At 62.2% G+C, this 44795-nt stretch carries 48 protein-coding genes and 2 tRNA genes (1 of these 50 only partly in view); 23 read left to right on the forward strand and 27 right to left on the reverse strand.

What is annotated here, in order from left to right; all coding sequences use genetic code 11:
- Both rhaS and NKH70_RS16950 read right to left on the reverse strand, forming a co-directional pair.
- Positions 1-174 carry the 5' end (the start) of a rhamnose ABC transporter substrate-binding protein gene (gene rhaS, locus NKH70_RS16945; RefSeq protein ID WP_292660985.1) on the reverse strand. It extends 822 nt beyond the left edge of the window, so 174 of the gene's 996 nt are visible here — the first part of the coding sequence; its start codon is at positions 172-174; its stop codon lies off the left edge, out of view.
- 54 nt (positions 175-228) lie between these two features.
- Entirely contained in the window at positions 229-1038 is an 810-nt protein-coding gene (locus NKH70_RS16950; RefSeq protein ID WP_353025688.1) for a DeoR/GlpR family DNA-binding transcription regulator, read from the reverse strand.
- A gap of 187 nt (positions 1039-1225) precedes the next feature.
- On the opposite strand from NKH70_RS16950, the gene NKH70_RS16955 reads away from it, so the two are divergent.
- From NKH70_RS16955 to ggt (NKH70_RS16965), 3 genes are all read left to right on the forward strand, one after another.
- On the forward strand, positions 1226-3328 hold the full coding sequence (locus NKH70_RS16955; protein WP_353025690.1) for a bifunctional rhamnulose-1-phosphate aldolase/short-chain dehydrogenase: 2103 nt from the start codon (positions 1226-1228) through the stop codon (positions 3326-3328).
- A 121-nt stretch (positions 3329-3449) separates the two neighbouring features.
- Positions 3450-4742 (forward strand): L-rhamnose catabolism isomerase, encoded by a 1293-nt coding sequence (gene rhaI, locus NKH70_RS16960; protein ID WP_353025692.1) that lies wholly within the window; start codon positions 3450-3452, stop codon positions 4740-4742.
- A 282-nt stretch (positions 4743-5024) separates the two neighbouring features.
- A complete protein-coding gene (gene ggt, locus NKH70_RS16965) occupies positions 5025-6761 on the forward strand; it encodes a gamma-glutamyltransferase (RefSeq protein ID WP_353025694.1) in 1737 nt (578 codons plus the stop codon).
- Positions 6762-6824: 63 nt separating this feature from the next.
- Here ggt (NKH70_RS16965) and NKH70_RS16970 read toward each other — a convergent pair whose 3' ends face one another.
- Positions 6825-7169, reverse strand: a complete 345-nt coding sequence (locus tag NKH70_RS16970; protein ID WP_254820014.1) for a hypothetical protein — start codon at positions 7167-7169, stop codon at positions 6825-6827.
- 61 nt (positions 7170-7230) lie between these two features.
- On the opposite strand from NKH70_RS16970, the gene NKH70_RS16975 reads away from it, so the two are divergent.
- Positions 7231-7797 carry a hypothetical protein gene (locus tag NKH70_RS16975; protein ID WP_353025696.1) on the forward strand — a complete coding sequence of 189 codons (567 nt, stop codon included), beginning with the start codon at positions 7231-7233 and terminating at the stop codon, positions 7795-7797.
- Positions 7798-7934: 137 nt separating this feature from the next.
- Here the strand turns inward: NKH70_RS16975 and NKH70_RS16980 are convergent, their stop codons facing one another.
- Entirely contained in the window at positions 7935-8234 is a 300-nt protein-coding gene (locus NKH70_RS16980; protein WP_352482452.1) for a DUF1236 domain-containing protein, read from the reverse strand.
- A 425-nt stretch (positions 8235-8659) separates the two neighbouring features.
- On the opposite strand from NKH70_RS16980, the gene NKH70_RS16985 reads away from it, so the two are divergent.
- The 8 genes from NKH70_RS16985 (at position 8660) to ggt (NKH70_RS17020) (ending at position 15482) form a co-directional block, all read left to right on the forward strand.
- Positions 8660-8851, forward strand: a complete 192-nt coding sequence (locus tag NKH70_RS16985; RefSeq protein WP_353025698.1) for a DUF3606 domain-containing protein — start codon at positions 8660-8662, stop codon at positions 8849-8851.
- Between the two features lie 102 nt (positions 8852-8953).
- Positions 8954-9220 (forward strand): DUF6894 family protein, encoded by a 267-nt coding sequence (locus tag NKH70_RS35815; protein ID WP_502908367.1) that lies wholly within the window; start codon positions 8954-8956, stop codon positions 9218-9220.
- A 580-nt stretch (positions 9221-9800) separates the two neighbouring features.
- Complete coding sequence (locus tag NKH70_RS16995) at positions 9801-10256, forward strand: VanZ family protein (RefSeq protein WP_353025702.1); 456 nt, start codon at positions 9801-9803, stop codon at positions 10254-10256.
- 534 nt (positions 10257-10790) lie between these two features.
- Complete coding sequence (locus NKH70_RS17000) at positions 10791-11438, forward strand: GntR family transcriptional regulator (protein WP_352715601.1); 648 nt, start codon at positions 10791-10793, stop codon at positions 11436-11438.
- 85 nt (positions 11439-11523) lie between these two features.
- Positions 11524-12369 (forward strand): transporter substrate-binding domain-containing protein, encoded by an 846-nt coding sequence (locus NKH70_RS17005; protein ID WP_353025704.1) that lies wholly within the window; start codon positions 11524-11526, stop codon positions 12367-12369.
- Positions 12370-12438: 69 nt separating this feature from the next.
- Entirely contained in the window at positions 12439-13152 is a 714-nt protein-coding gene (locus tag NKH70_RS17010; protein ID WP_353025706.1) for an ABC transporter permease, read from the forward strand.
- The gene (locus NKH70_RS17015; RefSeq protein ID WP_353025738.1) at positions 13149-13868 is read left to right on the forward strand and encodes an ABC transporter permease; all 720 of its coding nucleotides are present in this window, start codon (positions 13149-13151) and stop codon (positions 13866-13868) included. The genes NKH70_RS17010 and NKH70_RS17015 overlap by 4 nt, the downstream gene beginning before the upstream one ends.
- A gap of 21 nt (positions 13869-13889) precedes the next feature.
- The gene (gene ggt, locus NKH70_RS17020) at positions 13890-15482 is read left to right on the forward strand and encodes a gamma-glutamyltransferase (protein WP_353025708.1); all 1593 of its coding nucleotides are present in this window, start codon (positions 13890-13892) and stop codon (positions 15480-15482) included.
- Between the two features lie 179 nt (positions 15483-15661).
- Here ggt (NKH70_RS17020) and NKH70_RS17025 read toward each other — a convergent pair.
- From NKH70_RS17025 to NKH70_RS17070, 10 genes are all read right to left on the reverse strand, one after another.
- A tRNA-Phe gene (locus tag NKH70_RS17025) sits at positions 15662-15737 on the reverse strand.
- Between the two features lie 373 nt (positions 15738-16110).
- Positions 16111-16299, reverse strand: coding sequence for a DNA gyrase inhibitor YacG (gene yacG / locus NKH70_RS17030; protein WP_352715589.1), 189 nt, complete (start codon positions 16297-16299; stop codon positions 16111-16113).
- Positions 16296-16925 (reverse strand): Maf-like protein, encoded by a 630-nt coding sequence (locus NKH70_RS17035; RefSeq protein ID WP_353025711.1) that lies wholly within the window; start codon positions 16923-16925, stop codon positions 16296-16298. Before NKH70_RS17035 ends, yacG begins: the two co-directional genes overlap by 4 nt.
- Positions 16926-16950: 25 nt before the next feature.
- On the reverse strand, positions 16951-17169 hold the full coding sequence (gene infA / locus NKH70_RS17040) for a translation initiation factor IF-1 (protein ID WP_006200926.1): 219 nt from the start codon (positions 17167-17169) through the stop codon (positions 16951-16953).
- An 89-nt stretch (positions 17170-17258) separates the two neighbouring features.
- Entirely contained in the window at positions 17259-17726 is a 468-nt protein-coding gene (locus tag NKH70_RS17045; RefSeq protein WP_353025740.1) for an arsenate-mycothiol transferase ArsC, read from the reverse strand.
- Position 17727: 1 nt separating this feature from the next.
- The gene (locus NKH70_RS17050; protein WP_292663977.1) at positions 17728-18213 is read right to left on the reverse strand and encodes a UPF0262 family protein; all 486 of its coding nucleotides are present in this window, start codon (positions 18211-18213) and stop codon (positions 17728-17730) included.
- Positions 18214-18215: 2 nt separating this feature from the next.
- On the reverse strand, positions 18216-19508 hold the full coding sequence (gene hisD, locus NKH70_RS17055) for a histidinol dehydrogenase (protein ID WP_353025713.1): 1293 nt from the start codon (positions 19506-19508) through the stop codon (positions 18216-18218).
- 4 nt (positions 19509-19512) lie between these two features.
- Positions 19513-19947 carry a DUF2948 family protein gene (locus tag NKH70_RS17060; protein ID WP_353025715.1) on the reverse strand — a complete coding sequence of 145 codons (435 nt, stop codon included), beginning with the start codon at positions 19945-19947 and terminating at the stop codon, positions 19513-19515.
- Between the two features lie 93 nt (positions 19948-20040).
- Positions 20041-21333, reverse strand: a complete 1293-nt coding sequence (gene murA, locus NKH70_RS17065) for a UDP-N-acetylglucosamine 1-carboxyvinyltransferase (RefSeq protein ID WP_023677408.1) — start codon at positions 21331-21333, stop codon at positions 20041-20043.
- 161 nt (positions 21334-21494) lie between these two features.
- Positions 21495-21701 (reverse strand): hypothetical protein, encoded by a 207-nt coding sequence (locus tag NKH70_RS17070; RefSeq protein ID WP_353025717.1) that lies wholly within the window; start codon positions 21699-21701, stop codon positions 21495-21497.
- Between the two features lie 160 nt (positions 21702-21861).
- Between NKH70_RS17070 and NKH70_RS17075 the strand changes: the two genes are divergently transcribed.
- The 3 genes from NKH70_RS17075 (at position 21862) to NKH70_RS17085 (ending at position 23588) form a co-directional block, all read left to right on the forward strand.
- Positions 21862-21936 (forward strand) — tRNA-Thr (locus NKH70_RS17075).
- 541 nt (positions 21937-22477) lie between these two features.
- Positions 22478-22837: a hypothetical protein gene (locus tag NKH70_RS17080; protein ID WP_353025719.1), complete on the forward strand. Its 360-nt coding sequence runs from the start codon at positions 22478-22480 to the stop codon at positions 22835-22837.
- 205 nt (positions 22838-23042) lie between these two features.
- On the forward strand, positions 23043-23588 hold the full coding sequence (locus NKH70_RS17085; RefSeq protein ID WP_352715566.1) for a group I truncated hemoglobin: 546 nt from the start codon (positions 23043-23045) through the stop codon (positions 23586-23588).
- A gap of 97 nt (positions 23589-23685) precedes the next feature.
- Here NKH70_RS17085 and NKH70_RS17090 read toward each other — a convergent pair whose 3' ends face one another.
- Positions 23686-24279, reverse strand: a complete 594-nt coding sequence (locus tag NKH70_RS17090) for an SOS response-associated peptidase (RefSeq protein ID WP_353025721.1) — start codon at positions 24277-24279, stop codon at positions 23686-23688.
- 84 nt (positions 24280-24363) lie between these two features.
- Complete coding sequence (locus NKH70_RS17095; RefSeq protein WP_352715562.1) at positions 24364-24639, reverse strand: hypothetical protein; 276 nt, start codon at positions 24637-24639, stop codon at positions 24364-24366.
- A 345-nt stretch (positions 24640-24984) separates the two neighbouring features.
- Between NKH70_RS17095 and NKH70_RS17100 the strand changes: the two genes are divergently transcribed.
- Positions 24985-25617: a hypothetical protein gene (locus NKH70_RS17100; protein ID WP_353025723.1), complete on the forward strand. Its 633-nt coding sequence runs from the start codon at positions 24985-24987 to the stop codon at positions 25615-25617.
- A 307-nt stretch (positions 25618-25924) separates the two neighbouring features.
- On the opposite strand, the gene NKH70_RS17105 is transcribed toward NKH70_RS17100, so the two are convergent.
- From NKH70_RS17105 to NKH70_RS17125, 5 genes are all read right to left on the reverse strand, one after another.
- On the reverse strand, positions 25925-26125 hold the full coding sequence (locus NKH70_RS17105; RefSeq protein WP_023677416.1) for a CsbD family protein: 201 nt from the start codon (positions 26123-26125) through the stop codon (positions 25925-25927).
- Positions 26126-26428: 303 nt separating this feature from the next.
- Complete coding sequence (locus NKH70_RS17110) at positions 26429-27310, reverse strand: YihY/virulence factor BrkB family protein (protein ID WP_353025725.1); 882 nt, start codon at positions 27308-27310, stop codon at positions 26429-26431.
- A gap of 175 nt (positions 27311-27485) precedes the next feature.
- Entirely contained in the window at positions 27486-27890 is a 405-nt protein-coding gene (locus tag NKH70_RS17115) for a TadE/TadG family type IV pilus assembly protein (RefSeq protein ID WP_023677423.1), read from the reverse strand.
- Entirely contained in the window at positions 27880-28299 is a 420-nt protein-coding gene (locus tag NKH70_RS17120; RefSeq protein ID WP_353025727.1) for a TadE/TadG family type IV pilus assembly protein, read from the reverse strand. Before NKH70_RS17120 ends, NKH70_RS17115 begins: the two co-directional genes overlap by 11 nt.
- 26 nt (positions 28300-28325) lie before the next feature.
- Entirely contained in the window at positions 28326-29681 is a 1356-nt protein-coding gene (locus NKH70_RS17125; protein ID WP_353025729.1) for a pilus assembly protein TadG-related protein, read from the reverse strand.
- 164 nt (positions 29682-29845) lie between these two features.
- Here NKH70_RS17125 and NKH70_RS17130 point away from each other — a divergent pair, with 164 nt between their 5' ends.
- Positions 29846-31171 carry an NAD(P)H-dependent oxidoreductase gene (locus NKH70_RS17130; RefSeq protein ID WP_353025730.1) on the forward strand — a complete coding sequence of 442 codons (1326 nt, stop codon included), beginning with the start codon at positions 29846-29848 and terminating at the stop codon, positions 31169-31171.
- The gene (locus NKH70_RS17135) at positions 31164-31322 is read left to right on the forward strand and encodes a hypothetical protein (protein ID WP_353025731.1); all 159 of its coding nucleotides are present in this window, start codon (positions 31164-31166) and stop codon (positions 31320-31322) included. Before NKH70_RS17130 ends, NKH70_RS17135 begins: the two co-directional genes overlap by 8 nt.
- Before the next feature lie 250 nt (positions 31323-31572).
- Here the strand turns inward: NKH70_RS17135 and proC are convergent, their stop codons facing one another.
- Entirely contained in the window at positions 31573-32388 is an 816-nt protein-coding gene (proC, locus tag NKH70_RS17140; protein WP_353025732.1) for a pyrroline-5-carboxylate reductase, read from the reverse strand.
- A gap of 225 nt (positions 32389-32613) precedes the next feature.
- On the opposite strand from proC, the gene NKH70_RS17145 reads away from it, so the two are divergent.
- The 4 genes from NKH70_RS17145 (at position 32614) to NKH70_RS17160 (ending at position 37224) form a co-directional block, all read left to right on the forward strand.
- Positions 32614-33312 carry a hypothetical protein gene (locus tag NKH70_RS17145; protein WP_353025734.1) on the forward strand — a complete coding sequence of 233 codons (699 nt, stop codon included), beginning with the start codon at positions 32614-32616 and terminating at the stop codon, positions 33310-33312.
- Between the two features lie 209 nt (positions 33313-33521).
- The gene (gene folD, locus NKH70_RS17150) at positions 33522-34421 is read left to right on the forward strand and encodes a bifunctional methylenetetrahydrofolate dehydrogenase/methenyltetrahydrofolate cyclohydrolase FolD (RefSeq protein WP_353025735.1); all 900 of its coding nucleotides are present in this window, start codon (positions 33522-33524) and stop codon (positions 34419-34421) included.
- Between the two features lie 16 nt (positions 34422-34437).
- Positions 34438-35436, forward strand: coding sequence for a GlxA family transcriptional regulator (locus NKH70_RS17155; protein WP_352464953.1), 999 nt, complete (start codon positions 34438-34440; stop codon positions 35434-35436).
- Positions 35437-35556: 120 nt separating this feature from the next.
- Entirely contained in the window at positions 35557-37224 is a 1668-nt protein-coding gene (locus NKH70_RS17160; protein WP_352916638.1) for a vWA domain-containing protein, read from the forward strand.
- 39 nt (positions 37225-37263) lie between these two features.
- On the opposite strand, the gene edd is transcribed toward NKH70_RS17160, so the two are convergent.
- The 3 genes from edd to zwf form a co-directional block, all read right to left on the reverse strand.
- Positions 37264-39087, reverse strand: a complete 1824-nt coding sequence (gene edd, locus NKH70_RS17165; RefSeq protein WP_352715523.1) for a phosphogluconate dehydratase — start codon at positions 39085-39087, stop codon at positions 37264-37266.
- A 69-nt stretch (positions 39088-39156) separates the two neighbouring features.
- Positions 39157-39870 (reverse strand): 6-phosphogluconolactonase, encoded by a 714-nt coding sequence (gene pgl / locus NKH70_RS17170; protein ID WP_352715521.1) that lies wholly within the window; start codon positions 39868-39870, stop codon positions 39157-39159.
- Positions 39852-41321 carry a glucose-6-phosphate dehydrogenase gene (zwf, locus tag NKH70_RS17175; RefSeq protein ID WP_352715518.1) on the reverse strand — a complete coding sequence of 490 codons (1470 nt, stop codon included), beginning with the start codon at positions 41319-41321 and terminating at the stop codon, positions 39852-39854. Before zwf ends, pgl begins: the two co-directional genes overlap by 19 nt.
- A gap of 259 nt (positions 41322-41580) precedes the next feature.
- Here zwf and NKH70_RS17180 point away from each other — a divergent pair, with 259 nt between their 5' ends.
- Positions 41581-42342, forward strand: a complete 762-nt coding sequence (locus tag NKH70_RS17180) for an SDR family oxidoreductase (RefSeq protein ID WP_352715515.1) — start codon at positions 41581-41583, stop codon at positions 42340-42342.
- A gap of 63 nt (positions 42343-42405) precedes the next feature.
- Here the strand turns inward: NKH70_RS17180 and NKH70_RS17185 are convergent, their stop codons facing one another.
- Both NKH70_RS17185 and NKH70_RS17190 read right to left on the reverse strand, forming a co-directional pair.
- Positions 42406-43212: an SH3 domain-containing protein gene (locus NKH70_RS17185; protein ID WP_353015845.1), complete on the reverse strand. Its 807-nt coding sequence runs from the start codon at positions 43210-43212 to the stop codon at positions 42406-42408.
- Between the two features lie 259 nt (positions 43213-43471).
- Complete coding sequence (locus NKH70_RS17190) at positions 43472-44758, reverse strand: NAD(P)/FAD-dependent oxidoreductase (RefSeq protein WP_353015847.1); 1287 nt, start codon at positions 44756-44758, stop codon at positions 43472-43474.
- Between the last annotated feature and the right edge of the window lie 37 nt (positions 44759-44795).

Genomic DNA, 44795 nt, shown 5'->3' on the forward strand with positions numbered 1-44795 from the left:
GACATCGCCGAGCTCCTTGGCCGCCTCTTCGGCGCCCTTGTTGGCGGCGTCGAAGAAGCCGTTGCCGAGCGACTTCACCACCAGCGCGATCTTGACGTTTTCGGCGTAGGCGGCATTCACGAACATGGCGGCGGAGAACGCCGCCGTAACCATCAATTTCTTCAGAAAGCTCATCGAATATCCTCCCTTGAGCGTTGCATTCCATCGCCGCTGCGGGCGTGAGGTTTCTCAGGCCTGCAGCGAAGATTCTTGCTTATTGCCCAGCGTTGTGCGGGCGACGATCAGCGTCACGCCGGCGGTCTCCAGCATCTTGGCCTCGCGATCCTCGATGCCGTCGTCGGTGATCACCGTGGCGATGCGCGACAGGCCGCACAGGATCAGGCTGGAGCGCTTGCGGAACTTCGAGGAATCGACCAGCACCACCAACTCGTCCGCCTGGTCGATCAGCTTCTGCTCGGCCTGGATCAGCAGCGGGTCGCCTTCCATAAGACCCAGCGGCCCCAGCCCCTGAGCGCCCATGAACATGCGGCGCGCGTAGAAATTGCGCGTCACGTCATTGTCGAACGGCGACAGGATGATGTTCTGCTCGCGGTAGATGGTGCCGCCCGACAGCATCACCGTGTTCTTGGAGTGCCTGAGCAAGTGCTCGGCGATCGGGAAGGAATTGGTGAAGATCGGCATGCGGCGGCCGGTCAGGAAATGTACCATCTGGAAGGTGGTGGTGCCGCCATTGATGATAATCGGCTCGCCGTCCTTGCAGAGTTCCACGGCTTCCCGCGCGATTGCCCGCTTCTGCGAAGCGTTGATGGTCTCGTTGACGGAAAAGGGCCGGCCGGCAAGGCCGATGAATTGCGGCGGCGAGAGCGCCTCGGCGCCGCCGCGCACCCGGCGCAGGCGCTTTTGCACGTGCAATGCCGCGATGTCGCGCCGGATTGTCGCCTCGGACGACTCCGTCAGGTCGACCATCTCCTGCACCGTCACCACAGGCTTTTCCTGGACGGCGGACAGAATGATCCTGTGGCGCTCTTTCTCGTGCATGGTTCCTCCCTGCCTGAGCATCTAGGCACCCAAAGCGCGCAGTGTCAATCATTTCCGATCAGATAATTTCATTGTGCAGCGCAATATGATTGATGTTGATCGTTTGTGATTGACAAGACGGCCGCTTGCGTAGAAATTCGCACAAAAGGGACCCGCGCCGTTTGCGTGTCCCAAAGGGAGGATATCTATGCTCGACAAGCGCTCCGGCACGCGCCTCGCCAATCTTTGGGATGACGCAAAAGCGCAAGCAATGAGCGAGCCCGAACGTCTGGTCTATCGCTCGAACGTCCTTGGCTCCGACAAGCGCGTCACCAATTATGGCGGCGGCAACACCTCCTCCAAGATCTGGCAAAAGGATCCGCTCACCGGCGAGAGCGTGGAAGTGCTGTGGGTCAAGGGCTCGGGCGGCGACAGCGCCTCGATCAAGCTCGACGGCTTCGCCACGCTCTACATGGACAAATTGCGCGCGCTGAAAGGTCTCTATCGCGGCCTCGAACATGAGGACGAGATGGTCGGCTATCTGCCCCATTGCACCTTCAACCTCAACCCGCGCGCGGCTTCCATCGACACGCCGCTGCATGCCTTCGTGCCGAAGCCTTATGTCGATCATATGCACCCCGATGCCATCATCGCCATTGCCGCCGCCAAGGATTCGCAGGCGCTGACCAAGGAGATCTTCGGCGACACGATCGGCTGGCTGCCATGGAAACGGCCAGGCTTCGAGCTAGGCCTGTGGCTGGAGAAATTCTGCCTCGAGAACCCCGAGGCCAAGGGTGTCGTGCTGGCCAGCCATGGCCTGTTCAGCTGGGGCGACACGCCGAAGGAATGCTACGAGACGACGATCTCGGTGATCAACCAGGCGATCGACTGGTTCGAGCGCAAGAGCCAGGGCAAGCCGATCTTCGGCGGCGAAGTCGTCAAATCGCTCGATGCGCCGGCGCGTCGCGCCGTGGCCGCAAGACTGATGCCGAGGATCCGCGGCTTGATCTCGGAGAAAAGCCACAAGCTCGGTCATTTCGATGATTCTCCTGCGGTGCTCGAATTCGTCAATTCCAGGGATTTGCGGCCGCTGGCGGCACTCGGCACATCCTGCCCGGACCACTTCCTGCGCACCAAGATCCGGCCGCTGGTCATCGAGTTCGATCCCAACAATCCGGACGTCGATGCCGTCATTGCCCGTCTTGCCGACGATGTGGCGGAGTATCGCGTCGGCTATCAGGCTTATTATGACCGCTGCAAGCACGCGGATTCGCCGCCGGTGCGCGATCCCAACGCCGTCGTCTATCTGATGCCCGGCGTCGGCATGTTCACCTTCGCCGGCGACAAGGCGACGGCGCGCATTTCGGGCGAATTCTACGTCAATGCCATCAACGTCATGCGCGGTGCCTCGACGGTCTCGACCTATGTCGGCCTGCCCGACCAGGAAGCCTTCGACATCGAATACTGGCTGCTCGAAGAGGCAAAGCTGCAGCGCCTACCCAAACCAAAGGCCCTTGCCGGCCAGATCGCGCTGGTCACTGGCGGCGCCGGCGGCATCGGCCGGGCGACCGCCAACCGGCTGTTGCGCGAGGGCGCCTGCGTCGTGCTGGCCGATATCGACGAAGCAGCCCTCGCCAGCGCCAATGACGAACTGGCGAAAGCCTACGGCAAGGATTTCGTGCGGCCCGTCGTCATCAACGTCACGTCCGAGGATCAGGTGATCTCCGGTTTTGCCGAAACGGCGGTCGAATTCGGCGGCATCGATATCCTCGTGTCGAATGCCGGTCTGGCAACGTCGGCGCCGATCGAGGACACCACGCTGGCGCTGTGGAACAAGAACATGGACATCCTGTCGACCGGCTATTTCCTGGTTTCGCGGGAGGCGTTCCGGCTGTTTCGGGCGCAGAAGATCGGCGGCAACGTCGTCTTCGTCGCCTCCAAGAACGGGCTTGCCGCATCGCCAAACGCCGCCGCCTATTGCACGGCCAAGGCAGCCGAAATCCATCTGGCACGCTGCCTGGCGCTGGAAGGCGCGGAAGCGCAGATCAGGGTCAATGTCGTCAATCCCGACGCCGTGCTGCGCGGCTCGAAGATCTGGACCGGCGAGTGGAAGGAACAGCGCGCCGCCGCCTACAAGATGTCGACCGATGATCTCGAAGAGCACTACCGCTCGCGTTCGATGCTGAAGCGCTCGGTGTTCCCCGAAGACATCGCCGAGGCGATCTATTTCTTCGCCTCCGACATGTCGGCAAAATCGACCGGCAACATCATCAACGTCGACGCCGGCAACGCGCAGAGTCTTACGCGATAAGCAGTCATTTGAGGGTTGGCGCCGACGCCGGACCTTTACCCTTCTCCCCGTCACTATACGGGGAGAAGGCGCCGGCAGGCGGATGAGGGGCAGCGCCAACCGAACGCATTTGGGAGGAACCATGTCCGAAACCATCATCTCCGCCGACCTCGTGGACAGGCACAATGCCGCGCGCGATGCCGACCTCAAACGCGACTACGAGTCTCTCGGCGAGCGCCTCGACCGCCGCGGCATCGCCATCGATGCAATCCGCGACAAGGTCGAGAAATTCGCCGTCGCCATCCCGTCCTGGGGCGTCGGCACCGGCGGCACCCGCTTTGCCCGCTTTCCCGGCGCCGGCGAGCCGCGCGACATTTTCGACAAGATCGAGGACTGCGCCGTCATCCGGCAATTGACGCAGGCGACGCCGAGCGTCTCGCTGCACATTCCCTGGGACAAGGCCGATCCGAACCGGCTGAAGCAGGCGGCCTCCCGCTTCGGCCTTGGCTTCGACGCCATCAACTCCAACACCTTCTCCGACGCCAGGGACCAAAGACTTTCCTATAAGTTCGGCTCGCTGTCGCATGCCGATGCAGCAACACGCCGGCAGGCGGTCGAGCACAATCTCGAATGCATCGAGATCGGCAGGACGCTGGGCTCGAAAGCGCTGACGGTGTGGATCGGCGACGGCTCGAATTTTCCCGGCCAGGTCAATTTCGCCAAGTCGTTCGAGCGCTATCTCGACGCGATGAAGGAGATCTATGCCGGGCTGCCGGACGACTGGAATCTGTTCACCGAGCACAAGATGTACGAGCCGGCCTTCTATTCGACCGTCGTGCAGGATTGGGGCACCAACTACATCATCGCCAAAGAGCTTGGCGACAAGGCGTTCTGCCTGGTCGACCTCGGCCATCACGCCCCCAACGTCAATATCGAGATGATCGTGTCGCGGCTGATCCAGTTCAAGAAGCTCGGCGGCTTCCATTTCAACGATTCGAAATATGGCGACGACGACCTCGACGCGGGCTCGATCGATCCATACCGGCTGTTCCTGGTCTTCAATGAGCTGGTCGATGCCGAGCTTGCCGGTGCCGAGGGGTTCGATCCGGCCCACATGCTCGACCAGAGCCACAACGTAACCGATCCGATCGAAAGCCTGATGCTGTCGGCGATAGAGGTGCAGCGCGCCTATGCCCAGGCGCTGCTGGTCGACCGCAAGGCGCTCGAGGGCTTCCAGGACGCCAATGACGCGCTGATGGCGACGCAGACGCTGAAGACAGCCTATCGTACCGACGTCGAGCCGATCCTCGCCATGGCACGGCTCAAGACCGGCGGCGCCATCGATCCGGTCGCCGCCTACCGCGCCGCCGGCTACCGGGCGAAGGTCGCAGCGGAACGGCCGGCGGTGGCAAGCGTCGGCGGCGGGATTGTTTGAAGCTGGGGTGAAAATTGAAAACCCGCCACGAAGGGCGGTCGTTGGAGCCAATTAGCACCACAGCCAGATTAGTAGCATAGCTGCCGGCACAAAGCAAGAACAAAATTGCCTGTCAGCGTTGAATGTTGGCGAAAACCAAAGCCGAAATCCGATCTCCCCGCAAGGCGGAGATCGGCAGCTTAGCCGGAGGCGCGAAGCCTCGCCGTATCTTCCCATTAATGTCAGTAGACTCAACCCCGCCAAGCGCGTTTCCTAGGCCTATCCCAAGCCCGGAGAACGGCCATGCACCACACCCGCCGAACCCTAATCGCTGTCAGCCTTTCCCTCACCCTGACCTTCGTCCCGTTCCTCGCCTTTGCCGCCTCGCCGCAGCCGGCGAGGGGCGAGCACGGCATGGTGGTGAGCGCCCAGCATCTGGCCTCGGAAGTCGGCGTCGAGGTGCTGAAGAAGGGCGGCAATGCCGTCGATGCCGCGGTCGCCGTCGGCTATGCGCTGGCCGTGGTCTATCCGACCGCCGGCAATATCGGCGGCGGCGGCTTCATGACCATCCGCTTCAAGGACGGCCGCTCGACCTTCCTCGATTTCCGCGAGCGCGCGCCGCTGGCCGCGACCAAAACCATGTATCTCGACAAGGACGGCAAGCCGGTGAAGGGCGCCAGCCTCGACGGCTATCTGGCGGTCGGCGTGCCGGGCTCGGTCGCTGGTTTCGAATTGGCGCGGGAGAAATACGGCACGCTGACGCGGCAGGATTTGCTGGCGCCGGCCATCCGCTTTGCCAAGGAAGGCTTCCTGCTGGAGCAGGGCGATGCGGCCTCGCTCCAGGGCGGCGCGGAGCGGTTGGCGAGGGACCAATCGGCGGCAGCCATTTTCCTCAAGCCGGACGGCAAGCCTTATGCCTTCGGCGAGCGCCTCGTTCAGCCCGATCTCGCGGCTTCGCTTGCCGCCATTTCCGAACGCGGGGCGGATGCCTTCTACAAAGGCGCGATCGCCGACGCCATCGTCAAGGCGAGCGGCGAGAAGGGCGGCATTCTGGCCAAGGCTGATTTCGAAAACTACGCGGTGCGCGAGCTCAAGCCGGCGACCTGCAATTATCGCGGCTACGAGATCATTTCCTCGCCGCCGCCGAGCTCCGGCGGCGTCATCATCTGCGAGATCCTCAACGTGCTTGAGTTCTATCCGCTGTCCTATCTCGGCGCGGGTTCGGCCGAGACGGTTCACGTCATGGTCGAGGCGATGCGCCACGCCTATGTCGACCGCAATTCGGCGCTCGGCGACCCCGGCTTCGTCGACAATCCGGTCGCAAAACTGCTCGACAAGAATTACGCTAGGGAAATCCGCGAAAAGATCGATCCGTTCCGGGCCGGCGTGTCGCAGGAACTGATGCCGAAGGGCTTTGGCGAGAGCAGCGAGACAACGCATTATTCGATCATCGACAATGATGGCAACGCCGTCGCGGTAACCTACACGCTGAACGGCTCTTTCGGCGCCGGCGTTGTCGCCGCCGGCACCGGCATCCTGCTCAACAACGAGATGGACGATTTCACCCAGAAACCCGGAGTGCCCAATCTCTATGGCCTGGTCCAGGGCGAGGCGAATGCGATTGCGCCGAAAAAGACGCCGCTGTCGTCGATGAGCCCGACCATCCTCGCCAAAGACGGCAAGCCGTTCATGGTCATCGGCAGCCCCGGCGGTTCACGCATCATCACCATTACGCTGGAGGCGATCGTCAACGTCGTCGACCACGGCATGAACATCCAGGAGGCGATCGACGCGCCGCGCATCCATCACCAATGGTTGCCCGACACGGTCTATATCGAACCGTTTGGCCTGTCGCCCGATACCGAAAAGCTGCTTACCGGCATGGGCTACCGCCTCGATCTTGCCGACACGACCTGGGGCCAGGCGGCCGGCATCCTGGTCGGCGGCAAGAGCCTGGCGGAAATCGAGAAGGGTGGCGGCGCCCGCTACAATGGCGCCATCGACAGCCGCGCCGCATCCGGCAAGGCTATCGGGTATTAGACCCCAAAAGTGGGAACCGGTTTTCGGATAAGATCATGGTCAACAAGAAGATTTCGCTCTGAATCAGGTGACCAGCGCGATCGTGGACGCTATCAGCATCAGCGCCGCGATGCCGACGAACAGGGCGTAGATGCGCGGCCGGTCCAGCAGAAGCGCATTGCCGGATATCCATGCCGCGGTGGCGCCGCCAAGCGCGAAAAAGAAGGTGCTGCGGCGCCCGAAGCTCAAGCCGGCAGCCATCAGGCCACCGATGATCAGGGCGCCGAACACGATGATCACGGCAACTGCGTATTTTTCGAAATCGTTGCTGCCGGCGCTCGGGCCGATCGCGTTCAACCTCGACAGATCGTCCGGATCGAACGGGCTGGTCGACCCATATTCGTCTTGACCGACAGGCTCATGCATCATTCGTTCTCCGCAAACCAACAGCAAATCATCAAGCCTCGCCGAGCGCAACCGCTCGCCGAATGTGATCGGCACGGTGTTCAACACTTTCTGGCGGCGGCTTGCCAGAGATTTTTGGATTTGCGCTTTGATCGCCCCGCTGCGCGGCCTGCTCAAGCGCTTTGCCCGAGCTGAATCTTCAAGCCGCCCTGGCCAAAGACTGCGTCGCCTGAACGGAAGCCCCAAGCACCGCCTGTGCGGTGTCGGCCTGCCTTTCATCGACATGCGCCAGCACCAGGATCACACCTTGTGCGGCATCCGGCTTGCCTGGCTGCTTGCCGATATCGGACAATGTGCCGAAAAGTCTGCCGGCAACGCAGCCCAAGGCTGCACCGACGAGGGCCGATGCCAGCCATCCCGCGCCGAGGGGATCGATACCTGGGATATCAAAGGCGCCGAGGCCGGCCAACAAACCCGCCGCCGCCCCAAGGGCGGCACCGCTGCCTGGACCGCGCAAGACGGTGCCGAGTTCGTCATCGTAGGGTCCGATGACACTGATCTGGTGGCGCGCAATTCCTGCCGCCTGAAGTGTTTCGACGGCTCGCGCCGCCTGGTCAAGGGAATCGAAAAGTCTGCTGATTGTTCGCATTGAAACTGCCTGTGAGGCCCCCCGGCCCTCCACCGTACGGCGGGGTTCCTGCCGAGCGAAGACGCCGGGGAACCGCCTAACGCAAACGTCACCCGCCGCTCATTTCTGAGCGGCGGGCGATGGCTGCCCGAGCTTTCACGTCACTCGATGACCTTGACGATCTTGCGCGTGCCTGGGTCGACGACAACGGTGCGGTTGTCAATCACGACATAACGATATTTGACGCTCGGGACCTCATGAAGCTCGACGGTGTCAGGGAGCGTCGAGCCGATATTGAGCTCCACCCCAGGGATTTTCACCGAGGCCAGCGGCTGCTTCTTCACATACTCCTTAATGACCGTTTCCTGCTCCGGCTCGATGACAACGTCTTGCGCCGCAGCGGCGCCGACGCCTGCCAGCAGCAACAGTCCCGCCACCGCGGTGGAAAAATGCATTCTCATAGTCGTCTCCTTTGCGAACTCGGTCCGCTCGTCGCGCCAAGGCTCACTCGAACGGAAGGCAGCTGAAAACGTTCCGTCGACGGGGCTTCGGTCCCGCCCGGCAGGGACCAACCGACGTGTTGCCGCAGGACCTAAGTCTGATCCTTGCGCGCAAAGGGTGGGTTTGTCGCGCATCCCGGAACCGCCGCGGCGCGTGGCCGTTGCTGGCTGCACGTTCCGGGAGGATTCCATGGAAAAAGTCGACGGTTGCTCGCACCGATCTTGGCTGTTCCATTCCGATCGAAACCGGCATCTGCGCAGCCCTGTCCCTTCCTGCGCCGATAGGTTTCGCGCGTCACTTTGTGGCGGGCGAACCCTCAAATTGCTGCGTGCTTCTGACCAAAGTTGACCCCCTGAAGCGAAGAGAAGGGGCGAGGAGAAGTGAAATGGCCGACGACAAGAGCAAGCGAGACTTCAGCGACCGCAATCGCGTTTCGGCGGATGAGTATTATGAGGTCGAATATTTCGCGCGCGAAAATGGTGTTTCGCCCAGCCAGGTGAGCAAGCTGATCAAGAGGACCGGTGGCGACCGGATGATCCTCTCGCAGGCGGTGAAGGTATTGCGCGAGCGCAAGTGAGATGCCGGCGAAGCCAACGGTGGAAAGGCACTGATCACGATCGGCCGAGATCCGGCCAGCTATCGACAACGTGCCCGGATGCCGCCGCTTCGGCCAAGCGCAATGCCCCGTTACTTCTTCGATTCCGATGAAGACGGAATCGTCTATTCCGACGATCAGGGAACGCTATATGTCGATTTCCCGCTGGTCAGGAAAGAAGCTCTTCGCACATTGGCCGAGATGGCCAGGGATGGCCTTCCTCACCGCAGAATTGCAGTCAAAGTCCGGGACGACCGTGGCGGTCTGGTCCTTGAAGTGGCTTTGACCTTTGCCGTCGAAACGCGGCACCTCGACGAGCGGATTTTCCAGATCGACTTGCGCACGAACTGACGCCTCGATCGTCATCGCGCCGACCATGAGATTCTGGTGCAGCCGGCATCTTTCCTAGAGTGGAACATTAGAAGTTTCTAATTGTTATCTTAAGCAGCGGGAACCTCCCGGGTTTCTGCTGCAGATCGGGGTGCAACCCGGTCGGCCCGCGCCCTCCGCCAGAGGCGCGGGCTTCGTTTGTTTAGCTGATGCGCAACGCCGTCCGGCAGCAGCATATTGGAAACCTGCGGGAGCATTAGTAGCATCAGTCGCTACCGTGGCGCCCTGGCGCCCAGGCAACGGAGCCCGTCGTCCGACAGGCCGGCGGGCTTTTTTGACGCGGGTCGCTCCTTGCGCAATCGGTGGAATTCTGGCCGGCGCCGCTTCGTGTGGCATGGGGTAAGGTGCCCTGACGCAACGCCGGCCAAGCGGAAATCAGGTCCGCCGCAGCCAGATAGTAGCCGCGCTGGCGCAGCAGGTAATTGCGTGATCGCGGAAGCTACACCATTGCAGACCACTCGCCACGAGCCCGGCCCGTGCAGCGGCTGACTCAAGGCATTCATTCATTCTGACGATGCACCGGACGCCCGGACGGCGGAAATTGGACGGCGCGCTCGCTCTCGATTCGCCGGCCGGTGGTGTTCCCCTGCAGATTTTCGGACGAAAGGCCATTCTATCCTTGTTGCGCCTGGATTCTTATCAGATCGTGGCAAGGATTGCCTTTCCCGCCGCGTTTGCCGGCGTTCTGCTATTCGCCCTTTTGCCGGAGCAGCTCCTGCAGGGTCTTGGCCTGGCTTTCACGTTTGATCACGACAAGCTCAATCACGCCGCCGCCTTCGTCGTCCTGGCGGCTCTCGGAAGTCTCGGCTGGCCGGAACACAAGGCGAAGCTGATCCTACTCCTCGTTCTCACGGGCGCAGCGATCGAGGGTATTCAGGCCTTGCAACTGATAGGGCGCGACCCGGATCTATTCGACTGGGTGGCCGACTGCGCGGGAATCGCGTGCGGACTGATGGTTGCAGGCTGGACAAAGCGGCTCGCCGGCGGATTGCCATAGGTGCCGAGAGCCTAACAGCGCCGGCGCACCCGCGCTCCAATGTTGTGAAAATGGCCGGCGCCACTGGGGGGCGCGTTGGGGTAAGTTGCCTGATGGGGCGCCGGCCAGGCGGAAAAATCAGGTCCGCCGCAAAATAACATAGCAGGAATGGCAATGCGCGGCAGTAGCGTGATCGCGGAAGGTCCGCGCTCGCGCCTCCGGTGCGGTGACCCGTTTTGGGTCAACAATTCTGGCACCTGAATTGCATTGTAAGCAATGCCGGGGAATCCCGGCAATGTCCCCGAATATGGGGCCTCGCCGCTTCGCAAATGGAGCGGCGGGCCTTTTTGCCGGACGCCGCCAAATAGGCCGATCAGCGGCTTAGCTGATCACGGTGTGCTTGCCCCATTTTCCCTTCCAAGTGGTTATTCTCACAACAGAAATTCTAAAGCGCCCAAGCTTCGGTGCTTGACACAGGTCGCGACAACTGGATAAGTGGATACACGGATACGCTCTGATCGGACCCAGGACATGGCAGCAGACGCAATCGAGCCGTTGGGCATCACGACCGCCGAGGAGGAGGCTTATCGCCACATTCAGCGGGCCCTGAGGATGGGGCGTTATCGGGCCGGGGACCGGCTGATCCCGGAAGAGATCGCGACGGAAATCGGCATGAGCCGCATGCCGGTTCGCGAAGCATTCCGCCAGCTGGCCGCGGAAGGTCTTGTGGTCATTCGCCCGAACCGTGGCTGCATCGTCGCCGGGCTTACCCTCGATGAGATCTACGAAACTTTTGAAATCCGCTCGGTGCTCGAAGGGTTGGCGGTAAGGCTTGCCATGCCGCATATCGATTTCGAAGTGCTTGAAGAACTGGAACGCCAGCTCGACCGGATGGAGCGCGCCAGCCAAACCGGCAGCAGCGACTGGGTCGTGCGCCATCAGGCCTTCCATCTGCAGATTTGCCAATTGAGCAACAGACCCAAGCTGGTCCGGCAGATTGCCAGCCTGCACGTCGTGATCGAGCCCTACCTGCGCATCTGGTTCGACTATGTCGACAAGCCCGCCAGCGCGCGCGCCGAGCACGAGATCCTGATTGAGGTGTTGCGGTCAGGTGATGCCGGCAAGGCAGAGATCGTCATGCGGGATCATATCGTCGAGACGGCGCCCCTTCTGGCCAACTTCGCAAGTCCCGGCCGCCGCTAGAGAATACCATCTAACTCGTTGAAGCCGGAAGATAATCCGGCACGACGAAAGGGAACTGCCATACCGGCAAAAAGAGGAGAATGACATGAAAATTAGCCGCATCGCAGCCATTGCGTCGGTCCTGTTCGGCCTGGTCCAGGCCGCCGTCGCACAAGAAACGCCGAAGGCAATTACCATTGCCACCGAAGGAGCCTATGCGCCCTGGAATTTCACAACGGCCGACGGCAAACTGGACGGCTTCGAAGTCGATCTCGCCAATGATCTGTGCGGGCGAATGAAGATCGAGTGCAAGATCGTCGCACAGGACTGGGACGGCATGATCCCCGCGCTGACGGTCGGCAAGTTCGACGTGATCATGGCGAGCATGTTCATCACTGAAAAACGTCTGAAGATCATTGACTTTACCCAGCCATATGCGGTGGATCCCTCAGGTTTCGCGGTCGCAAAGGATAGCGAACTGGGCAAGCTCGGCATTTCCAACGAGCGGTTCAAGCTGGAGAATGAAGCCTCTGCGCAGGCGGCAATCGACAAGCTCAAGCCATTGCTGAAGGGAAAGATCATTGGAGTTCAGGCCGCAACGGCGAACCTGGAATTTGTGAAAAAATACTTCTCGGACGTCGCCGAGATTCGCGAATACAAGACCACCGAGCAACACGATCTCGATCTTGCCGCGGGTCGCATCGACGCGCTCTTCGCACAGCAGACAGCGCTGGCCGCCACGCTGAGCAAACCGGAGTTCAGCGACTACACGCTTGCAGGACCAGGATTTGTCGGGGGGCTCTTCGGTCTTGGCTCCGGCGCCGGTATGCGCAAAGAAGACACCAAGCTGAAAGACATGCTCAACGGGGCCATCGACGGCGCGATCGCCGATGGCACGATCAAAACCCTGTCGCTTAAATGGCTCAAGAGCGACGTCACTCCAGTCAAGTAGGCGCTTGTCGGCGAACGGCCATTCCTGACCCGTTCCGGAGCTGAGCCGTTCGCCCTGCCGGGGGTATCAATGGTTGACGCATTCCGGCTGCTTGGTTTCCAGCACGGAGGTTGGGGGGCAGCTCTTCTCATGGCGGCCTCGGTTACAGTGCTTCTGTCTGTGCTGGGCTTTGCGCTTGGTGCTGTATTTGGCGGGCTGGCAGCGGCCGGGCGTCTCCACAACTCCCAAATATTGAGGTTCTTGGCCCTTGGCTATTGCACGGTTTTCAGAGGCGTGCCCGACCTTCTGACCATTTATCTGCTTTACTATGGAGGAAGCGTCGCCCTGACCTCGCTTGGTCATAGCCTGGGCGGGTCCGGATTCGTCGGCGTTCCGGCCTTTGCCACCGGAACCTTGGCTATCGCAATCATCTCGGGCGCCTATCAAGCCGAGGTCTATCGAGGGGCTTACCTCGCCATCGACCAGGGACAACACGATGCCGCTTGCGCGCTTGGTCTCAACCGGCTGCAGCGGCTGCGACAGGTTATTTTTCCCCAGCTCCTGAGATACGCGCTGCCAGGTCTCGGCAATGTGTGGCAGTTGGTTCTGAAGGACTCCTCGCTGATATCGGTAATCGGCCTCGTTGAACTGATGCGCCAGGCACAGATCGCTGCAGGTTCGACCCGTGAACCATTCATCTTCTACATTGCTGCAGCCTTGCTCTATCTGGCTATCGCTTCCGTCACCGGCCATGCCTTTTACCGTCTGGAACGAAAGGCGCCGTGGCGCGTCCGGTCGGCATGATAGATTTCGGTTTTTTCCTCGAAATCCTGCCGAAGCTCCTCGCCGGCCTGCCGCTCACGATGGAATTGGCCCTGACTTCCATCGTTGCCGGCTTCGTTTTTGCCGTCACATTGGCGCTTGCCCAGCAATCGGAATCGCCATTCGTCGTCTTGCCGATCCGTGGCTTCGTTGCCGTGTTCAGGGGCACGCCTCTGCTGGTGCAAATTTTTCTGACCTATTATGGCCTTGGTCAGTTTCGGCACCAACTGTCGGCAATTGGATTATGGGCCGTTTTCCGCGAACCCTACTGGTGCGCAATCATCGCGCTGACACTCAACACCACCGCCTATGGCAGCGAAATCGTCCGTGGCGCGATTCAATCGGTGCCACGCGGCATTGTCGAGGCGGCCCGGTCTGTCGGCCTGTCCACCTATTTGACCTATCGGCATGTTATCCTGCCGCTGGCCTTTCGCCAGGCTCTGCCGAGTTACGGCAATGAAATCATCCTGATGATCAAGGGCACGTCTCTGGCCTCCATCGTGACCTTGATGGAGGTGACTGGAATTGCCCAGGGATTGATCTCCCAGACCTACCGCGCCTTTGAAGTCTTCATCTGCGCGGGCGCCATTTATCTCACTTTGAACTTCGCGATCATCCGTGCCTTGGCGGCACTCGAATACTGGATGTCGCGGCATCTGCGGCATCGCCCCTCGACGATGAGCGACGCCGCCTCTTGAGCACGATCAGAAGGGCATAGCATGCGAAATTTTGAGAAACCAACGCGCTCGGTCGTCGTTTCACGCAAGGCCATGGCCGCCACCTCTCATGCGTCGGCGACCCTGACGGCGGTCGAAATCATGGCAGCAGGCGGCAACGCCATGGATGCCGCCATCGCAGCCTGCGCAGTGCAATGTGTCGTCGAACCAGCCTCGACCGGCATTGGAGGCGATTGCTTCGCTCTTCTGTCGCGAAACGGATCCGGCGAGGTCATCGCCTACAACGGATCGGGCAGGACACCCGCCGCTCTCACAATTGACTGGTTCCTCGAACGTGGCATGGCCGAGGTGGCCCGCAATTCTCCTGGCTCCGTCACCATCCCGGGAGCGATCGATGCCTGGACCAGATTGCACACTGATCATGGGCATATGCCCTTCGATCAAATCTTGGCCCCTGCTATACGTTTCGCCGAGGAAGGCTACGCCATTTCACCGCGGGTCCATCGTGACTGGGCGTTGGAGGAAGAACTTCTGGCCTCCGATGTTGCCGCGAAACGGATTTTCCTGCCAAACGGTCGCGCACCACGCGTTGGCGAAGTGCACCGCCAGCCTGAGTTGGCTGCAACGCTGCGGCTGATTGCCGAGAAGGGACGAGAGGCTTTCTACACTGGCCCTGTGGCCGAAGACATGGTCGCCTATCTTCGTGGGCTCGGCGGATTGCACACACTCGAAGATTTCGCCTCGGCAACAGGCGAGTACGTGACCCCGATCAGCACGGCGTTTCGAGGCTGCGATGTGTTCGAATGTCCGCCGAATGGCCAGGGTGTGATCGCCTTGCTGATTCTAAACATCCTCTCGCGCTTCGAAGCCCACGGCGACCCGCAATCCGCGGACCGGCTTCACCTGGAAATTGAAGCGACACGCCTCGCTTACGCCGCGCGTGACCTGCTCGTCGCCGATCCTGATACGTCCGAGGTCCCGGTGGCCGACATGTTATCGAATGCTTGGGCCGATCGTCTGGCCGGCATGATTGACCTAAAGCGTGCCCGCGCGGACCTGCCGGCGTTCGACATGCCGCTGCACAGCGACACGGTCTATATTTCCGTTGTCGACAAGGATCGCAATGCGGTCAGTTTCATCAACTCGGTCTTCGACAGCTTTGGCTCGGGCCTGGTCTCTCCGCGCTCCGGTGTCGTCTTGCACAATCGCGGGCAAAGCTTTTCGCTTGACCCCAGGCACCCTAATGCAGTGGCGCCGAACAAGCGACCTTTGCATACCATCATACCCGGAATGCTTGCGAGAGGCGGCCGGGCAGAAATGCCTTTCGGCGTTATGGGTGGCTACTACCAGGCAATGGGCCACGCGCACCTGCTGACGAAGGTGCTCGACTTCGGGATGGATCTGCAGGAGGCGATCGATCTGCCGCGGGTCGCCCCCGTCAGCGGCACGATGAACGTCCAGGCCGAACACGGGCTCGCTCGCGAAACCGCAGCTGAACTTAGCCGACGCGGTTTCGAGATCATTCCTGCCACGGACCCGATCGGCGGTGCGCAGGCTATCCGCATCGATTGGGCAAACGGGACGCTGCTGGGCGGTTCCGAGCCGCGCAAGGACGGCTGCGCCCTCGGTCTGTAGGGTGGCCAGAGCGGGATCCAAGATGCTGAAGAGTTCTTCATCGACATTTGGCCGGCGTCGCTGGCGCCATGGTCCAGACTAATTCTTGCACGCCGTCGACAATCCGCTCGGCGCGAGATCGTCACCCATGTCTCCAGTATAAACCGTGACCTATGTGTCCGGAATGGGCCGGGAAAAAATGGTGCCCAGAGGCGGATTCGAACCACCGACACGCGGATTTTCAGTCCGCTGCTCTACCAACTGAGCTATCTGGGCCTGCCCCGGCGGGCGGCAGTCTGCACACCGGGTTCATGAAAGCGCCGTCGGCACCCCTTGAAAGCGCGTGGGTTATAGCACGGGAATTCGGCCTGTCCAGCGCTTAGAGCATGATCCCGAAAAGTGGAATCCGCTTTTCGGAAAAGATCATGCTCAAACAAAAAGCATGATCCCGAAAAGTGGAATCCGGTTTTCGGAAAAGATCATGCTCAGAGAAAACGCCAGAACCTGTTCCATCCGATTCTATCCGGGTGGAACAGGCTGGACATTGATTTCAGGCAGAACCGATTGGCCCTCAATGCGGGCCAGTTCACCGGCGCGGTCAGGGCGGGCAAGCCGCCCCAAGCTTGTGGAAAACCGCAGGCGGACGGCTCTATTTCTGGTCGTCGCTGTCGTCCTCGTCGCGACCCGGGATGACGTAGACCCCTTTCAGCCAGCGGTTGAGGTCGATGTCCTTGCAGCGCTTCGAGCAGAACGGGTAGGTTTCGCGCGCCGATGGCTTGCCGCATTCGGGGCAGGGCCGCTTGGGCCGCAGCGGCGTGACCTTGTCGTCCGGGCTCATAGCCGCGTACCCGACAGCCAGTTGGCGTGCACCTTGAACCCTTCGCCGCTCAAAAGCGCCACCGTCTCGTAGAGCGGCAGGCCGACGACGTTGGTGTAGGAGCCGACAAGCTTGACGACGAAGGCGCCGGCAAGCCCCTGGACGCCATAGCCGCCGGCCTTGCCGCGCCATTCTCCCGACGCGATGTAGGCCTCGATCTCCTCGCGCGGCAGCCGCTTGAACCGCACTCTGGTCTCGACCAGCCGCAAGCGCTGCTTGCCGCCCGGCGTGATCAGGCAGATGCCCGAATAGACGCGGTGCGAACGGCCGGACAAAAGCCCCAGGCAGTTGGCGGCGTCGTCGAGCGTCTCGGCCTTGGGCAGGATGCGTCGCCCCACCGCAACTACCGTGTCGGCGGCCAGCACGAAGCTCGGCAGGTAGTCCGTCTCGGTTTTCAGCGACGCCAGCGCTTTCTCGGCCTTCTGCGTCGCCAGCCGCTTGGCCAACGAGCGCGGGTGTTCGGCGCGCAGCGGCGTCTCGTCGACATCGGCCGGCAGCACGCGGTCCGGCTCGATGCCGGCCTGCTGCAGCAGCTCGATCCGGCGCGGCGAACCCGAGGCAAGCACGAGCTTCTGCAAAATGCCCATCGCGATCCCGGCCGGGTCCTTGAACTTACTTGAAGCGGTAGGTGATGCGGCCCTTGGTCAGGTCGTAGGGCGTCATCTCGACCAGGACCTTGTCGCCGGTCAAAACGCGGATGCGGTTCTTGCGCATGCGGCCGGCCGTATGGGCGATGATTTCATGTTCGTTTTCGAGCTTGACCCTGAACATCGCGTTGGGCAGCAGTTCCGTCACGACACCCGGAAACTCGAGGACTTCTTCCTTCGGCATTCGATACCTTTGCTTGGATGGGTACTTCCAGCGCCCCGGCCGGAAAGTTGCGCGGAACCTATATGATAAACGCCCGCTTGTGAACATGCTTAATCCGCGGCGTTTTCAGCCCCGTTGCCGAGAAAACGGCGGCCGATCCGCGCCTTCAGCCGCTCGCGTACGTCGCGGTAGGCGGCCATGATCTGCTCGCGCGTGCCGCTGACGCCGGTCGGGTCGGGCATCGGCCAATACTCGACCTCGACGGCCAGCGAGCGGGTGAGCTCGAGCGCGGTGTGGTGGGCTTCCGGCGCCAGAGTCACGATCAGGTCGAAATAATCGTCCTCGAGGTCTTCCATCGTTCTCGGGTGCCGCTCGCCCAGTGAAAGCCCCTCTTCGGCCAGCACGGCATCGACGAACGGATCGCGTTCGCCGCCGCGCACCCCGGCCGAGGCGACGAAGGTGGTGGGCGGAAGCACCTTGCGCGCCAGCAATTCGGCCATCGGCGAGCGCACGGCGTTCATGCCGCAGACAAACAGGATCGAGCGGGGCAGGATCGGGCGGGGCAGCGGGGCGGCCAGTTCAGCCTCGCCAGTGCAGCACGCAAACCAGCGTGAACAGCCGGCGCGCCGTGTCGAAGTCAATCTCGATCTTGCCGGCAAGCCGGTCCATCAGCGTCTGCGAGCCTTCATTGTGCAGGCCGCGCCGGCCCATGTCGATCGCCTCGATGTGGCTGGGCGTCGCGGTGCGGATGGCGTCGTAATAGCTTTCGCAGATCATGTAGTAGTCCTTGACGATCCGCCTAAGCGGCGTCAGCGACAGGATGTGGGTGACCACGGCTGCGCCGTCCTCGCGCGCCACCGCAAACACCAAGCGCGACTCGGCCAGCGACAGTTTCAGCCGGTATGGCCCGGCGCCGTCGTCATTGACCGGCTGGAAGCGGTTCTCCTCTATCAGGTCGAAGATCGCCACCGCCCGCTCATGCTCGACATCGGGCGTCGAGCGGCCGATCGTCTCGTCGAGCTCGACATCGATCAGCCTGGCGCGGGTTTGGTCGTAGTCGGACATTTCTACATGTTCAGCCGGATGCCGACGGAGCGACCATGCGCATCGAGACCTTCCGCCTTGGCCAGCGTGATCGCCGCCGGCGCCAGTGCCCGCAACTGCTCCGGCCCGAGCTTCAGGACCGAGGTGCGCTTGACGAAATCGAGCACCGAAAGCCCGGACGAAAAGCGCGCCGAGCGCGCCGTCGGCAGCACGTGGTTGGAGCCGGCGACATAGTCGCCGATGGCCTCCGGCGTGTGGCGGCCGAGAAACACCGCACCGGCATTGCGCATCCGCGCCAGGAAAGCCTCGGGGTCGTCGATTGCAAGCTCGACATGTTCGGCCGCGATGCGGTCGACCAGCGGCAGTGCTGCCTCGATCGTCGGCACCAGGATCACGGCGCCGAAATCGCGCCAGCTCGCCGCCGCCGTTTTTCCGCGCGGCAGGTGCTGCAACTGGCGTTCGACCGCCTGTTCGACCGCTGCGCCAAACGCGCGGTCGTCGGTGATCAGGATCGACTGCGCCGACACGTCGTGTTCGGCCTGGGCGAGCAGGTCGGCGGCGATCCAGTCCGGATCGTTGCTGCCGTCGGCCACGACCAGCACTTCCGACGGCCCGGCGATCATGTCGATGCCCACCGTGCCGAACACCTGGCGCTTGGCCGCCGCGACATAGGCATTACCCGGGCCGACGATCTTGGCGACTGGCTTTATCGTCGCGGTACCATAGGCAAGGGCGGCGATCGCCTGGGCGCCGCCGACGCGGTAGATTTCGGAAACGCCGGCAAGGTCGGCTGCCACCAGCACCAGCGGCGGCACCTCGCCGCCGGAGGCCGGCACCACCATGGCGATGCGCTCGACGCCGGCGACCTTAGCCGGCACGGCATTCATCAGCACCGAGCTTGGATAGCTCGCCGTGCCGCCCGGCACATAGAGCCCGACGGCCTCGATCGCCGTCCAGCGCGAGCCGAGCTCGACGCCGGCGGCATCGGTGTAGCGGTCGTCCTGCGGCAGCTGCCGCTGGTGATGGGCGCGGATGCGCTCGCGCGCGAAATTCAGCGCCTCGACCGTCTGCGGATCGGCTGCATCGTAAGCCTTGGCAATGTCGTCCCTAGAGACGGCGATGCCGAGCTCGGCCAGGTCGCCGCCGCCGAATTTCTGCGTGTACCCGATAAGCGCCGCGTCGCCCTCGGCGCGCACCTTGGCGATGATCTCGCGCACCACGGCGTCGACATCGGCCGAGACTTCCCGCTTGGTCAGCAGGAACGCGGCAAAGCGCTGCTCGAAATCGGCGTCGGACTGGCGAAGCATGATGGCCATCGGCTCAAACCCTGTGGACCGGGCGCGACGTCGCTTCCCAGGCGCCGCCGACATCGGCAAGCCGTGCCTCGATGCATTCGACATCGAGCATGATCGCGCCGCCGCCCGAAAAGATCAGCTCGACGATGCCGGCCGGCTTGTCGAGCGCGAGAAAGCTGATCGCCAGCAGCGACTGCACTTCGTCGGGCTTGTCGCGGGCAATGCCGCTGGTCTTGGCGCCGAGCACCCGGTCGAAATGCAGCACGGCCTGCCGCCGCTCATTGTGCTGGCGCAAGAAGCCGGATTTCGCCTCCCAGACGAAGCGGTTCATGGTCAGCACGAAGCGCTTTACCGAAGGCAGGTATTCGAGATCGCTGACCTTCATGACGGCATCCTGGACATGCGCCGAGATGATGCTCAGATCCTGATCGTCGAGCGCGACAAGCTTGAGGCCATTCATGCGGAATTCGCACCTGCGAAGGTTTACATTTGGCCTTCTGTTAGGCGGTCTTGGCGATCCGCGCAACCGGACCGCAAGCCTTGCGGAAAGGCTCTAGCCCGAAATGCGCTCGATCTCCGCGCCGCAGCCGGACAGCTTTTCCTCCAGCCGCTCGAAGCCGCGGTCGAGATGGTAGACGCGGTTCACCGTGGTTTCGCCTTCGGCCGCAAGGCCGGCGATGACCAGCGACACCGAGGCGCGAAGATCGGTCGCCATGACCGGCGCGCCCTTCAGCTTCGCCACCCCGTCGACGATCGCCGTCTGGCCGGACAGCGTGATATGGGCGCCGAGCCGGGCGAGTTCCTGGACGTGCATGAAGCGGTTTTCGAAGATCGTCTCGGTGATGCGCGACTTGCCCTTGGCCATCGTCATCAGGCCCATGAACTGCGCCTGCAGATCGGTCGGGAAAGCCGGGAAGGGCGCCGTCGTCACGTCGACCGGCGAAATGCCGGCGCCGTTGCGCCTGACGCGAATGCCGGAATTGGTCTGCGTGATCTCGGCGCCGGTCTGCGAAATGATGTCCAGCGCCGTCTGCAACAGGTCGGGCCGCGCGCCTTCCAGCACGACGTCGCCGCCGGTCATCGCCACCGCCATCGCATAGGTGCCGGTCTCGATACGGTCGGGGATCACCCTGACGCGGGCGCCCGACAGCGCCTCGACGCCGTCGATGGTGATGGTCGCCGTACCGGCGCCGGAGATCTTCGCGCCCATGGCGTTGAGGCATTCGGCGAGGTTGACGATCTCGGGCTCGCGCGCGGCGTTTTCGAGCACCGTCTCGCCCTTGGCCAGCGAGGCCGCCATCATCAGCACATGGGTGGCGCCGACCGAGACTTTCGGGAACACATAGCGGTTGCCGACAAGCCGGCCGTTCCTGGTCTTGGCGATGACATAGCCGGTGTCGACGTCGATATCGGCGCCCAGCGCCTGCAGGCCTTCGAGGAACAGGTCGACCGGGCGCGTGCCGATGGCGCAGCCGCCGGGCAGCGACACCTTGGCCTCGCCCATGCGGGCCAGCAGCGGCCCGATCACCCAGAACGACGCCCGCATCTTCGACACCAGCTCGTAAGGCGCCGTCGTGTCGACAATGTTACGGGCGGAGAAAGTGATGGTGCGCGAATAGCCTTCCTGCTGCTTTTCGCGGCGGCCATTGACCGAATAGTCGACGCCGTGATTGCCGAGGATGCGGATCAGCTGCTCGACATCGGCCAGATGCGGCACGTTTTCCAGCGTCAGCGTGTCGTCGGTCAGCAACGCGGCGATCATCAGCGGCAGCGCGGCGTTTTTCGCGCCCGAGATCGGGATGCTTCCGGCAAGCTTGTTGCCGCCGACAATTCTGATGCGATCCATGAAGAGCGTCCCCTCGGCCGAAAGGCCGGTTTAAATCGGTTGAGTCTGTTGCCGCCCATCTAGACCATTGGCCGGCTTGGTTCAAGAAACAGGCTATTCCCCACACTTTGGCCCACGCTGACTTGGCCAAAAGTACCGGCGACCAGCATAGCCGATTCGCGTTAATCTTCTTTCATCACCGCCTGCAGCCCGTCCGGCCGCTTGTCGGCGTCGCCGGTCCGTCGCGACCGCGATTGCGCCTTGCGCTTCTGCAGATTGGCGCGCAGCTGCTCAGCCAGCCGGTCCTTGCGGCCCGTTCCGGCCTTTTTCGCTGAACCATCCTTCTTCGGTGGCCCATCCTTGTTCGGAGAAACTATCTTGTCGTTCATCGTTCCGTCCCTGGCCGGCGACCCGCCGGTGCGGATCAAGGGATAGCCAACATTGTGGCACGGCCATGTCCGCAACGATCGCCCGGTGCGGCCTTTCAACCCGTCTTTGTCTTGGCCTTGCGCTTGCCGGTTCGATATGGCAGAAGCCCCGCCATCGGCGGCTGCGGTAGCTCAGTGGTAGAGCACTCCCTTGGTAAGGGAGAGGTCGAGAGTTCAATCCTCTCTCGCAGCACCAGCAAATTCAGCATGCACCTGTCAGCGCCAACTGGTCGCTAGTACCCCGGGCAGACTCCAGCATCATTCGAACCACACTGAAGCGATCGATGCATGCGCCATGATGCGCGCGGGGGAGGCATTCTGGTCTGCCCCTGCTGCAGGCGGCTTAACAAAGCTGCAGTCGGGAACAATCACTCAACGACTCGCGTTTCTTGTTAGGGCGCGCATTTTTGTGCACGGCAGCGGGCCTCGAAGGCTCGCAAATGTCGCGCCAGCGTTTCAATCGCACTCGCCTCAGCCCTCACGATTTGGCTATTTGTGAACGCGTGTTTGATCAGGTTTGCACAGATGAACACATTGACCCTCTAAGCCTGGATGCCGAAGCCTTGGCGGTGATGATTGTCGCAATCTTCCGAAACTTGACTACCAATGAGCGCGAACTGCTGGAGGAAGTTAGGTCTCTTCGTCGCTCAAAAGGCACAGAGAGGGCGCACTAGCTTGGCGGCGTTCCGAGGCGAATTGGTCTAGTCCCGCTTTGGCACAGCCGTTTGGCATCTGAATTGCTCATTGAGAATCGCCAGAGTGTAGCCACCGAGCTTGTGAAGGGGATGAAAATGGGCTTAGCCGAAGACCTATCGGATGTCGCGCTCACATTCGAATGTCCGGATTGCTCGCATCCGGCGGTAAGAAAGGGCTCTGCACTAAGAACGATCGCGCACTTCAAATGCGACGGGTGCAACGCAAAGGTGCGGATCACCTATCCGCAGAAGCTAGCGATCTTCGAAAAGCACAGGCTATTGGCCGCAGGCGACCGCCGCCAACGAGGCCAGGAACACTACGGTGCCCGCAACATCGATCGGGCCGCCGATGCGGCCGAAGTGGCCTCACGACCTCTGCCGCGTGCAGCGACACCTGCTTAAGTCTTCCTCACCCGCGCGGCCTTCGCCCTTTCGCCCTTTTGACGCATGTCGACCATGACAATGCCGTCCATCGGAATAATTCGGGCGAAGGGCTCGTTAGTTCCTTAGACGATGCTAAAATACGGCAAAGTGTCCGAATGTCACTTCATGAAGCCCGCCAGACAGGCTGGGGCTTGCTCTGGCCTAACCTCGAAGGGAACCAGGGATGAAAATTTCGACCTCTTTGACAAGACGAAGTGTTGTCGCCGGGCTGGCGCTGGCCGCCGCATCGACGGCGGTGTTGCCTGCCGACAACGCGCTCGCCCAGGCCAAGAAAACCACATCTGAGAAAACTCTATACGAGCGGCTGGGGGGTGTGTTCGCCATCGCGGCGGTGATCGATCATTTCAGCGACGCCGTAGTGAAGAACCCGATCGTCGGCAAGAAGTCGAAGAACCCACAATTGCGCAAATGGCACACCAAGAACCTTGAAAGGTTGCCCGGCCTCAAGTTCATGCGCACGCTGTGGGTCTGCGACGTTTCTGGCGGGCCCTTCAAGTTCGTCGCCACCAAGCCCGGCACGACGCCGCTCGGCCTCGAGGAGGCGCATCGCGACCTGCGGATTTCCCCCGCAGAATTCGATGAGGTCGCAGCGGAACTCGGGCGGACCTTGGATCATTTCAAAATTCCGAAGCCTGAGAAAACCGAAGTCTTGGAAGCTTTCGCCGCCCACAAAGACGAGGTCACCGCCGGCTACGTCAAGCGGGGCTGAAGCGCTTATATCGTGCGGGCATTCGATCTGAGCATGGCGCGCGTCGCCGTGACTATGCGGCGCGGCCGCAGCTCAGCGGGCAATTATCCGATGGTTCCTACTCCGAACCTGCCCGAGCTGTTTCCACACTGAGCGACCCCTCCGGCAGCGGTCGCAAGAGTTCAGCCTCGGACTTCGTCAGATGGATCCAGGCCGCCCAGTTCGATGGCGGGAGCACAACCACTTGCCGGTTGTGATATGGCGCGACATCCGGCCCTGGCTCGGTCGTCAGCATCGTGAACGTCGGCGGCTTGTTGCCGACACCCTCGCGCCACAGCCCGGCAATCGCCATGAACGAATGGCCATCCAGCGTGAATCTGTGCTTGGTTTTTGGATACTTCGTTCCCGTGAATTCGAAGAATGCCGAGGCCGGAACGAGGCAGCGCTTGCTGTTGCCGAACTGTCGGCCCTCGGAGCGAAAGTTGAATACAGGTCCGCCTTTTGGTCCGGCCGGAGGAAAGCCGAACGTCATCGACGCCAGTTCGATTGTGTCGCCGGCCGCGCGCATTACAGGCGCGGGGTCGTTGATGTGGATGTCATCCGCCTGCGGCAGATCCGGTTCGGTTTGATGGCTGGGGATATTGAGCGCCAGCGATTCCATCATCCGGCAGTATTCGGCCCAGGCGATGTGCTGCTCGTAGTCATTGCACATTAAAGGGCTCCGTACGCTCGACCGAGATCAGTTCAACATAGCGTTTATCGGTTCGCGCCGATTGCTGGCGGATTTGATATAAGCCTATTTGGGCCGGCGTGCGGCAGCGATGGCCTGCAACAGATTGATGCTGTTCATGTCAGGTTGACTGGATGCGGCAACGGCAAGTGCTGCGGCCTCGGCTATTTTCGCGACGTCGTCGCTGCTGATCGTTCCGCGCTTTTCCAGCAGATTTACAAGTTCGACAACGAGAAGAAAGGCGTTCACGCCATATCGTTCGGCTTTGAGCTCGAACTCGCCTCGAGCGAATTTCTCCGCGTCTCCTTCAGCCCGTTTGTCCACGTTGGCGTCCTCTCCCATGGCTACAAGCTATTAACGCTTAGCACGAATGGTTTAATCCTTCGAACTGGCCACACCTTCGCCAGTTGCCGGGCATCGTGTCGCCGGTGGCAAGGGTATGGGTTCAGCCAAGGATGAGACCAGCCAACAGAACGGTAAGAATAAAGGACAGCACGACGGCAAGCAGCCCGCATGCTTCCAACGTGTTGGTTTGCCAAGCTTTCGTCGGGCGCCCCCGGTTTGAATTCCCGTTTCGCGAAACAAACTTCATCGGGCACCAGATCGGACGCGGAGCCGGCTTGAATTTGGCAAAGCGCTCCTCTTCATCGGCCCGGCAGGCATCTCCGCGGAACTCCGGAGCACCGTATGCGTGGCGCCGGCCTGCTTTTCATCGACGCGGGCCATCACCAGTACGACACCCTCTGCGATCTTCGGCTTGCGCGGCTTCTGGGCAAAATTGGCGAAAGTTCCGAGGAGCACGCCGGCAAAGCCGCCCCACGCCGCACCGACCAGGGCCATGCCGGTCATTCCCGCAGGATCAACGCCTTGAGCTCCAAAAGCGCTAAAACCCGCCAACAGACCAGCCGTCGCGCCAAGTGCGGCACCAGCAACCGCACCCCGCCAGAGAGCGCTCATCTCATCGTCGTAGTATCCAGCAACGCTGATCGGTTCATCGTTATCGTTGTAAGATCCGACGACGCTGATTTGCCGGCGACGAATCCCGGCGGCCTGAAGCCTGGCAACGGCACGTGCTGCCTGGGCATGGGAATTGAACAGTCTGCTGATGGTTTGCATTTACGCCCAGGCCCGACGCTCGTTCGGAGCGTCGGGCCTCTCCTCCCTGGCTTTGAACTCTTCCGCCCGGACGCATCTTCGTCGCGCCAAAGCTCACCACAACGTGAGCCGGCGGGCTACGTTCCTCAGCCGGGGCTTCGGTCCAATCCTGGAGTATTTTGCTTGGGACCTAAGTCTGACCTGCTTGAGCGCAACGGGCAGTGAGGCCACGCCGAGAGGGGAGCCGTTGCCGAATCGAAGAGGTCGAGGAGAGGGCTAAGGCGCTATCGCAGACCCAAAAAGCTCAAAATGGCGATTACGATCACGATGGCGCCGACCAGCCAGATAATGTTGTTCATGATTACGCTCCTTGCCTCCGGGCTGGGCGCCCGCCACGCAAGTAGAACATTAGATGCGGCTAAAGGTTCCTCGCGGGCCTCGCTGGTCGAAAGCGCCCGCCGCACCAGCGGCACGGCGGGCGACCCACAGTTTCACCCGGTAGTGGGGTAGCAGGAGGCGCTGCGTTCAGGGCTTAGCTGATGCTTCTGGACCAGTCATCTACCTGGCGCTCTGCCTCTTCCTTGGCGATGCCATATCGCTCCTGGATACGTCCCAATAGCTGGTCTCGGTTGCCCTCGATGCGATCAAGATCATCGTCGGTGAGATCACCCCACTGCTCTTTCGCCTTACCTTTGAACTGCGTCCATTTTCCCTTGATTTGATCCCAGTTCATATGTTCCTCCTTTGCTTCCCGGGCCCGCACTGAAGCGGAGCGCGGACCGATCGGCATTTCAATGTCGGTGACGAATGAAGATTAGCGACCGCTAAAAGTTCCGGTGCCGGCGCAAAAAGCCCGCCGTGAATGGCCGTTCTACGGAAAACTGATGGTGAACATGGTCCTTTGGCTCGCCGGCGATGAATGAGAAAGCTGGACACCAGCTTGGCCGGTGCAGTTCGCCTGCCGGTGCCTCCGATGCCGCGCGAGGCGCCGGTGACCAGCGCCACCTTGCCGGCGAGGTCGAATTTCGGCGTGAACTCATTTGTCATGCAATTCCACCTTGTTCTTCAAATCGGACCGGCTGCCGTGTCGAACCGAATAGGCTCGCGTGAATTCGGCGCCCAGCAGAAATATCTCGGCCGAATAATAGACCCATAACAGCACGACGAGCAGGGCGCCCGCCGCGCCGTACGACGATGCGAAAGCGCTGGTTCCGATATACCAGCCAATCAGCGACTTGCCGATGGTGAACAGGAACCCAGTGACCACGGCGCCGAGGCCGACATCGCGCCATTGCAGGCTGCGGTCCGGCAGCACCTTGTAGATTGCCGCAAACAGCAGCGTGATCAGGGCAAACGAGACGATCCCGTTGATGGCGCTCAGGATGATGGTGCCGAACGGCAGGTAGGCGTTGATGACCTCTCCGAGCGCCGAAATTGCAGCGCTTACGACCAGCGACACCAACAGCAGGAAACCGAGGGCGGCGACCAGGCCCAGGCTTGCAATGCGCGCCCGAACGAGCCGTGAAATCGTTGCCCCGCTCGGTTTGACTTTCCAGATTTCGTTCAGCGCCAGCTGCATTTCGCCGAACACGCCGGATGCGGCAATGAACAGCGTGACCAGCCCCAGAATGCTGGCAAGGGTTCCCGCTTCCTTCTGCGAAGCGTTTTCGATCGTCGCCTGCAGCAACTCGGCACTTTGCGGCCCCATCAGGCCGGCGATCTGTGCCGAAAGGGCGAGTTGCGCCGCCTCGTGCCCGAAGGCCATGCCGGCGATAGCGACGACGATGAGCAGGATCGGCGCGAGCGACGTTGTGGCATAAAACGCTATCGCCGCCCCATGGCTCAGCGCATTGTCGTCGATGAAGCCGAGGACGCTCTGCTTGAGGAGCCTCCAGCCCTCTGCTGCCAAATTCCACATGTGGGCCTCGCATGCCTGTCAAACACACAAGTAGCGGCGGCGCAGCATTGGGCGAGGGGTGGGCGCTCGGCCGGAACAAAGCCGGCAACGGTACGCTGTACAAGGCGATCGCCTATAAAGGCGGCGTGCAGCGAACATCCTGCGAAAGGTGCCGCTCGACTGGCCGGGGACGTGCTCACGATGCAATCAGGGGAACTGTGACAGTTGTCTGATAATTTATCGGATATCGGTTGAAATACGGGAACTCGATCACGAACGCATATTGGGCGGTCAGATGTGCCATGCGAAAGCCGCCGCTGGGGGCGTCGATTGCTATTGTTACGTCGACGTCTTTCAATCCCAAATCCAGTAATTTTTCCGTGGCAATGGCTTGGATCTGGGCCTGCGTCAGCGAGTTCTTCATTTGCAGCGCACGTGACGACGTTTCCAGCGTGTACCGAACACTCGACATAGCATTCAGAGCCCAGCCGAATGCAAAGATGCCGATCAAAAGCATTATCAGAAAAGGCGCGATCAGCGCGAACTCTAATGCAGCTCCGCCTGATGCATCCCCCGTGAAAGCTCTCGACTTAGCGGACACGAATCACCTGTTGATGACTGAGTTCGCGCGAGAAGGAAAACGCGCCAAAACTGAAGGGCGGTGACCAGGTGGCTGTCGCCTGTATTACGAGGAAGACCGAGGGGGCTTTCAAAGTGTCGCACAGGATCGATGGATCGGCCACGATGTTCCCGCACATGTATTTCCGGCTCACTGCCACCTGCGCGCCATCAGGATGGTTTTCCCAGCTCGAAAGAGCGACAGCTTGGATAGTCGTATCCTCGACTGCTCCTTGCATCACGAGGTTCGCCGCGGTTTTGACGCCTGCACGCATCGACAATGCGCTCGAGACAAAAGACCAGCCGTCGATGACGCCAAGAAGTACCAGGCAAAGGATGGGCAGAACCAGCGCAAACTCTACCGCGGCAACACCCGAATCACTCCGGAGCATCCGGACTTGTAGCCGATCCACGAAAACTACTCGACAAGCTGAACGGTTTGCGTGGCCGGAATGTCTCGCATACCAAGGCTCGTGCAATCCTGAATGATGTTTGCGTTGCCGGACCATTGCACGGTACTGGCGACGACCTGTGTGCAACCACCTTTGCCCGAGAAATTGCCGAGATAATTGACGCCCTGTGTTGGAAAATACAGAGCGCCGGTCAAAAGCGAATCCGCCGTGCCATTAAACGTGTTGGATCCCGCCAGGTTGGCTCTGTCGCCATAGAACAGCACACCTGAATAGGTGCCCGACGTCGGTGCGCTGAGCTTGACGGTCGCCGTGCCGTTCATGCTAACGCCGGAGGTACCGGCCAGATAAATGACGACACCCTCGCCGGAAATATTTGCATTCGAGCTCGCTTTGAAATCGCCTCCCTCAATGACGTATATCCCGGGCGAGAGGGTTACATTGCCGCTCAAGCTGAGCCCCTTGCAGTATGTTCCAGGTTGCAAGGTTGACTGATTGCCGTTTTGACAAGGGTTCGTGGCCGGCGGCGTCGGCAGGTCGGCAAAAGGATCAGCAGCGGGCAGCGCCTGGGTTATCAGGCTGGCGCAAACAGTCTTCACGACGTTGCTCAACGAAACACCGCCTGCCGATATCAGGCAATCGACATCAAGGCTTGCCGATCCCTGAAGTTTGATGGCGTCCGGAGCTATCGAATTCGACATGACGGAGCAGCCTGTCAGTTTTGTGGTCGAACTGCCGGAAAAGAGCGCCGCTTTCGAAGCGGAAGGATCGACCGTCAAGATGCAGGCTTTTGAAGCATCCGTAATAAGAGCCACCGCCCTTGCTTGTGCGCCAACTGCGTTTTGCGTGAATATCGACGTAAAGAACCGATCGAGGTTCTGATGAACGACTACCTCAACCGCCTTTTTTCCGACATTTGGACCGGCTGACGGAGGCGAGAAGACCTCTATTGTACCTGCTGACGGTCCCCAGCCGTTCGTGGTCGCTGACGCTGTCGCTGCGGAGACGATCTTTGGCGTGTCGGATCCCGAAACCTTTTCCAAAGCGCCAGCATAGGCCGCCGCATCCGCCACCGCTTGTAGCTTCAGGCTGCTGTAATACCAATAGGAAGTCTCGATACCGAGGCCCGCACCGCCGACGACAATCGGCAAAGACAGAGCAAAAATAGTAGCAACGTTGCCGCTCTCGCCGATCGGTCGCATAGCGCGGAAAAAACACCTAAAAATGCCGGCACGCCAGTCCATTTCCCTATTAAAGCAGGATTGCATAAAAGAATGACTAAGAATTTCCGTACATTTCTTGGCTGCGATCCATCCGGGCTTAACGGTCCGTTCCGCCGCTTCAACGCGGGCCTTTGGCGCCACAGGACCCTCGTTAGTCCTTCGGCCGGGTGCATATCTTCATAGGAACAATTCTGGTTTCCGGGGTCATGCGCAAGAAAAGATCGCCGCGGCCGGTTTCGATTGGCAATGGGTTGCCGTTCCCTGCTATTCCCGCTTCAAATCAAAAAGCAGTGGACGTTTCCAGTATGACCAATGTCGCATTGACCGGGCTTGCCCGCGATCTTGCCAAGCGCGCCGCGGAGGGCCGCCCGGTGCGCATCGGCGTCATCGGTTCGGGCGAGATGGGCACCGACCTGGTGACGCAAGGCATGCTGATGCCGGGCATTTCGATTTGCGCGATCTCGACCCGCCGCCCGCATACGGCACGTGACGCTATCCGCATTGCTTATGGCGACGAGGCGATGGCAGCCGAAGCGGACAGCGCTTCGAAGGTCAGCCAGGCGATCGAAAGCGGCAAGATCGCCGTCACCTCGAACGAGATGCTGGTCACCAATCCGCTTATCGATGTCGTCATCGATGCCACCGGCAAGCCCGGCGTCGCCGCCGATTTCGACCTGATGGCGATGCAGCATGGCAAGCACCTGGTGATGATGAATGTCGAGGCCGACGTTACCATCGGCTGCTATCTAAAGCAGCAGGCCGACCGGCTCGGCGTCGTCTATTCGGTCGGCGCCGGCGACGAGCCGTCGAGCTGCATGGAGCTGATCGAGTTCGCCTCGGCGCTCGGCTACACCATCGTCTCCGCCGGGAAGGGCAAGAACAACCCGCTCAACCACGACGCCGTTCCGGACGACTACCGCGAGGAAGCGCTGCGCCGCAACATGAACCCGCGCATGCTGGTCGAGTTCGTCGACGGCTCGAAAACCATGGTCGAGATGTGTGCCATCGCCAACGCCACCGGGCTGGTGCCCGACGTTCCCGGCATGCACGGCCCCAAGGCCGATCGCGACGAACTGGTCAAGGTGCTGATCCCGCGCGAGCATGGCGGCATCCTGTCGAAAAAGGGCGTCGTCGACTATACCGTCGGCAAGGGCGTGGCGCCCGGCGTCTTTGTCATCGTCGAGGCGACGCATCCGCGCATCATCGAGCGCATGGATGATCTGCATATTGGCCACGGCCCCTATTACAGCTTCTTCAGGCCCTACCATCTGACCTCACTGGAAGTGCCGCTGACCGCCGCCCGTATCGCGCTCTACGGCAAGCCCGACATGGTGCCGCTGCCGCGGCCGGTGGCCGAGGTCTGCGCCGTGGCCAAACGCGATCTGGCGGCGGGCGAGACGTTCGATGCGATCGGCGAGACCTGCTACCGCTCCTGGACCATGACGGTCGAGGAGGCCCGCGCCCACCACGCCGTGCCGGTCGGTCTGCTCGAAGGCGGCAAGGTGCTGAAACCGGTGCGGAAAGGCGAATTGCTCACCGCCGACAATGCCGCGCCCGACCCGACGACCAGGCTGTTCGCCTTGCGCAGGCTGCAGGACGAGATGCTGTATGGGAATCTGGGTGATGGCTGAGGTGCGGGAACCAGAGTTGAAGCGGGAAAGTGGACGCCTTTCTCTGGCAGAGCGGCTCGCGGCCATTGCCGATGATCTCAGAGCCAAGGCGGGCAAAGACGAACGGCCCGTGAACAAGGACGAGATCGACCACTTGTGGGGGGATCGCTGATATTTGTCGACATTCTAGGCTACCGCGATTTTGACGTCGGCGGGACAGCGCCCCTCTCTGTCCTGCCGGACATCTCCCTCACATGGGGGGAGATCGGACGTCACGCCGGCTTTCGCCAATCTCCAACATAGCAGTTCGTGAGCGGACAGAGGGGGGCGAAGGAGCGCTGCGTAGCGGCTTTTCTAAAGGCGGCTATTGCCGCTGAAACGCACGGCAGACCATCGCCGCCGACCGGCTTCCCCCAAAAGCCCTACTTCCCCAGCTCTATCGACCGCAGCCGCGCCGCTTCCACCGCTTCGGTGAGCAGTTGCGTCAGCCGGTCGCCGCCCATCAGCACCGCAAGGGCGGCAGCCGTCGTGCCGTTGGGGCTGGTCACCTGCTGCCTGAGCAAGCCAGGCTCCTCGCCGCTTTCGGCGGCCAGCGATGCGGCGCCGTAGACCGTCTGCATTGCCAAGAGCTTGGCAGTCCCGGTCGGCAGGCCGGCCTTCTCGGCCGCCACCGTCAGCGCTTCGATGAAATGGAAGATATACGCCGGCCCCGACCCGGAGACTGCCGTCACCGCATCCATCAGGTCCTCGTCGTCGATATCGGCCACTTGCCCGCTCGCGGAAAGCAGGTCGGCGACGAAACGTTTGGTGTCGTCGGAAACCAGCCTGTTGGAAAACACCGCCATCATGCCCTTGCCGATTGCCGCCGGCGTGTTGGGCATGCAGCGCACGATTGGCGCGCGGTCGCCGAGAATATCTTCGAACGCGGCGACCGGCGTCCCGGCGGCGATGCTGAGGAAAGTGGTTCGGCCATCGTTGAAGCGGATGTAGCCAGCCGTCACGTCGCGGATCACCTGCGGCTTGACCGCAATGACGACGAGGGCCGGTACGGCGTCCGCCGGGATGGCGCCGGCATCCGCAGCAGCAGAGCAGCCCAGTGCTTCGGCACGCTTGCGCAACTCGGCGTTGGGCTCGACCACGAACACCGCAGCCGGAGCGAGCTTGCCGGCTTTCAGCCAGCCCGAGAGCATGGCGTAGCCCATATTGCCGCAGCCAGCGAGAACAAGCCTGATCGTCATCGAAAGCCTCCCATAGAGATGGCTTCCCCATAGACGTTCGCGGCAGGGCGGGGAAGCCCCTGTTGGGACTGTGATCAGGCGGAAACCGGACCTGCGATTGGGATGCACATGTAGTCGCGCAGGGGCGGGCCGACCAAATTAACCTTTTATTTCCTGTGCCTGTTTAGCATCGCTTAACCAGTGGCGGTCGCTACGTCCCGGCCCTAGGGGAAAGCTCCAGGAACCATGGCTTACAGGGATAATCGTGAACACTGGAGGAACGAGCGGTCTTTGCTGTCGCTCGTCGAGGCAGTGCGCGACGAAGACGAAGCATCGCTGGTTTCGCTAGAGGACCGTGCAGGCCCGTCATGGCGCGAGGATGCCGCCACACGCCATCGTCTCGCCCGCTCGCGCCGCGAAGCGCGTGCCAGTCCGATCCTGTTGGCAGCCGCCGGCATAAGCCAACCCCATCCTGATGAGCCAAAGGCCGGCACCATGCTGATGGAAGAGGCTGCAGCTGACGATGTAGTTTTCGACCCCGCTGGCTCCCTTGGCGGCCCCGATGCCGGTTCCGCCGAGGACAAAGCGTACCGGGCCGCGCGTACGGGTCCGATCGGCGTAGTGTTGTCGGCGCTGAGCAGGCTCATTCCCGGCAGAGCGCCGGAGGAGATGGCGTCCGGCGAGACTTCCGCCGCCACAAATTCCAGCGCAGCGATGCCGCCTGCCTTCTACCCGCAGCCGCTCTATGCCGGACAGGCACCTTACCCGCAGCAACCCACGCCGCCGCATTCGGCCCATGCTCAGGCCTGGTCGAAGGCGGCAAATCAGGCCTCGGACGCCGCCGATCAGCAAAGCCAGATCGAGGAAATCTGCGCCAGCCTGCGCGAATTCCGGGAGGCGGTTCGCGAGCTCACCGAAAACCGCACGCGCCGCCGCTATTTCTAAGCGTCGAATAAAACATGCCGGTTTCGAGTTAACGGCATGGGACGGCGCATTGACGGGATTGCCCGGCTCGATTTTCGTGAAAATGCCGCGCTGCATGTCCGCCCGCCAGCGCGTGGTTCTGGGCAACGACATGCATAAAACATATCTGGGGCACGCCGCATGGATGCTTTAACGCGGCAGGCTTAGACAATAGGCGTCGAGGGTGGTTCATGGCTGAGTTGATTGACGGAAAAAGCGTCGCCGAAGACGTGGTGCGGCGGGTCAAGGCCCTCACCGCCGAACTGGCGGAAAAGGGCGGACGGCAGCCCGGTCTCGCGGTGGTCATCGTCGGCGAGGATCCGGCGAGCCAGGTCTATGTCGCCTCCAAATCCCGCACCGCCAAGGAATGCGGCTTCCATTCGGTTCAGCACACGCTGCCGGCCGAAACCTCCGAGCCGGACCTGTTGAAGATCATCGGCCAGCTCAACGCCGATCCGGCCATCAACGGCATCCTGGTGCAGCTTCCGCTTCCCGGCCATATCGATTCCGGCAAGATCATCCAGACCATCGCGCCGGAGAAGGATGTCGACGGCTTCCACTTCATCAATGTCGGCAAGCTCGGCACAGGCGAACTCGAGACCGCCTTCGTGCCTTGCACGCCGGCCGGCTCGATGCTGCTGATCGAACGGGTGCGTGGCAAGGACCTGTCCGGTCTCAATGCGGTCGTCGTCGGGCGTTCGAACATCGTCGGCAAACCGATGGCCAATCTTCTGCTTGCCGCCAACTGCACCGTGACCATCGCACACAGCCGCACCAGGGACCTGGCGGCGCTTGCCAGCACCGCCGATATTCTGGTCGCAGCCGTCGGGCGGCCTGAAATGGTCCGCGGCGACTGGGTCAAGCCTGGCGCCACCGTCATCGATGTCGGCATCAACCGCATCGCCGCATCTGAAAAGGGCGAAGGCAAGACCCGCCTCGTCGGCGATGTCGCCTTTGCCGAAGCAGCGAAGGCGGCCGGCGCCATCACGCCGGTGCCTGGCGGCGTGGGGCCGATGACCATTGCCATGCTGATGGCCAACACGTTAGCTTCCGCCTACCTCGCAGCCGGGTTGAAACGGCCTTCCTTCTGACCAGAGAGCAGCGTCCTTGCCGAACCTCACTGTTCCCTTAGAGCGGCCGGTCACCAATGATCCCGTTCAGGGCGGCCGGCAGTTCGGGTTTCTGCTGGTCGACAAGTTCTCCATGTTCTCGCTGGCCGCGGCAATCGACACGTTCCGGTCGGCGAACCGGCTGCTCGGCCGCGATTTCTATGGCTGGACGACGGTGTCGGCCGACGGCGACGCCGTCATGGCCTCCAACGGCCTGCCGCTCAAGATCGACTATGCCGTCGCCGATCTGCCGCCGGTCGATATCCTTTTTGTCTCGGTCGGGCTGACGACGGAATTTCCCGGCAAGAGCAAGGTGCTGGCGGCGCTGCGCAGCTGGGGCCGGCGCGGCAATGCGCTCGGCGCGCTTTCGGTCGGCTCCTATCTGCTTGCCGAGGCAGGGCAGCTCGATGGCTATCGCTGCACCATCCATTGGGAAAACCGCGCCGGTTTCCTCGAACGCTTTCCGGAGATCAACTGCACCGGCAACGTCTTTGAGATCGACCGCAAGCGCTACACCTGCGCCGGCGGCACCACCTCGATCGACCTGATGCTGGAGATCGTGCGCGGCGATTTCGGCTCGAGCCTCGCCAATGGCGTCGCCAACCAGTTCCAGCATGAGCGCATCCGCTCGGCCGGCGACCGCCAGCGCGTCGGCCCGGAGCGCGACCTGACCGGCAAGTCGGAGAAGCTGCGCCGCATCGTCGAGCTGATGGCCGACCATCTCGACGAGCCGCTGTCGGCGGTGCAGCTCGCCAAGTCGGCGGGCCTGTCAGTGCGCCAGGTCGAGCGCCTGTTCCTGCGCCATCTCAGCGTGACGCCCGGGCGCTACTATATGCGGCTCAGACTCGAGCGCGCGCGCGAATTGCTGCGCCAGACCAACATGCCGATCCTCGACGTGGCAATCGCCACCGGCTTCACCTCGCATTCCTATTTTGCCCAGAGCTACCGGCTGCAATTCGGCCGGCCGCCTTCCGAGGAACGCCGCACGACCTATTGAGGGTTTTGCACAGAGGCGGCGCAGCTTCATGCTCCGCCCGGGCTTGTGTCGCGACGCAGCGTCAAATAGCTTTCCGGCGCCGAGCGGCGCCGAGCGGCGGCGACCGAGGGGGAGATATTGATGGCCGGATTTGTGCGGAGCGCCGCTGTGGCGGCCCTGCTGCTGTGGATGACGGGGTTCGGCTTCGCCGCCGATCGCGTCATCGTCATTCTCGATGCCTCCGGCTCGATGTGGGCGCAGATCGACGGCAAGCCCAAGCTCGAAATCGCCCGTCAATCGCTGCGGAACGTGCTGCAATCGGTCCCGGCCGACGAGGAAATCGGCCTCATGGCCTATGGCCATCGCGAGAAGGCCAGTTGCGACGACATCGAACTCATCGTGCCGCCGCAGGCAGGCTCGGCAAGTGCGATCTCAGCCGCGGCCGACAGTCTGAAATTTCAGGGCAAGACGCCGCTGACCGCCGCGGTCAAGCAAGCGGCGGAGGTGTTGAAATACACCGAGGACAAGGCGACGGTCGTGCTCATCACCGATGGCATCGAGACATGCAACGGCGACCCCTGTGCGCTCGGCAAGGAACTGGAGGCTGCCGGCATCGACTTCACCGTCAATGTCGTCGGCTTCGGCTTGACGGCTGCCGAAGGCAAGCAGGTCGCTTGCCTCGCCGACAACACCGGCGGCAAATATCTCGAAGCGTCGGATGAAAAGGCATTGCAGGACGCCCTCGTCGAGACCGTCGCGCCTCCGCCACCCGCCCCTGAACCGGCTCCCGCCCCGCAGCCTGTTCTCCAGCCGGCGCCCGACCAGCCGGCGGAGTCCAATTTCGTGCCCACCGTCGTGCTTGCCGAGGGTGGCGATCCCGTCACCGACGGCAATGCCTGGGAGATCTACAAGGCGAATTCCGACGGCGCGCGCGGCGATCCCGTCACCACCGAATATGGCGCCTACAAGGGCCATCTGGAGCCGGGCGACTATATCGTCGTCGCACGCGCCGGCGAGGCCAGGGCCGAACAGAAGATCAAGATCGAGCCTGGCCAGGTCGCCAAGCCGCACTTCAACCTGAATGCCGGCACGCTGGTCATCCACCCCAGGCCAAGTGAAGGAGCGGACGTTGACGGCGGCGCGGCTGTCGTAGTCGGCTATCCGGGCGTCGACACCCCGCCGACCTATTACGGCGACACGAAAGTCGTGCTGCCGGCCGGTGACGAGAAGGTGACGGTCACGATCGGCCAGGGCATGGTTACCGAGACGATCCCGCTTGCCGCCGGCAGGGTCATCGACAAGGACATCATCGTCGGCGTCGGGCGTATCGTCGCCAACGCCTATTATGCTGCCGGCGGCGACAAGGCCGAGGGTTCGGGCGTCGGCTTCAAGGTGCTCCAGGCGAAAAAGAACGTCGACGGAATCAGGCAGGAGGTGACTTATGCCTACGGTCCGGACAGCAAGTTCGATCTGCCGCCCGACGATTATGTAATGGTCGCGACGGTCGACCTTGCGGTGGCCGAGCAGCCGTTCAGCGTCAAGGTTGGCGACCATCAGGATCTGAAGATCGCGATGAACGCCGGCATGCTGACGATTACCGCGCCAGGGGCCTCGAAGATCGAGATATTCGAGGCCAGGAAGAACATCGACGGAACCCGCAAGTCGGTCGGCTACGCCTATGACCAGAAGTATGAAGCCACCCTGTCGGCCGGCGACTACGCGGTGGTTTCGGAGAAATCGGACAACAGCTCGAAAGAAGGCACGGTAACTGTCAGGGCCGGCGCGCGAGCCGAGCTCACGGTTCAATAGATCTAAGGGAGAGCAGCGATCGGCCGCTCTCCGAAAAAGTCACGCCGTACCGAAGGCGCTGGCGCCATGGTCGGCGCGGCCTACCAACTGCCGGAACCCGGCGAAAAGCTCGCGGCCGAAGCCGAATTCATTGCCTATGAGGTCGCTGTCCGCGGGCCGGCGCAGGGCAAAGTCTCCGGCCGGCACCAGTACTTCGAGCGTTCCGGCCTCCGCATCGAGCCTGATGATATCGCCGTCATGGATCCTGGCGATCGGCCCGTCCTCCGCCGCTTCCGGCGTCACGTGGATCGCCGCCGGCACCTTGCCTGAAGCGCCCGACATGCGGCCGTCGGTGACCAGCGCCACATGCTGGCCGCGGTCCTGCAGGATGCCGAGCACGGTGGTCAGCCTGTGCAATTCCGGCATGCCGTTGGCCTTCGGACCCTGGAAACGAATGACGGCGATGAAGTCGCCGGTCAGCGACCCCGCCTTGAACGCCTCGTTCAGCCCTTGCTGGCTGTCGAACACCTTGGCCGGCGCCTCGATGATGCGCCGCTCCGGCTTGACCGCGGATGTCTTGATGACGGCGTGGCCGAGATTGCCTGAAAGCACTTTCAGCCCGCCGCTCGGCTGGAAGGCCTTCTTGAACGGCGCCAGCACCTTCTCGTCGCCGCTCTCGCGCGGCGATGCCTCGCGCAGAACGCCGCCGTCGGCGCCGAGCTTGGCCTCGACCGCGTAGGGGCGCAGCCCTTCGCCCCACACTGTCTGCACATCCTCGTGCAGGATGCCTGCGTCGAGCAGTTCGCGGATCAGGAAGCCGAGCCCGCCAGCGGCGTGGAAGTGGTTCACATCGGCAAGGCCGTTCGGATAGACCCGCGCCAGCAGCGGCACCGCTTCCGAGATGTCGGAAATATCCTGCCAGGTAATGGCGATGCCGGCCGCCGCCGCCATGGCGATCAAATGGATGGTGTGATTGGTCGAACCGCCGGTGGCGTGCAGGCCGACGATGCCGTTGACGATCGAGCGCTCGTCGATCATCCGCCCGACCGGCGTGTAGGCGTTGCCGAGCGCGGTGATCGCCAGTGCCCGCTTGGTCGCTTCCCTGGTCAGCGCGTCGCGCAGTGGTGTGCCCGGATTGACGAACGAGGCACCAGGCGTGTGCAGGCCCATGATCTCCATCAGCATCTGGTTGGAATTGGCCGTGCCGTAAAAAGTGCAGGTTCCCGGCCCGTGATAGGATTTTGATTCGGCTTCGAGCAGTTCGGCGCGCCCTGCCTTGCCCTCGGCATAGAGCTGGCGGATCTTGGCCTTTTCGTCGTTCGGAATGCCGGTCGTCATCGGCCCGGCCGGAATGAACACGGCCGGCAGGTGGCCGAAGGTCAGCGCCGCGATCACTAGCCCCGGCACGATCTTGTCGCAGACGCCGAGATAGACGGCGGCGTCGAACATGTTGTGGGACAGGCCGATCGCCGCGGCCATGGCGATCACGTCGCGCGAAAACAGCGACAGCTCCATTCCGGGTTGGCCCTGGGTGACGCCGTCGCACATCGCCGGCACGCCGCCGGCCACCTGGGCGATGCCGCCGGCCTCGCGCGCCGCGTCCTTGATCAGCGCCGGAAACGTCTCGAAAGGCTGATGCGCCGACAGCATGTCGTTATAGGAGGTGATAATGCCGAGATTCGGCACCCGGTCGCCGCCAAGCGCCACCTTTTCGGATGGACTGCACACGGCAAAGCCATGAGCCAGGTTGCCGCAGGACAGCACGGCCCGGTTGGCGGTGCGGTTCGAGGCTTCGGCGATGCGGCCGAGATAGGCCTCGCGACCGGGTTTGGAGCGCTCACGGATGCGCTGGGTGATGGCTTCGATGTCGCGTCTTGCGGTCATGGCGGTCGGTCCTTTCAGGCGAGGTCCCGCAACTTCCGGCTGTTGCCGGGACCTGCAGCCAAGTTGAGATCAGGGTGCCCAGAAAACCTCTACGGGCTTTTGAGTGGCATCGAGCACGGCGCGAATGGGCTTTCGTGCTCCAGCTCCAAGCGCGGCCTCGAATGCGGTGCGTTTTTCCGCGCCCTCGATATGCAGCGCGATGAAGGCGGCATTGATGATCCGCGCCAGTGACAGCGTCAGCCGTGGCTCGCCGGCGCTTGCCGCGTGAACCGGCAGCACGATCCTTTGCGACGACGGATCGAGCAATCTTGCCAGGTTGTCGGCATCCGGAAAGAACGAGGCGGTGTGGCCATCAGTTCCCATGCCGAGCACAATGACGTCGAGTGGCCAGGGCACCGCTTGCAGCGCCTCACTGTCGGAGACCGCTGCGCCCTCGATAGTTGCCGCGGCGTGGTAGAGCGGCACGAAATTCGCGGCGGCGGCCGCGTTCTGCAGCAGGTTGGCGGCAACCAGGCCGGCATTGGAGCGCGGCGATGAGGGCGGCACGAAGCGCTCGTCGACCAATGTTATCGTCACCTTTTCCCAGGCGATCGGAACGGTCGAAAGCGCCGCGAAGAATTTCGCCGGCGTCGTGCCGCCCGAGACCGCAAGCAGTGCCGTGCCGCGCTCGGCGATCGCCTTTGAGAGGCAACCGGCGACGTGGCCGGCAAGCGCTGTCGCCAACTCCTGGCGTCCGGCAAATTCGTGCCAGTTGTAGGCGCCGCCTAATTGCTCTCGTGCCATGTCCGCCCGTCGCGTTCGATCAGCGCAATCGAGGCCGAGGGGCCCCATGTGCCGGCGGTGTAGCCTTGCGCCTCTTGCCTTCCGCTTTCCCAGGCGTCCTGGATCGGGTCGATCCATTTCCACGCCGCCTCGACCTCGTCGCGGCGCATGAACAGCGTCTGGTTGCCACGGATGACGTCCATGATCAGCCGCTCATAGGCATCGGGGGCGCGGCCGTCGAAGGATTGCGCAAAACTCATGTCGAGCGGAATCTGGCGCAGCCGCATGCCGCCCGGCCCCGGATCCTTGATCATGATGAACTGCTTGACGCCTTCGTCGGGCTGCAGCCTGATGACCAGTTGGTTGGCGGAAATCGGCCCGGCGCTCTCGCCGAAGATCGAATGCGGGATTGGCTTGAATTCGATGACGATCTCCGAAACGCGCGTCGCCAGCCGCTTGCCGGTCCGGAGATAGAACGGCACGCCCGCCCAGCGCCAGTTGCCGATTTCGGCCTTCAGCGCAACGAAGGTCTCGGTGTTGCTGTTCTTGCCGAGCTCCTCGACATAGCCTTTCACCGGCCCGCCGGCCGAGGCGCCGGCACGGTATTGCCCGCGCACCGTGTGCTTCGGCGCTTCGTTGCCGTTGATGCGTTTCAGCGCCCGCAGCACCTTCAGCTTTTCGTCACGGACGGCATCGGCGTCCATCGACGACGGCGCCTCCATGGCGACGAGGCAGAGCAGTTGCAGCATGTGGTTCTGCACCATGTCGCGCAATGCGCCGGCCTTGTCGTAATAGGTGACGCGGTCTTCCAGGCCGACTGTCTCGGCCACGGTGATCTGCACATGATCGACATTGGCGGAATTCCAAAGCGGCTCGTAGAGCGCGTTGGCAAAGCGCAGCGCCATCAAATTCTGAACCGTCTCCTTGCCGAGATAGTGGTCGATGCGGAAAATCTGGCTTTCATGGAAGTCGTCGCCGACCAGATCGTTGAGCGCGCGCGCCGAAACGAGATCGCGGCCGATCGGCTTTTCCAGCACGATGCGCGAATTCGGCGTGATCAGCCCGTGCTCCTTCAGCTTGTGCGAGATGTCGCCGAACAGCGCCGGTGCCACTGCCAGATAGAAAGCGCGGATGTGTTCGCTGTTGCCAATCGCCTCCCTCAGCCTGTCGAAGCCGGCACCAGTTGTTGCATCTGCCGGGATATAGGAGAGCCGCGCGAGGAACGTCTTCAGTTCCGTGGCGTCGATATCTTCCGGTTTCACATGATCGGCAATCGCCTGCCTGGCGAAAGACTGGAATTCCTCGTCGGTCATCTTCGAACGTGATGTGCCGATGATGCGCGTCGGCTCAGAAAACTGGTGGTCGCGCTGCCGGTGGTACAGCGACGGCAGAAGCTTGCGTTCCGACAGATCGCCGGTGCCGCCGAAAATGATGAAGTCGAAAGGATCGACGGGGATGATCTGGCTGGTCATGGTCTGTCCGCTCTGACGCCGGTCGCGATAACGCGGCTGATATAATCTAATCGATTTAAACTTGCCAGTGCCATTGCGTCACATCCGCGTGTGCTCTTGACACCGGCGCTAGCCGGAGGCTTGTCGGCAAGCGATGCTTCCGGGAGCGTTCGCAGGTGCAGCATAGAGCGGGATCAAGGCGAAAGCCAAAGGAGAAATCGGCAATGGACACACATCTTTCGATGGCCATGGCCAAACGCGTTTTCGATCGTCTTCAACGATGAGTGAGAAAAGCTTGCGCCTCAAAAACAAGGTCGCCATCATCACCGGCGCTGCCTCAGGCTTTGGCGAGGGCATGGCCAGGCGCTTTGCCGAGGAGGGCGCGCGGGTAGTTGTCGCCGATCTGAACGCCAAGGGCGCAGAGCGCGTTGCCGGCGAGATCGGCGAAAAGGCGATCTGGACCCAGACCGACGTCTCGCTGCGGTCCGAATTCGACGACATGGTCAATGCTGCAATGGGCGCCTTCGGCCGCATCGACATCATGGTCAACAACGCCGGTTTTACCCATCGCAACGGTGACATGCTGGATGTCGACGAGGCGACCTTCGATCTGATCATTTCAGTCAACATGAAGGCGATCTACCACGCAGCACTTGCCGTGGTGCCGGTGATGGAGCGGCAAGGCGGCGGCGTCATCCTGACGACGGCCTCCACGGCCGGTATCAGGCCGCGGCCTGGCCTCACCTGGTACAATGCATCGAAGGGCTGGGCGATCACCGCGACCAAATCGATGGCGGTGGAACTCGCGCCGAAGAATATCCGTGTCAACTGCCTCTGCCCGGTTGCCGGCGAGACCGGCATGCTCGCGAAATTCATGGGCGCCGACACACCCGAGATCCGCGAGAAGTTCCGCGCGTCGATCCCGCTCGGCCGGCTTTCGACGCCGCTCGACATAGCCAATGCCGCGCTTTGGCTCGCTTCGGACGAGGCGGCTTTTATCACCGGCGTGGCGCTGGAAGTCGACGGCGGGCGTTGTATTTGAACGGTCCGGTCATCCGGCGGAGGACTGGCTGATGGCGAGCGACCCGCAATCGCTCTGCCGGCCCTACGCCCCGGTTTTGACGTAGCTCTTGTAGACCCAGCCGCGCTTGCCGTTGTAGACGATCTGGCACCATTGCTTGCAGCTCATCACTTGCACCGAGGTCTTGGCCGGCACGGTGAGAATGGCGGCCGCATTCTTTTTTGGGCCGGTGCGCATTGTGACGGACCTCAGGATGCGTCCGGTACCCGCGGTATTGGCTTTTCCGGATTTTGCCTTGGTGCTGCCATTGTCGTCCTCACTCGCGGACTGCGCTGCCGGCAATTGCGGGTTGGGCGTGGGGATGGCGGCGGTCTGCGCGCCGTCGGGCCCGGTGTTTTTCGTCGAGCTTCCGGGAGCCGCCACCTTGGCAAACAAAGCCGCAGCGTCGGGTTTCGCTGCCGGGTCGGCGAATGCCACCGAAGCAGACGATTTATCGGCCGCCTGCTCGGTCTGGCTTGCCAGCTGGTCGGATGCTTCGGTGGCGGCGGCCGATGCCGTCTTTGGCCCCGTCCAGCGGGGATCGTTGGGAGCGAGCGCCGGTATCTCGGCTGCCGCCGCGGCCACTGCCGGGGAAACCGCATCGGCCTTGCCCGTCGTCCGCGGCGCCGCGGCGACCTTGGCAGGCATGATCTTCGTCGTCTTGACCGGAATGGTCGGAACGATCTGCTCAGGGCTCGCCGCCGCCTGCCGCTCATTGGCCGGCAAGGCCAGCCACAGTGCCACTGCGGCGACGCCGAGCAGTGCTGTCGTGCCAAGCGCGGCTATTACCAGATGCGCGTTCGACCGGACCCCGTGCCAGAATGTCGGCCGCATATCATAACCGAATTGCATCGCAAGGCGCCGTCGTTCCGGCGCGCCCAAACTGAAGGGCTCTCTCACTCTTGCCACCTCCATTTGCGGGCCGATGTTCTTACGATCCATGCCGGAGAGCCGGCATTTCGATCGGCATCGGTCCCAAACCAAAAGCGGGCAGGCCCGCAAAAATTCCCCGTTCAGCTGCCCACGAGCATCATCTTTCGCCCGCGATTGTGGCATCACTGCGCCCTTGGCCGGAATTCTGCGTCCCAGTTAAGGATTCTGCAACGTCTGGTTAAATCCTGTCCCGCAACGCGTACCAGTTGAGCGCGAGAAAGAGCAGTGGCGCGCGCAAACGCCGGCCGCCGGGGAAGGATGGAATCTTCAAATCCTCGATCAGCTTCAGCCGATCGCGGTTGCCGGCGACCGTCTCGGCATAAAGCTTGCCGAAAAAGTTCGACAGCATGACGCCGTGGCCGGAATAACCGCCGACCGAGATCACATTGGGCATCACTTCGCGCACGAACGGCTTTCTCGGCACGGTGATGCCGACGTAGCCGCCCCAGCCATGGGTGATCTCGACGTCCTTCAATGAGGGATAGATCTCGGCGATCTGCCGGCGGATGTGGATGTGGATGTCCTTGGGATCGTTGACAGCGTAGATCTCGCGCCCGCCAAACAGCAGCCGCCCATCCTTCGATTTCCGGAAATAGCGCACGACGAAGCGCGAATCGTCGACCGCCTCGCCACCCGGCAACACTTTGGAATCGGCTCCCAGCGGTACCGTCGCGCCGATGAACGAGCCGATCGGCATGATATGCGAGGCACTCACCGGTTCGAGCGCGCCGCCGTAGGCATTGACCCCGATCAGGCATTTAGCGGCGGTGATCGTGCCCTTCGGCGTCGCAACCCTGACCTTGCCGCCGCCGGAGGTAATGCCGGTCGACGGCGTCTGCTCGAATAGCTTTGCGCCGGCCTGTGCCGCGACTTTTGCGGTGCCGATCACCAGTTTCAGCGGATGGATATGGCCGGTGCCGGTGTCGCGGGTGCCGCCGAAATAATGCGTCGAGCCCAGCCGCTCGGCTGTCTCCGCGGCATCCATGAATGAGATGTGCGGATAGCCGAAGCGGCTCGCCATGATCTCGGCATGCGCCTTGTAGTCGTCGACATAGCGCTTCTTGTGCGCCACCGACATCTGGCCGGGCATATAGTCGATCTCGATCTGGTGCATTGCGGCGAAATCGAGCAGATGCGCTTTGGCCTCTTCGGCGAGGTCGAACAGCGCCTTGGCGCGGGAAAAGCCGTACTCCGCTTCCAGCTCCTCTGCCCAGGCCCGTTGTCCGGTGCCGAGCTGGCCACCATTGCGGCCCGATGCGCCGTCACCGAAACGATGGGTTTCGATCAGCACGACATTCGCGCCTGTCTTGGCGAGATGAGCCGCCGCCGACAGGCCGGTAAAGCCGCCGCCGACAATCACCACATCGCATGTCCGGTCGCCGTCGAGCGCCGGATATTCGGGCCTTGGTCCGGCCGTGTCTTCGTACCAGGAGCGGCCGGGGGAGATTGGGGATTGGTAAGTCATGATGCTCGGCTAGGGGAGTAGGGGAGTAGGGGAGTAG

Source organism: Mesorhizobium sp. M0991, from assembly GCF_040318915.1.
Taxonomy (GTDB): domain Bacteria; phylum Pseudomonadota; class Alphaproteobacteria; order Rhizobiales; family Rhizobiaceae; genus Mesorhizobium.

Coding starts and splice junctions, on each gene's coding strand:
- NKH70_RS16985 (WP_353025698.1), top strand. CDS start 8,660: ATGGCCGACGACAAGAGCAAGCGAGACTTCAGCGACCGCAATCGCGTT.
- zwf (WP_352715518.1), bottom strand. CDS start 41,321: ATGACCAGCCAGATCATCCCCGTCGATCCTTTCGACTTCATCATTTTC.
- NKH70_RS17105 (WP_023677416.1), bottom strand. CDS start 26,125: ATGAACTGGGATCAAATCAAGGGAAAATGGACGCAGTTCAAAGGTAAG.
- hisD (WP_353025713.1), bottom strand. CDS start 19,508: ATGGCCATCATGCTTCGCCAGTCCGACGCCGATTTCGAGCAGCGCTTT.
- NKH70_RS17070 (WP_353025717.1), bottom strand. CDS start 21,701: ATGAACGACAAGATAGTTTCTCCGAACAAGGATGGGCCACCGAAGAAG.
- ggt (WP_353025708.1), top strand. CDS start 13,890: ATGCGAAATTTTGAGAAACCAACGCGCTCGGTCGTCGTTTCACGCAAG.
- NKH70_RS17095 (WP_352715562.1), bottom strand. CDS start 24,639: ATGGGAGAGGACGCCAACGTGGACAAACGGGCTGAAGGAGACGCGGAG.
- NKH70_RS16950 (WP_353025688.1), bottom strand. CDS start 1,038: ATGCACGAGAAAGAGCGCCACAGGATCATTCTGTCCGCCGTCCAGGAA.
- NKH70_RS17035 (WP_353025711.1), bottom strand. CDS start 16,925: ATGGGCATTTTGCAGAAGCTCGTGCTTGCCTCGGGTTCGCCGCGCCGG.
- NKH70_RS17085 (WP_352715566.1), top strand. CDS start 23,043: ATGAAAATTTCGACCTCTTTGACAAGACGAAGTGTTGTCGCCGGGCTG.
- NKH70_RS17145 (WP_353025734.1), top strand. CDS start 32,614: ATGGCTTACAGGGATAATCGTGAACACTGGAGGAACGAGCGGTCTTTG.
- proC (WP_353025732.1), bottom strand. CDS start 32,388: ATGACGATCAGGCTTGTTCTCGCTGGCTGCGGCAATATGGGCTACGCC.
- murA (WP_023677408.1), bottom strand. CDS start 21,333: ATGGATCGCATCAGAATTGTCGGCGGCAACAAGCTTGCCGGAAGCATC.
- NKH70_RS35815 (WP_502908367.1), top strand. CDS start 8,954: ATGCCCCGTTACTTCTTCGATTCCGATGAAGACGGAATCGTCTATTCC.
- NKH70_RS16980 (WP_352482452.1), bottom strand. CDS start 8,234: ATGAGAATGCATTTTTCCACCGCGGTGGCGGGACTGTTGCTGCTGGCA.
- rhaI (WP_353025692.1), top strand. CDS start 3,450: ATGTCCGAAACCATCATCTCCGCCGACCTCGTGGACAGGCACAATGCC.
- NKH70_RS17135 (WP_353025731.1), top strand. CDS start 31,164: ATGGCTGAGGTGCGGGAACCAGAGTTGAAGCGGGAAAGTGGACGCCTT.
- NKH70_RS17190 (WP_353015847.1), bottom strand. CDS start 44,758: ATGACTTACCAATCCCCAATCTCCCCCGGCCGCTCCTGGTACGAAGAC.
- NKH70_RS17120 (WP_353025727.1), bottom strand. CDS start 28,299: ATGCTCCGGAGTGATTCGGGTGTTGCCGCGGTAGAGTTTGCGCTGGTT.
- NKH70_RS17015 (WP_353025738.1), top strand. CDS start 13,149: ATGATAGATTTCGGTTTTTTCCTCGAAATCCTGCCGAAGCTCCTCGCC.
- ggt (WP_353025694.1), top strand. CDS start 5,025: ATGCACCACACCCGCCGAACCCTAATCGCTGTCAGCCTTTCCCTCACC.
- NKH70_RS17160 (WP_352916638.1), top strand. CDS start 35,557: ATGGCCGGATTTGTGCGGAGCGCCGCTGTGGCGGCCCTGCTGCTGTGG.
- edd (WP_352715523.1), bottom strand. CDS start 39,087: ATGACCGCAAGACGCGACATCGAAGCCATCACCCAGCGCATCCGTGAG.
- NKH70_RS17090 (WP_353025721.1), bottom strand. CDS start 24,279: ATGTGCAATGACTACGAGCAGCACATCGCCTGGGCCGAATACTGCCGG.
- NKH70_RS16970 (WP_254820014.1), bottom strand. CDS start 7,169: ATGATGCATGAGCCTGTCGGTCAAGACGAATATGGGTCGACCAGCCCG.
- NKH70_RS17010 (WP_353025706.1), top strand. CDS start 12,439: ATGGTTGACGCATTCCGGCTGCTTGGTTTCCAGCACGGAGGTTGGGGG.
- yacG (WP_352715589.1), bottom strand. CDS start 16,299: ATGAGCCCGGACGACAAGGTCACGCCGCTGCGGCCCAAGCGGCCCTGC.
- NKH70_RS17050 (WP_292663977.1), bottom strand. CDS start 18,213: ATGTCCGACTACGACCAAACCCGCGCCAGGCTGATCGATGTCGAGCTC.
- NKH70_RS17060 (WP_353025715.1), bottom strand. CDS start 19,947: ATGAATGGCCTCAAGCTTGTCGCGCTCGACGATCAGGATCTGAGCATC.
- NKH70_RS17005 (WP_353025704.1), top strand. CDS start 11,524: ATGAAAATTAGCCGCATCGCAGCCATTGCGTCGGTCCTGTTCGGCCTG.
- NKH70_RS17185 (WP_353015845.1), bottom strand. CDS start 43,212: ATGCAATTCGGTTATGATATGCGGCCGACATTCTGGCACGGGGTCCGG.
- infA (WP_006200926.1), bottom strand. CDS start 17,169: ATGCCGAAGGAAGAAGTCCTCGAGTTTCCGGGTGTCGTGACGGAACTG.
- NKH70_RS17130 (WP_353025730.1), top strand. CDS start 29,846: ATGACCAATGTCGCATTGACCGGGCTTGCCCGCGATCTTGCCAAGCGC.
- pgl (WP_352715521.1), bottom strand. CDS start 39,870: ATGGCACGAGAGCAATTAGGCGGCGCCTACAACTGGCACGAATTTGCC.
- folD (WP_353025735.1), top strand. CDS start 33,522: ATGGCTGAGTTGATTGACGGAAAAAGCGTCGCCGAAGACGTGGTGCGG.
- NKH70_RS17100 (WP_353025723.1), top strand. CDS start 24,985: ATGCGTGGCGCCGGCCTGCTTTTCATCGACGCGGGCCATCACCAGTAC.
- NKH70_RS17180 (WP_352715515.1), top strand. CDS start 41,581: ATGAGTGAGAAAAGCTTGCGCCTCAAAAACAAGGTCGCCATCATCACC.
- NKH70_RS17110 (WP_353025725.1), bottom strand. CDS start 27,310: ATGTGGAATTTGGCAGCAGAGGGCTGGAGGCTCCTCAAGCAGAGCGTC.
- NKH70_RS16955 (WP_353025690.1), top strand. CDS start 1,226: ATGCTCGACAAGCGCTCCGGCACGCGCCTCGCCAATCTTTGGGATGAC.